Genomic DNA, 52027 nt, shown 5'->3' with positions numbered 1-52027 from the left:
CACCCGGCCCACACATGGGGCCCCCCCCCCCCCCCCCGCAACCCCGATCCCCTGGAGGTCGTCATCATGAACGGCTGGTTCATCTCCCTCCGTTCCTGGGCATTGCCCGCCACCCTGCTGGCGTCGGCGGCCTCGGGCCTGGTGGCCCAGGCTGTGCTCCCCACGGCCACGCCGTTGCGATCCTATGACAAGGGCTTCCGCGAGCCTGTGCGCCTGGCCACCGACTCGGCAGGACGCCTCTACGTGGCGGATCCCCGTCTGGGCACCATCACCATCCGGGATGAAGCCGGCAAGTTCCTCACCATCCGGCGCGGCCTCGATCGGCCCCTGGGCGTGGCCGTGGACGCTTCGGGCCGAATCTTCGTGTGCGAGGCCGGCAAGGGACGCGTCGCCATCTTCACCCCGGGCTGGGTGCCCGCGGGATATCTCGGCCAGGGTGATGGCGAGTTCCTGATGCCCAACCACATCCAGATCACGCCTGACGGCCTGGTCTACGTGGTGGACAGCCTGGCGAACCAGGTGAAGGTCTACGGCCCCGACAACCAGCTGGTGCGCCAGTTCGGCACTCCCGGCATCCAGGCCGGTCAGCTCAATTTCCCCACGGGCCTGGCCGTGGCGCCCACGGGCGAGATCTTCGTCTCCGACCAGGGGAACGAGCGGATCCAAGTCTTCGACGCGAACGGCGCCTACCTCCGCAAGTTCGGCGGCCCCATCGGCATGATCGGCTCCAACACCACCTTCGGCCGCATCCAGGGCATGCTCGCGGATGCCCAGGGACGCCTGTTCCTGGCGGATTCCTACCGCGGCGTGGTGGTGGTGGTGAACGCCGCCACCGGCGCGATCCTCGGCAATCTCGGCTCATTCGGTTCAGATCCCGGCCAACTCAGCGGGCCCGCCAGCCTGGTGGTGGACCGGAACCACAGGCTCTTCGTGGCCGCCCCGGGCAACACCCGGGTGGAGGTCTACGGCCTGGATGCCTACACCGATCCCCACATCCTCTCCGCCAGCCTCTTCGTGAACCCCACCCAGCTGGTGCGCGAGAATCCCGATGACCGGGCCCACGCGCGCAGGGCCGCCGCCCGGAACCTCAGGAACTGGCGGGAGCGGGGTGATGGGCTTCCCGGCGGCGCCATGCGCCCGCCGCTGGTCTCCGTCCTCGTCAAGATCCCGGGCGTGGACCCCTCCACCATCCAGCCGGGATCCCTCACCGCCAACGGTGTGCCCGCCACCCGCGTTCCCGGTGCCTTCCTCGGCGACTTCGACCGCGACGGTCGGGTGGAGTACCGCGCCTGGTTCGACCAGGACCGCCTGCTGGCCACCCTGCCCGACGGCAGCACCTTCCTGGTGCTGTCGGGGCGCCTGGGCGACGGGCGGACCTTTGAAAGCATCGCCGACGTGACCGTGGTCAATCCGACCGGGAGTGTCCAGTGAGCAGGCTCCACGCAATCCTCCCCGCCCTCGCCACCGGCCTCCTCCTCGCGGCGGGTGCCGCCCTGCTGGCCACGGATCCCCCGCACAACATCTCGACGGCGAACTCATACGGGGCGCTGAACTACTGCTCCACCTGCCACAAGCTCCACGGCGCCCCGGGCGGCACCCTGACCACGGTGAGCGGCAACACGAACCTGTGCCTGAGCTGCCACGTGAGCGGCGGACGGGCCACCAACCAGGCCTTCGCCGCCACGGACCAGGCCGTGCCCGCGGGTGCCAGCCTCGTCGGCTCCACCGCTGGCGGCACCTCCCACCGCTGGGACTCCGGCGCCCAGGGCCGCCTCATCAAGGGCTCACCCAACACCTCCACCGGCACCATCACCCCCTCCGGTGACTACACCGGCGCCTACGCCGCCACCATCAAGATCCAGGTCGTCGCCGCCGGCGCCACGGGCAGCGCCACGGTCGCCTGGTCCCAGACCACCAACGGCACCGCCACCTTCGGCGGCGCCACCACGATCACCACCAGCACCACCGCCCAGGCCCTGGGCAGCTCCGGTGTCTCCGTGGCCTTCTCCAGCACCGGGACCTTCGTCGCCGGGGACCTCTTCTACCTCTACGTGCGGCCGGACCTGGTCCAGCCCGCCTCGGCCATGGCCTCCCACCTCGAGTCAGGGAGATCCATGTGCTCCACCTGCCACGACCAGCACCTGCAGGCCCTCACCCCCTTCGATCCAGCCGCCTCCCAGACCTACACCGCCGGCACCACCAACAACCGCCACTTCCAGCGGGTGGCCAATGACGGCGGCGCCCTCTGCGGTGACTGCCATGCCCCCCGCAACGTGGGCAAGGGCGGCACCTCGCACCCCGTGAACCTCCCCGTGGCGGGCGCGGCCAACACCAAAACCCCCACCACCGTGCCCCTCACCGTCAGCGGCAACGTCCACTGCCTGACCTGCCACGACGTCCACAAGGCCTCCACCACGACAACCCCCGCCGGCATGCTGCTCCGCGTGAGCAACACCACCGCCCTGTGCGCCGACTGCCACACCCTGGCGGACACCACCACGGCCAACACCCACACCAACCCCACCAGCGGCATCCTCTGGCCCGGGGACCAGTACGGCGGCAGCACCTACGCCGCCATTACCGACACGACCCTCCGCGGCGCCTGCAAGAACTGCCACACTCCCCACGGCTGGCCCGACGCCAACAACCCCGGCGGCAAGTACGCCAACGCCCTGGGCGCCGAGCAGGACAACCTCTGCCTCACCTGCCATGACGCCGATGGGCCCTCCACCAAGGATGTGCGCACCCAGATCACCAAGACCATCCACCACCCGGTGGAGCGCAACAGCGGCCGCACCGTCGGCTGCGCCGACTGCCACAACCCCCACATGGCCACGGCGGGCGTCCACACCTACACCACCACCGCCACCCTCGACCGCAACCGCCTCCGCGCCAGCGGGGGGGGCGTGCTGAACAACATGTACGCCCTCCGCGGCGTGGATGGCGTGGCCTTCAACTACTCGGGTCTCGCCATGTGGGGCGTCCCCACCTCGGCCAACTTCACCAAGATCGCCGGGGGCTCGCCCACCGTCGCCGCCTCCGGGGCCGAGTTCGAGTACCAGGTCTGCTTCAAGTGCCACACCAGCTACAGCTGGGGCACCAACCCGGCGCCCAACGGCATCACCTCCGGCGGCACCAGCCCCCTCACTCTGGTTTCCGGCACCACCCAGCCTTGGGTGGCGGGTACGGGCACGGCCAGCTTCACCAGCGGCAGCACGAGCGTGACAGGCAGTGGAACCTCCTGGAACGCCCCCTCCATCCGCTACATGTACATCCGCCACGTCGGATACACCGGCACGCTCCGCTACGTCAGCACGGTCACGAGCAACACCGCGGTGACCCTCTCAGGAACCTACGGCACCACCGCTTCCGCCAAGGCCTACGAGCTGCGTGACTCCGCTGCCATCACGGGCACCACCACCGTCACCGGCTACGGCACGACCTGGGACACCTCCCTGGTGAACCAGTTCTTCGCCATGACCGCCGGCAACACCACGTCCTACCGCATCACGGCCGTCCCCAACGCCACCACCCTGACCATCACCACCGCCACCACCTCCACCACCCCCCAGGACTTCTACATCCACCCCGGCGCCAGCTTCACCAACGGCAGCACGGCGGTGGTGGGCTACGGTACCAGCTGGACCTCGGCCCTGGTGGGCAACACCATCCAAGCCAGCGGCGTGACGGGCACCTACACGATCACCGCGGTGGCGGATGCCACGCACCTCACGTTGAGCGGCAATTTCACCGGGACCACGGGCGTTTACCGGTTCCTGCTGGCCGGCCCGATCCTCCTCCAGGAGACGGACCTGGCCCAGGAGTTCAACCCGGCCAACCGCTCGGGACACCCCGTGGTCACGGGCCTGAACAACTACACGGGCAGCACTGCCCCCAAGGCCCTCGCCGCCGCCACCATGAAGGCCCCCTGGGCCACGAACCTGGGCACCCAGACCATGATGTGCTCGGACTGCCACAACACGGACGCCGCCACCCCCGCCGCCCAGGGCCCCCACGGCTCCGCCGCCCAGTTCATGCTGCGCGGCACCAACCCCGCCAACTGGCCCAACATCACCCTCAGCAGCGCCAGCACCAGCTGGTGCACCAACTGCCACACCCTGACCCTGAGCAACAACACGGCGCACAACACCGGCAACCACAGCGGCTACCAGTGCTGGAACTGCCACATCGTGATCCCCCACGGGGGCAAGATGTCCCGGCTCATCGGCTACAGCGGGACCGGCACCACCATGCCAGCCCGATACGCATACAACAACACCGTCAGCAACATGAAGATCACTGGGTTCAAGAAGCCGACTTCCGCCACCGGCTACTCCCAGGACGGAAGCTGCCAGACCTCCTGCTACCACAATGTCGCCGTAACGTCCTCCGAGACCTGGTGACCCCGGAAGCATCCGCTGCGGGCCCTGCCGCCGCCTCCTCCGGCTTGTGATTTCCATCATCCGTCGATTTCATCCCCCTCCGATGCGGTCGCTTCCACCTTTCTGTCGCAAGTCCCGAGATCTGCTCTCCTGTCATAGATCACATATATGTCCTGAAATCCAATTCCTCCCCTATCCTCCTGAAGGAACCCCGGCCTCGCCGGGTCACTCTCTGCTCCCCCAGCCGGAGATTCACCCCATGAGCCGATGCGCCACCTCGAGATTGCGCCTCTGGTTCGCGCTGGCCAGCTGCGGATGGCTGCCATCGGCCCTGTACGCCACGGATCCCCCGCACAACATCGCCACGGCGAATTCGTACGGATCGCTGAACTACTGCTCCACCTGTCACAAGGTCATGGGTGGGGCCAGCGGGGCCACCCTCACGACCGTGAGCGGAAATGTGAACCTCTGCCTGAGCTGCCATGTGAGCGGCGGCAAGGCCACCAACCAGGCCTTCGCCGCCACGGACCAGGCCGTGCCCGCGGACGCCAGCCTGGTAGGCGCCACCGCCGGCGGCACCTCCCACCGCTGGGACTCCGGCGCCCAGGGCCGCCTCATCAAGGGCTCTCCCAACACCTCCACCGCCACGATCACCTCCTCGGGCGACTACACCGGCGCCTACGCGGCCACCATCAAGATCCAGGTCACCACCGGAGGCGCCACCGGCACGGCCAAGGTCGCCTGGTCCCAGACCACCAACGGCACCAGCACCTTCGGCAGCGCCACGACGATCACCACCAGCACCACGCCCCAGGCCCTGGGCAGCTCGGGCGTCTCCCTGGCCTTCTCCAGCACGGGCACCTTCGTCCTCAACGACCTGTTCTACCTGTACCTCCGGCCCGACCTGGTCCAGCCCACCTCGGGCATGTCCACCTACCTGGAAGGCGGGAAGCTTATGTGCTCCACCTGCCACGACCAGCACCTGCAGGCCCTGGCTCCCTTCGACCCGAACGCTTCCCAGACCTACACCGCCGGCACCACCAACAACCGCCATTTCCAGCGGGTGGCCAACGACGGCGGCGCCCTCTGCGGAGACTGCCATGCCGCCCGCAACGTCGGCAAGGGCGGCACCTCGCACCCGGTCCACGTGAACCTGGCCACCGCCCCCAACACCAGGACCCCGACCCTGGGCACGGTCCTCTCCGCCGCCGGGAATGTGGAGTGCCTGACCTGCCACGACGTCCACAAGGCCTCCACGACAACTACCCCCGCCGGCATGCTGCTCCGGGTGAGCAACTCCCTGGCCCTCTGCACGGACTGCCACACCCTGGCCGACACCACCACCGCCAATGTGCACACCAACCCCACCAGCGGCATCCTCTGGCCGGGTGACGGGTACGGTGGCAGCACCTACCCCGCCATCACGGACACCACGCTGCGGGGTGCCTGCAAGAACTGCCACACCCCCCACGGCTGGCCCGACGCCAACAACCCCGGCGGACGCTACGCCTTCGCCCTGGGAGCCCGTCAGGACAACCTCTGCCTCACCTGCCACGACGGCGCCCCCGCCAAGGACGTCCGCACCGAGATCCTCAAGACCAACCACCACCCCGTGGAGCGGACCAGCGGCCACCTCGTGGGCTGCGCCGACTGCCACAACCCCCACATGGCCACGCCAGGGGTGCACGCCTATAGCACCGCCGCCGACGCCAACCGGAACCGCCTCCGCGCCGACGCCGGCGGCGTGCTGAACAACATGTACGCCCTCCGCGGCGTGGATGGCATCCAGTTCAACTACACCGGCCTGGGGCTGTGGCCGACCCCCACCGCAGCCGCCTTCACCAAGATCGCCAGCGGGTCTCCCACGGTGGCCGCCAGCGGCGCCACGTACGAGTACCAGCTCTGCTTCAAGTGCCATACGAGCTACGACAGCTATGGCGCCAACCGCCCCGGCGGCGTCACCACCTTCTACAACACCGGGACTGCCAAGTTCACCAACGGAAGCACCACTGTGGCCGGCACCGGCACCACCTGGATCGTCACCACCACCGCGGGCAATTCCGAGACCACGCCCGGCCGCACCGTGGTGGGCATGTACATCCAGAAGAACCTCACGTCGCCGGCCTACAAGATCGCCGCCGCCACCGCCACCTCCATCACCTTGGCCACCCCCTATGCGGGCCCCACCGACGCCGCGGCGGCGGCCTATGTCATCACCCGGGAGCAGACCGACCTTGCCCAGGAATTCAGCCCCAGCAATGCCTCGGGCCACCCGGTGGTGACCGGCCTCAACAACTACACCGGAAACGTCGCTCCCAAGGCGCTCAGCGCGTCCTTCATGAAGGCCCCGTGGACCGCCGTGGGGACGCAGACCATGATGTGCTCCGACTGCCACAACACCAACGGCACGGCGGCCCAGGGTCCACACGGATCGGCGAACCAGTTCATGCTGCGGGAATTCGCCGGCGGCGCCCCGGCCGCGAACTGGCCGAACGTCACCCTCACCGCGACCCTGGGCAGCACGGTCGCGAATCAGTCCTGGTGCAACAACTGCCACCAGCTCACCACGGCACTCACCAACGACGTCCACACCAAGAACAGCACGCATGAAGGCCACCAGTGCTATGCCTGCCACGTGGTGATCCCCCACGGCAGCAAGATGTCCCGCCTCATGGCCTGCAACACCAACATGCCCGCCCGCTACGCCTACCAGGGGGACCGCACCAACACCCTGATCCTCCAGTTCAAGAAGGCCGCCGTGGGATCCTACGCGACCGGCAACTGCGACACGACGGTCCACCACAGCGCCCTCTCGGGCACAGGCGTGGAATCCTGGTGAGCCCGCGCGACGAGGTTCTCCGCTCCCAACCGGGATGGAACCCCTTCCTCCCGGTGAAGCGGTTCCTGCGCCGGCCGGCCGTCATCGTCGCGGAGATCCTCGTCATCACCGCCGCCTGCGCCCTCGGGGCCAGCCTGCCCCAGGCCGGCCGGTCCCCGGCAGCCCAAGTCCTGAACCTGCGCTCCTATGGCGCCGCCACATCGGCACTGGTAGACGTCCTGTCCCTGGATCACGTCTTCACCAGCGGGTGGTTCCTCGCGGCCCTGGCCTTCGCCACGGCTTCGCTGGTCATCGTGGTCGTCGAGCAGACGCGACGGCTCCGGGCGACCTGGAGCCAGGTCCTCACCGACGCGCACTTCCGGAACGCACCGTTCCGGGTCGAGTTCACCCGCCCCGGGAACGGCCCCGCCACCCGGTCCATCCGCAGCCGCGGAAGGCTGGGGCTTGCCGGCTCCCCCCTGTTCCACACGGGCCTCTTGGCCGTGATCCTCGCCGGGGTCCTGGGGGCCCTGTTCAGCGTGCAGGCCGTGGTGGACCTCTTCGAAGGCGAGACCCTGCCCCCCACCGTGGAGGCCTGGGGCCTGCAGCAGCCGGGTCCCCTCGCCGCCCCCTTCCAGCTCGACGCCCCCCTGAAGCTGGTGTCGGTGGAGCCGACGCGCTACCAGGGCGGGGACCTGATGGGACTCCGCCTGAAGGTGGCCGAGGGTGACGCGGAAGGCGGACCCACCCAGGACCTGGGCATCAACCAGGACCTCCGGGTCAGCCGCGGGCGCCTCTATGCCGACAGCCTCTTCGGCCCAGCCGCCCTGGTGGCCTGGGACTGGCCCTCCAACCCCGAGTCCCGAACGGCCGTCCTCCTGGAGCGGAAGGAGCCGCAGGCCTTTGGAGCTTACACGCCGGGGCCCGGGTCCCTCCGCGCCCGCATCCGGGTGCCGATGCCAGCGGACGGAAGCCGGCCCGATCATGCCGAGGTGCGGATCCTCCAGGGTGAATCCCGCGTGGCGGAGGCCAACCTCCGGCCCGGCGAGGCCCTGGCCCTGCCCGGTGGAGGTGGGTTCCGCCTGCATGGGATCCCCTACTGGGCCCGGCTCCATGGCAGCCGCGATCCCGCCATTGGGCTCGCCTACGCCGGTTTCATGGTCGCCTTGGCGGGAGCCATCCTCACCTACGGGGTGACGCGGGTGGACCAGCTGGTCAGCGTGACGCCGGAGGACGGCCGGGAGCGGGTGGTCGTGGCGCTGAAGCCCCACCGCTTCGCGCCGCTGTTCCAGGAACGCTTCGCGCGGCTCGTTCGCGAGCAAGGAGGAGAGGCATGACCCTGCGCCCCTGGCTCTATTCCCTGATCCTGGCGGCCCTCGCCCTGGGCTGCGGTCGCGTGTCAGACCAGCAGGCCCGGACCCTGGTGACCCGCTACAACGAGGTGGTGAGCGAGGCCTACCGGAAGAACGACATCCTCCTCATCGATGCCGTGGTGGGGCCAAACGCGCCGGACGGCAGGCGCCTCACCGGTCTCATCGGCGTGCATGCCGACATGGGCATCGCCCTGGACGCGCACCTGGACTCCCTGGAGGTAACCGGCGTCGAGCAGACCCGGGAGGATCTGCGTGTGCGCACGCGGGAGCAGTGGCGCTACCGGGACCTGAAGGTCGGCACAGGAGAGCAGGTGGGCGAGGCATCCGTGGACCGTTACGAGATGACCTACCACTTCCGGAAGCTGAAAGGCGCCTGGATGGTCGAGGAGATCGCCTTCGCCGCACCGCCGCAAGTGGGCCGCAAGGAGGTGCCCTGGACCATGGATGCCAAGGACGCCCACAGCATCGTCACACCACCCCCCGGCAAGCCCTGAAACCCGGAGCGTTCCATGAGCCCATTCGTCTTCGAAGCCACCCTGCACTGGACCTCCGTGGCCCTCTACATCCTGGCGACGGTGATCTTCGCCCACGCCCTGCTGTGGAACCACCCCACCCGGGGGCGCTGGGCAGTCCTCCTCGCGATCTTGGGCTTGGCGCCCCACACCGGGGCCATCCTCGCCCGCTGGATCGCCGTGGGTCACGGGCCCTACATGGCCAAGGCCGAGGTGCTGTCCTCCAACGCGTGGATCGCTGTGGTGATGCTGCTCGTGGTGCTGTGGCGACGGCCCAGCTGGGCAGGGCTCGCCCTGGTGGCGCTCCCCGGGGCGATCCTGATGATGGGCCTGGGTCTGTTGGCAAGTCCTGAGGCCAAGGAGCTGCCCCCCACGCTGCGGTCCATCTGGCTCGTCTTCCACATCTTCTTCACCAAGCTGGCCGTGGGGGCGTTTCTCCTGGCCTTCGCGGCCGCGGTGCTCGCGCTCCGCAAGCTCAAGGGCACCACCAGCCCCTTCCTCGCTCGGTTCCCATCGGCGGAGGTCCTGGATGCCTCCATGATCCGCTTCGTGGGCTTCGGCTTCGTGTTCTGGTCCACCACCATCATCGCGGGCGCCATCTGGGCCCATCAGTCCTGGGGCCGCTACTGGGGCTGGGATCCCATCGAGACCTGGTCGCTCGTGACCTGGCTCTGCTTCGGCACCTTGCTGCACCTGCGGCTGTTCTATCGCCTGGGCTCGCGGTCCACGGCCTGGCTCACCATCGGCTGTTTCGGGGTCTCCATCCTCACGGCCTTCATCTTTCCCTTCCTGGTGCCCTCGCTTCACGCCGCCTACTTCCAGTGACCGGGGATTGTGACTATTTCCGCCACCTTTGACCCCAGAATGATGTTGCGAAAGGCAATGAGGGTGACGTCGTGAGCAAGGTCCTTTTCGTGGTGCCGCCCTACTCCAGCTGGGGGGTGGAGGTCATCGGCACCTGGCCGCCGCTCCAGATCGCCTACCTGGCCGGAGCCGTCGAAGGGGCGGGGCACGAGGCCCGCATCTACGACGCCATGAACCGGGATGGCGCCAGCTTCGAAACCATCCGCGCGGAGGTGGAACAGTACCGCCCGGATGTCGTCGTGGCCTACGACTACCTGCCCGTCACCGGCGCCATCAGCACGGCGGTGGTGCCCGCCGCCATGAAGGCCCTGGGCCTGGCCAAGACGGTGGACCCCGCCATCACCACGCTCATCGGCGGCCCCTTCCCCACCTTCAAATATTCCGAGCTTCTGCGGGATCCCTCCCGGGCCGTGGACATCGTCCTGCGCGGCGAGGCGGAAGCCACCTTCCCCGAGCTGCTGGCGGCCCTTCCGGGTGGCGTGCTGGATGGCGTCCGCGGCCTCGCCTTCCTGCGCGACGACGAGGTCATCGTCACCGAGACCCGCCCGCACATCACGGACCTTGACGCAGTCAAGCCCGCCTGGCACCTGCTGGACTGGGACGCCTACCGCTACCGGATCGATCCCCCGGGCCGCATGGCCTCCATCCTCACCTCCCGCGGCTGCATGATGGGCTGCTCGTTCTGCAGCCACCGGGCCTTCTGGCGGGGCGACTGGCGTGCCCGCACGCCGGAGGACGTCATCGAGGAGATCCGCCTGCTCGTGGACCGCTACGCCGTCGAATCCATCACGATGATCGACCCGTACCCCACCCATGACCGCGGACGCTGGGAGCGGCTCCTCGACCTCATCATCGACGCCCGGCTCGGTATCCGGCTGCTGATGGAGACCCGCGCGGAAGATGTGGTGCGCGACGCCGACCTGCTGCCCAAGTACCGGGAGGCGGGCGTGGTGCATCTCTACATCGGGGCCGAGGCCGGCACGGACGAGCTGCTGGCTTCCCTCAACAAGGGCAACGATGTGAACGCCATCGCCCAGGCCATCCGCCTGGCCCGTGAGCACGACATCGTCACCGAAGCCTCCTTCATGATCGGGCACCCCACGGAGACCCAGGCCTCCATCGACCGCACCATCGAGGTCGCCATCCGGATGAACCCCGACATCGCGGTGTTCCCCGTCCTGACGCCCATGCCCTTCACGCCCCTCTACGACCAGATGCAGGACCGGGTGCGCGTCCGCGACTATTCCAAGTACAACCTGTCCACGCCGATCATCGAGCCCTACGACATGACGCTCGAAGAAGTCGCCATCGCCCTTGGGCGTTGCTACATGACCTTCTACGCCCAGAAGATTCCCCAGATCCGGGCCCTTCCCGACGGCTTCAAGCGCCGCTACCTCCTGAGCGCATGCAAGGAGATGATGGCCGCCTATGGCAAGCACTTCAGCCACCTGGGGGCGAAGATGCCGAAGATGCACCCCCATCCGGCCGCCTGATCACCCGGACGCCACGACCCATCGGGATCACTCCGTCCAAGCCCGACTGGTCCTTACACGTCATCCACCAAAGGAACCCCCCATGTCCAGCGCCCTCTCCCTTCTTCTCGCCGCTTCCGTGATGGCAGGTTTCAGCCCAGACGCCGCGGCGGCCACCCCGCCCCAGGCCTCGTCGCCCGCACCCCACCCCACGGGAGCCCAGATCCCCAAGGGCGAGGACCTGACGGGCAAGGTGCTTGAGCGCCTCGACGCCTCGCCCTACTGCTACCTCCGCCTGAAGACGGCCAAGGGCGAGGTGTGGACCGCCGTCCCCGAGGCCAAGGCCGACAAGGGCTCCGACGTCACGGTCGCCAACGCCGTGCTGATGACGAACTTCGAATCCAAGACCCTGAAGCGGACCTTCGCGGAGGTCTACTTCGGCACCCTGGCCACCCCGGGCGCGGCTCCGGCGGCTGGCGCCAATCCCCATGGCCAGGCCGGGCGCCCCGCCAAGCCCGTGAAGGTCGGGAAGGTGGCCAAGGCCGCTGGCGCGGAGGCCCGCACCGTGGCCGAGATCTGGGCCCAGAAACAGAACCTGAAGGGGAAGGGCGTCACGCTGCGCGCCAAGGTCGTGAAATTCACCAAAGGCATCATGGGCAAGAACTGGCTGCACCTCCAGGATGGCAGCGGCGACCCGAAGAAAGGCACGAACGACGTCACCGCCACCAGCCAGGCCGAGGTGGCCGTGGGCGATACGGTGACCATCCGCGGCGTGGTCCAGACCGACAAGGACTTCGGCGCCGGCTACACCTACGCGGTGATCATCGAGGATGCCAAGCTGACCGGAAAATAGCCGCCAGCCCGTTGTTCACCTGGGGTTCACCTGGGCCGGATCGCCCCCTGTCCTGGCGGCAGGCCTGTGGCGAAGGCCTGGCCTCCGGCACCCTGTTTCTCGACCACCAGCGCCTGGAGGGTGCGGGCGGCCTTGCCGCGCAGGCGGATCATCCGCCCCTCCGCGCCCAGGCGGAACTCGGCGGCGCTCATGAAGGCCCAGGACGATTCGCTGGCCTCCTTCTCGATCCGGATCTGGTTCCAGGGGATGCTGGCCGGCCCCTGCCACCAGGCGGGCTGGAAGGGGAAGGGTTGCTTCAGGTGCAAGCAGCGGCGGCCCACTTTCAGGGACATCGGCGAGTGGCCGCGCAGGGCACCGAACTCCACCTGCTGCCAGCCGAGGTTCTTCTCGATGGGGTCCGTGGGATCGGCGGGGAAGGCCGCATAGAGCGCGGGAATTCCCATGAGCCGGTTGGTGAGCCAGGAGCCCGCCAGGAAGACCACTGGGATCAGCAGCAGGACGACGGGAGGGGGCGGGGATCCGCCGCGTGAGGCGAGCAGCGCGAGGACCATCACGGCTTCTGCCTCCGCTTCGCAGCCTGCCAGGCGGCTTCCATCTCGTCGAGGGTGCGCTGGTCCCATCCGCCCGCGGCCCGGGCATCGTCCTCCACGGAGGCGAAGCGACCCTTGAAGCGCGTCATCTGGCGCCGCAGGGCCCGGTCAGGATCCACGCCCTTCTTGCGGGCCCACTGCATGAGGCTGAACAGCACATCGCCGAACTCCTCCTCCACGCGGTCCGGCTCGGACTCGGCCTGGAGCTCCGCCACTTCCTCCTTCACCTTGTCCAGCACGCCCTCCAGGTCGGGCCACTCGAAGCCCACCTTCGCGCAGCGGCGGCCGATCTCCAAGGCCTCCTCCATGGGCGACAGCGAGGCGGGAATGCCTTCCAGCAGCCGCGGCTCCCCGCCGTGGAGCCCCTTTTCCTCGCGCTTGATGGCCGCCCAGTTGGTGAGCACGTCCTCCGCGCCATCCACCTCGACCGCCGCGAACACGTGCGGATGACGGCGCACCAGCTTCTCCACGATGGTGCGCTCCACGTCGTGGAGGTCCCAGGCGCCCCGGTCCGCGGCCAGCTGGGCATGGAAGGCGATCTGCAACCAGAGGTCGCCCAGCTCCTCGCAGAGGTGCGCCTCCGTGACGGGATCCCCGGGTCGGTGCGCCGCCAGGGCGTCCAGCACCTCCGCCGCCTCCTCGCGCAGGTAGCGGGCCAGCGACACGTGGGTCTGCTTCAGGTCCCAGGGGCAGCCCGTCTCCGGCTTGCGGAGTGCGGCCATGACAGCGCGGAGGGTGGTCGGTTCCATGCCCCAGGGTACCCGGAGCGCCCGGTTCAGAGGGCGGCGAGGATGGCCTTGGCCAGGTCCGTGAGCGAGGGATCCCGCGCCCCCATCACGAGGATGAGGTCGCCCGCCTTTGCTTCGGCGGCCAAGCGATCCACGAGCCATTCCCGCGAGGGCGCGGCTTCGGCGGCGACGCCCTTCGCGGCGATCTCAGCCACCACCTCGGCGCTGGTGATGTCCCGCGCGGCTGTGCCGCCGGCGTAGAACACGTCCAGGAACCAGAGGCGGTCCCGGGACGCCAGTTCGGCCACGAAGGCCTCCACGAACTCCGAGCGCAGGAACTTCAGCGGGCCGAAGCCGTGGGGCTGGAACACCGCCAGCACCCGGCCGCCAGCGGCTGTCCGCAGATGGGCCGCGCGGATCGAGGCCGCCACCTTGGCGGGGTTGTGGCCGAAGTCGTCCACCACCGTCACGCCGCGCCTGGTGCCAAGCACCTGGAAGCGCCGCGCCACGCCCTGGAACGCCGCCAGCGGCGCGATCATCTCCTCCAGCGGCACGCCCAGCGCCGAACACGCCGCGATGGCCGCCAGCGCATTCTCGACGTTGTGCAGCCCCGGCATGGGCAGCACGAAGTCCTTTCCCCCTACGCGGAAAGCGGAACTATCCGCGCGAACCACCAGCCCTTCGGCCCGCAAGCGGGCCCCTCCCCCAAACCCGAACACGGTCGCGCCCCCCGCGAATTCCCGCAGGTTCTCCGCCTCGCCCACCACGGCGGCCTCGCGCACCTGGGCCCGGAAGGCGCGGAACATCTCCGCCACCACGGCCATGTCCTTGTGGTCTTTCTGGAGGTTGAGGATCACGCCCACGGCCGCGTGGTAGCGCACCACGGAGCCGTCGCTCTCGTCGGCCTCGATCACCAGCAGGTCGGACGCGCCGGCCCAGGCGTTGCCCCAGCGGCCTTCCCGCTGGAGGGCCACCAGCTCGCCGCCGGTGATGACGGAGGGGTCGCGCCCCGCGCCCCGCAGGATCTCGAAGACCATGGCCGTGGTGGTGGACTTGCCGCTGGTGCCCGTCACCGCCACCGTCCGGTACTTCGCTACCACGTGCGCCAGCAGCTCCGAGCGGTGCAGCACGGGCACGCCCAGGCGCCGGGCCGTGGCCACGTCCGGCACCTCGTCCTCCACGGCCGTGGACACCACCAGCGCCGTGCAGTCGCCGGTCAGACCCGAACCATCCTGGGGATGGATCACCACGCCCAGGTCCTCCAGATGCCGACGCGCATCGGATCGCTGGCCCCGGTCGAAGCTGCGGTCGCTGCCGCTGGCCCGGCCGCCCTTCAGGCAGGCGAACTGGGCCAGGGCGCTCATGCCGCTGCCGGCCACGCCCGCGAAGTGGAGGCGTCCCAGACCGAAGTCGTCATCGGGCAGATCCTCGGCGATGAGCAGCAGGTCCCCCTCGGCCATGCGATCGAAGAGCGCCACCACGTCCGCGTTGGAGAGGCGCACGCAACCGTGGGACACGGGCGTGCCCAGCTCCTGCTCCTGGTTGGTGCCGTGGAGGTAGATCCAGCGCAGCCGCGAATCTCGCCCCGGTCCCCGGTTCCAGCCCTCCTCCAGGCCGTCGAGGGTGAGCACGCGGGTGAGGATGAGGTCCTCGTCGCGCGGCTCACCTCGCCACACCTCGCCGGTGGGCTGCTGGGCCCGGAACACCGCACCGGGTTCGGCCCCCGCGCCGATGCGCGCCAGGATGCGGTGCCAGCCCGTGGGCGTGCGGTAGGAGTTCTCCTCGCAGCCCAGGCCGTTCTTCGCCGTGGAGACCACCCCCTCGAAGACCAGGCGTCCGTCCTCCAGCAGACCCAGGCGCTGGCGGGCCGCGTCCACCACCGCCACGCGGGCGCGGGGATCCCAGACGGGCGATCCCGGCCGGGCGAGGTTCGCCAGCACGAGGGCGCGGTAACGGGCGGCCAGGATCGGATCGATCACGCCTCCGCTCCCGCGATGCGCCCCGCCAAGGCGCTGGCGGCGACGGTGGCGGGGCTGGCCAGCCACACCTGACCGGGCCCGCTGCGACCGGGGAAGTTGCGGTTGATGGCGCTGATGGTCACTTCGTCGGGGCGCGTGGAGACGCCCGGCCCCGCGTTGATGCAGGCGCCGCAGGAGCTGCCCAGCACCACGGCCCCCACGGCCTCGAAGGCGGCGATCCAGCCCTGCTCGGTGGCGTGGCGGCGCACGTCCTCGCTGCCGCACTGCACGAAGAACCGCACGCCCTCGGGCACGCGCCGGCCTTCCGCCGCCGCGGCCCTCACCACCTCGTAGGCCCGGCGCAGGTCCTCGCGCTTGCCGCCGGTGCAGCTGCCCAGGTAGGCGATGTGGATGGGCACGGTTCCGTCCAGGTCCGCCAGGGCCACGCCGTTCCCGGGGTCGCCTGGGCGGGCCAGCATGGGGCCCAGGGCCGCGCAGTCCACGTCCAGGGTGTGGGCGTACTCGGCGCCCTCGTCGCCGCGCATCCAGGGCTCCAGCGTGATCTCCGCGCCCCTCCGTTCCTTCACGAAGCGCATGGTCTCGGCGTCCGGCGCGATGAGGCCCGTGAAGCCGCCGATCTCCGCCGCCATGTTGGTGAGGGTGGCCCGCTCGTCCGTGTCCAGGTCGCGCAGGGCCTCGCCCTGGTACTCGACGACGTGACCGATGGCGCCGCCTTCGCGGATGAGGGGCTGGGCCAGGAGGTGCAGCACCAGGTCCTTGGCGGAGACGCCAGGGCGCAGGCGCCCATTCAGGCGCACGCGCAGCGTGGGCGGCACGGTGACGCGCACGTCGCCCGTCACCCAGGCGTTGGCGATGTCCGTGGTGCCGACGCCGAAGGCCAGGCAGCCCAGCGCCCCCGCGTGGGGCGTGTGCGAGTCCGTGCCCACGACCACCTGGCCGGGAAGAACATAGCACTCGGCCATGAGGGCGTGGCAGATGCCCTCGCTGCCCGATCCGTCGGGAAGCTCGCCGTGGAGCCGGATGCCGTGCTTCGCGCAGAAGGCCTCCTGGGCGGGTTTCAGGCCCTCGGCCACCGCCAGCAGGCCCATGGCCCGGTGCTCGGCCTTCATGCTGTGGTGCAGGAAGGTGAGGTGGTCGCGGAAGGCCAGGATGGAGGCCGGGTCGCGCAGCGCCACCTCCGGCCCCAGCGCCTTCTCCAGGAAGCTGGCGGCCATGGGCGTCACATATTCATGGCTGAAGCGCCAGTCGGCCTGCACGAAGAGGCCGTCGCCCGGTTCCACGGTGGGCAGGCCCACCCGCCCCGCCGCCGCGTCCACCACGGCGTGGCGGGCCAGCAGCTTCTCGGCGTAGGTCATGGGACGCGGGGCGCGCGACGGCAGGGGCGGTGCCACCTCGCCCGCCAGGCGCGCGGCGTTGTAGGCGAAGAGACCGCCGCGGCGCACGATCTCCGCCGTGACGGGATCCAGGCCCGCCGTGAACTCCGCGAGATGAATCGATTCGCCCTGACGGATCCGCGGGATCAGGCCGAAGTCCGTGCTGGTGAGCAGGCCCAGGTTCTGGCAGTTCTGGCGGTAGATGCGCTCGAAGCTCTCGGCGATCACCAGACGGATGCCCGCGCACCACTCGGCGTAGGGGCTGGCCTCGCGGCTGCTGCCCTTGCCGCGCCGCTTCCCGGCCACGCTCACCGCAAAGCCACCGGCCTTCACGGCGCCTTCCTTCACCGGGAAGCGATCCCCGCACTTCAGGCCCAGGTAGGGGAAGTCGCCGAGCTTCTCGTCGTAGTGGTAGCAGATGAAGGCCGGTGTGATCTCGTCGGTGCTGATCTGGTCCCGCAGGGGACCGACATCCGTGGGCTCCAGGTCCTCGCCGGCGAGCTGGCGGCGGATCCGTTCCGGATCCGCCGTGAGGAAAAGCACTCGGCCATCGAAGAAGACGCGATCAGACAGCATCCCTCCAGGGTACGACAGGGTCTGCTGTCACGGGATACCCTGCGTACGAGCCGAGAGCGTCACGTTCCCAACGGTGGCAGGCGCCGCCGGACGGGGTGAGATTTCACGATCGCCGTGTTCGTTTCGGCCTTGTCGGCGATGCGATCGAGAATCCGATCGAGCTGTTCGATCGATCGCACACAGAGCCGGGCGATGAAGCAATTGTCCCCCGTCACCTTGTCGCACTCGCAGATTTCGGGAACCCCCTCTAGGTGCTTCTGGACGATCTGCAGCTTGCCAGGCAGGGGCCGGATGCGGACGATGGCCTGCAGCTGGTAGCCGAGAAGCTGGGGGTCGATCTCGATGGTGAAGGCGCGGATGACGCCCCGTTCCTCGAGGCGGCGCAGCCGCTCGGAAACACTGGGGGAGGAAAGACCAACCTGGCTGGCCAGGTCCTTCAGAGACATCCGTGCGTCCTTTGCCAGGGCCGTGAGCAGGCGCTGATCCACTTCATCCGTCATTTTAGATTCCTCGGAATATTGACTTGATGACCTAATATTATTAATACAATTCAATCATATACCTTCCTAAAGCCATAGATCGCCACCTCTCAACAAAAGATACTTTGTGGCGGGTTGCTCCCGGGAGGTGCGGATGGACAGCAAGGTGCGCGGGACGATCGAAATGAGTGCCGCCATGACGATCGCCGGAACGATCGGATGGTTCGTGGTGATTTCCGGCCAGCCCATCCTGGATGTGGTCTTCTGGCGCTGCGTATTCGGCGCCGTGACGCTGGGGATCGTCTGCCTCCGCATGAGCCTGTTTCGCAGCGTATCGACCCGCCGCATCGTGGGCCTCGCAGCCCTCGGAGGCGTGGCCATCGTCCTCAACTGGCTGCTGCTCTTCGCCTCCTTCTCCTTCACGTCCATTTCGATTTCCACAGCGGTCTACAACACGCAACCCTTCATGCTGGTCGGCCTCGGCGCACTCTTTTTCTCGGAGCGGCTGACCGTGACCAAGCTCGCCTGGCTCACCCTTGCCTTCGCCGGAGTGCTCCTGATCGTGCAGGCGAAGCCTGACGCCGGCCACAACGGCTTCCATTACCTTGTCGGGGTCCTTATGGCCCTGGGTGCGGGCTTCTTCTATGCCGTGGCTGCCATCCTCACCAAGAAACTCGCGGGTACGCCACCCCATCTGATCGCGTTCATCCAGGTCTGCGTCGGAATCGCGATGCTCGCCCCTTTCGCGAACCTCTCCCACCCTCCCGTTCGCATGGGCACATGGGGTGTGCTCGCGGCGGTAGGGATCGTCCACACGGGCCTGACCTACATCCTGCTCTATGGCGCGATCCAGAAGCTGCCGACGCATTTGACGGGGTCCCTGTCCTTCATCTATCCCCTTGTCGCGATCCTGGTGGATTTCCTGGCCTTCGGCCACCGCCTGCACCCGGCTCAATTCGTTGGAGCGGCAGCCATCCTCACGGCAGCCGCCGGGATGAACCTCGGGTGGTCGCTTCGGGTACGGAGACCGTGTGCGGGATAGCCGGTAAGGAATCCAGCATCTGACCAGGTACGCAAGAAGGCCCCCAACCGGGGGCCTTCGCACGAATGCCGGGTGTCGCGCTCAGTCCTTCTCTTCCTCGGCCTTGAGCTTGGCTTCCTGCTCGTCGAGGTGCTTCATGAGACGCTCGGCCAGCTCCTCGTCCTCGAGGGGGGTGAACATGTCGTCCTTCACCTCGAAGATCTCCAGGCTCAGGCCCTCTTCGGGATCAGCGGTGCCGTCCTCCTGGGCCTGCAACTCGGCCAGGGGGGCCAGAATCGCGAAGTCGCGGCCCTCGAACTCGAGCTCTTCCAGAATCGCGAACTCTTCCTTCTCGCCATTCTCGTCTTCAAGTTCAACGACTTCGATCTCAAAGGAATCGTCGTGATCGTGGTTGCAGTCCGGTCCGTGCTCGTGACCTTCGTGAGCCATGGGCTCCTCCTTGCGCAAGGGACCAGAATACGGTCGGAGGCCTTTCGGGCCAAGGAAATAAGCTGAACAGGACCGGCCGCGGCGCGCCCCCGGAAAAAGAATCGGCCCCCCGAAGGAGGCCGATCCCGTGTGAACGGTACGGTTAGATCTTGGTGACGTTGGTGGCCTGGGGGCCCTTCTGGCCCTGACCCACGTTGAAGCTCACGCGCTGATTCTCGTCCAGGGTGCGGAAACCCGTGGTCTCGATGGCGGAGTGGTGAACGAACAGATCCGCACCACCGTCATCGGGGGTGATGAATCCGAAACCCTTTTCGGCGTTGAACCACTTCACGGTTCCCTGAGCCATGTAACTACCTGCTTTCTTCGTCCTGGATGTAGATGCATGGCTCCTTCCAGGCGAGGCAGCAACGCTTTTTGATACCCGCACGACCGGCGGGCGATTTCCAGTCTAAGGCCATTCCGCATCCAATTTTCAAAAAATCGACGAATTAATTTGCGGGAGAGTCTTAGAGGTAGCTCCGGGCCCCCACGAAGGCGCGCTGGTAGTAGCGGTCCGAGAGCCGGTCCTGACGGATGCCCTGCCCCGGCCGCGGGGCGTGGATGAAGGTCCCATCCCCCAGGTACAGCGCCACATGGCTCACCTGGGCGTTCCCGTTCGTCGCAAAGAAGAGCAGGTCCCCCGCCCGGGCTGCGTCCAGATCCACGGGGCGGCCCGCCTCGAACTGGGCCTGGGAGGAACGCGGCAGCTTCAATCCGTTCAGCCGGTACACGGCCCCGGTGAGGCCGCTGCAGTCGAAGCCCTTCTCCGTGGTGCCTCCGAACAGGTAGGGCACGCCCAGGTAGCCCCGGGCGGCATCCACCAGGCTGGCCCGCAGGCCCCGCTCGTCCTCGGGATGGACCCGGGGGCGGCCGGAGGCCCCCGGGGCCGATCCGTCCGGCGCCACCACCCAGAACGCCTCGATCACCCCGGCGGCCTTCAGCGCCTCGCCGCGGGCCCGGGCCTTCTCCTTGGTGGCGAAGTCCCCGAAGCGCACCCGGTAGAGGCCGTCCTCCGAGCCGTAATAGGCCGCCTCCAGCCCCTGAACCTGCAGCGCCTGGGCGAAGCGCGCCGCGTTCTCCGCCTTCGCGAAGGCCCCGGCCTGCAAGGTGTAGCCCAGACGGGGGATGGCCCGGGTCGCCGCGGGTGCCACCGCAGGACTGGCGGGGGGCCGCTCCACGTACCGGCGCGGCGCGCGTGTGCAGGCCGCCAGCGCCAGCAGGGTCGCCGCCACGGATGCGCCCGTCCTGTGCCTGTTGAGCATGGGACCCCGCCTGAAGGATGCAGGGATCCTAGCAGGTGCCCGTCAGGCGATGAACTTCAGACCGACCCGGATGCCGTGCCGCGTGCCCTGGACCCAGGTCACTTCGGAGCGGACCGACCGCGCGGCGGTCTCCTCCCCGGCGGGCACATGGACGGTCAGCACCACGCCCCGTCGCAGGAGGCGGTTGGTGAGCAGGCTCACGCCCGCATCGCTGATGTCGCGGCCGATGCCCGTGGCCCGGATCTCCGCCGGCGGGCCGAGCATCGTGTCCACGCATTCGAATTCCACGATCTGGTTCAGGATCGCCCGGGGGCAGGACCGCTTTTCCATAGGGTGGCTCATGGGGATTCACGATAAGGGGAATTTTTCGTCTCAACAATCCGAATTATGCTGTTTTTTTCCTTTTTGCTTGCGGCAGCAAATGCCGATCCAAGCCATCAACCCCACGTCCGAAAGATCTGGCGCCGGGCGCAGTCTGACCGAAATTGAGTCTCGGAATTCACCTTCCCGAAGGAGGTGCCTGATGCGAGCGCTCCAGTTCCTGGCCGTAGCCGCCCTGATGGTGAGCCAACTGGCCGCCCGGACCTACGACAAGCCGAAGGCCGAAACCAAGGCCGAGGTCATCGTGGGCTGCAAGGAGACGAAGCTGTACCACAAGGCCAACTGCAAGTGGGTGAAGGAGATCGACAAGGCCCACACCCGCGTGGACTTCAGGTCCGTGGCCGAGGCCAAGAAGGCCGGCATGAAGCCCTGCGAGGACTGCAAGCCCGACTGAGCCCCGTCCGAGCGGCCTATTTCAGGAAGTCCAGCAGCGCCGTCTGGAAGCGCACCGGCGCCTCCAAGTGGGGGATGTGCCCCACACCGTCGATGGGCACCAGCTTCGCGCCGGGAATCGCGGCCTGGGCGCGGCGGCCCAGCTCGGGGTAGCGGCCCAGGGTGGCCAGCACCTCGGGCTTGAGCGCCCCGCAGCCCAGGGTCGTGCGGTCCGCCTGGCCGATGACCAGCGGCGTGGGCACGGTGAGGCGCGGAAGATCCTGCACCACCGGCTGGGTGTAGATCATGTCGCAGGTGAGCGCCGAGGCCTTGGCGCCGCGCGGCCACTCACCGCCGAGGGGCGGAGAAAGGCAAAGCCAAAAGCATTCAGCCGGTGATGAACGGTGATGGACGGTGATAAAGCAGGAACACGGAAGGCACAGAAGCGCCCGCCGGGTGCATGTTCATTCCCTCTGCTTTCCTCAGCTCCTCCGCAAACCGCCGCAGATGGACGCCTTTTCTGCGCCCATCTGCGGTTTCAGATTTCCAGGCTGAGGCTCCCCGTCAGGCTGAAGATCCTTTCCAGGAATCCTTCGCCGGTGACGCGAACGGCTGCCGGAGCTACTTGAGCTTGTCGAGCTCCCTCTGGATGCGGGTGCGCTGGTCCTCCTGCTTCACCTTGTCGAGGGCCTTGCGGTAGTTCGCGGCGGCCTGAGCCTTGTCGCCCTTGAGGGCGTAGGCCTCGGCGAGGCTGTCGTAGGCGTTCCAGGAGTCGGGGTGGTCCTTCACGTTCCGCTGGAAGAGGGTGAGGGCCTCGTCCACCTTCTTCTGGCCCAGCAGCGTGTAGCCCAGCTGGTTGACCTCCACCTCGGTGGCCTTCGCCAGGGCCTTCGCCCGCAGGGCCTCGGCGCCCGTGGCGTCGCCCTTCTTGTCAAGCAGCGCGGCCTTGGTGCGCAGAGCCGAGAAGGATTCCCGCATGGCGAGGGAGCGGTCCACCCAGGTCATGGCCTCCTCCAGGTTCACGTCGTTGCGGACGCACCAGCCCGCGGCGCCGCTCCAGGCCTCCGGGTAGAACTGGTGGAGGCCACGCAGCTGCTCCCGCAGGCTCTGCACCACCACCGCCTTGGAATCCACCGTCACCGGAATGGGCACCCGAAGCTTCTCCCAGCGCAGCGACAAGGTGACCCCCTGGTCGCTGGGATCGTCGAAGGTGTAGGCGAGGCGCTCGGTCGGCTCCGCCGGCGCGGGCGTCACCGGCACCCGGGCCACATCCTCCTTGGCGTCGTAGCTGTAGCTGCCCCAGCCGTGGGACTGGCTGCTGAAGATCACGGTCCAGGCCGTGGCCGTGGGCAGCATGTGGAGGCCGTAGCGCCCCGCCGGCAGCGGCGTCCCGCCCACGCGGACGGGGCTGGAGAAGGTCACCACGGTGTTCTCGTTGGCCCCGGCCCGCCAGACCTGGCCGTAGGGCACCAGCCCGCCCCAGATCTTGCGGCCATTCACCGCCGGCCGGTGGTAGCTCACATCAATATCCGTCAGCCCCACCGTCTGGCTGACCGTGGCCCGGGGACTGGCCTCGGGCAGCGTGAGGGGCGGCGCCTGGGCGACGAGCACGGGCGCAACCGAGAGCAAGGCAACAGCGAACCGACGCATGGGACACCTCCGCGAAGCATCCTGGACCGAAGCCCCCGGAACCGGAAGCGGCCAGGGGCGAGCGGTGGGATTCCGGGGGTGACCGGGATGGGAAGGATGGCTTGAGCCAGGGAAGGACACGGCTTGAAAAGCAACAGCCTTTGGCCGGTGATGAACGGGGATGGACGGCGATGAAAAGCCAAAGGCAATTCGGCCACTGATTCCGGTGATTACAGTGATTTCAGTGATTTCAGTGATTTCACGAATGAGGTCTGACCGCACGTATCATGGGCACCCCCGGACGACTTCCAGCCCGCTCGACGCCGCCGAAGGCGGGCCCGTGCGGTGCGCTTTCCCTCCTTTATCACCGTCTTCACTGAAATTCGTTGGCGAAATAGCTTTCCCAGGCAGCCGCTACCGTTCAGCGGCCATTTCACACCGTTCGGCTAGTTGTGATGAGGATCAAACCAATCGAGTGGGAACATGATCGCGAAATAGCTCAGCCTCGACTTTCAACCCATAAAGGCGTTCCTTGGCTTTTGCCATTCAATTCGCCGAATACAAAGTTAGGTCTCTGTGTCCAATCAAAAGAAAACAGCCTCACCTTCGAACAACGTATTCGACTGCTGGTACAGACAATGCCGTTCTAGTAACCCTTGGGTTCGGGTCTGGTTAAAAGGCCTCTTAGTTGGTTGGGGAATCCCCCTTGCTCTTTTAGCTATAGTAGGTATACCTATAGGCCTTTTAATTCTAACTATTGGTCAAGCAGGTTTTTATATTGTTTTTTCTAATAATATAACCCTAGTAAATAAATTTATTGCAGTTGCTTTTATTTTATTCAGACCTCTTATTTTATTTTTTTATAATGGATATGTTAGCATTCTCGTTTCAAATGCGCTTATAACTCTAATTTTCGGCACAGTTGGAGGTTTTTTAATTTTCCTCCTCATCCTACGACGAGAAGAATGGATTGTTCGGCTTAGACTAATTTTATATCTAATTGGATGCTTTACTGTTTTTTCAATGCTTCCTTTTTTTCCGATCATTTTCGCGGCAGGGTTCCCCATTATTTTAATATTTGCATTGCGGCGTTGGCGCCCTCAATTGACATTTTCTCTGAATTTTTTACTCTTTATTCCTTCCATAGTATCATTACTTGGACTTCAGATGATGGTCGAAAATTTTTATCCCATGATTTGGATTAATCCATTTGCACCAATGGCAGGGACAACTCCAAGAGAATACTTCGAGAAACAGAATTTCAAAAAACGAGCCTTACTGGGAGCAGACGCTGGTGATATTTATACGATCCAGATGGTGTTAAGAGAATTCGAATTATCTCCAGAACAGCGCTTGAAATACATCAGCATATTACGTCATTACCCAAATCAAAGGACACCGCAAATCGAACACGAATATCAGGAACTTGCAAGTAAACTTGGTCGCCTACCGAAAAATACAGAGGATATGCCTCCTGCATTCCGGGTCCTCTTAGCAGAAGATCCTATCCTTAATTCACCAGGGATATCACAAGAGCAGTCACGGCTAAGGAGAAAAGAACTGATGGATCGTTGGATGGAGCTTCACCCCGAGCAAGCCATTCCTGGATTTAACTAGTCCGAATCTTGCACGCAGCCTGACCCTGCGCTCAACCCGAACCCCGCCTGCATTGCCCTCCGCTCCTTCTCTTCACCTCGCTATCTCGGCTCCGCTCATCGCCTAGGTGCAGGCGGGGCCGCTTAGCTTCATTCGTTAGGCACAGCCATGAAAAAATCCTATCCGATACTACAGAGCCTGTTTACTTGGGTGGGTGTGATTTTGATGTTTTCGCTTGTCCCAATTGTTATTTTTTGGCACTCTCGCTATGGATTTAACCTTCCACCTGCAATGCGCACACATCCCTACCACTCGGTAAAATCGGATGTTGATTTGTCAGGCGAAGCGCCCAGAGAATATTCGAGTACTGATACTTTCACTTCGTCAAATGAAATGAGTCGTGCCGATATCTCATTCTGGACGAACGCAGACGGAATCACAAGTACACCACTTCTTGACGGCCAGTTCATGATTATTAATTCGGATGGTGGTTCATATATTTTTGACGAAAATAATGGAAAATTATGTCAATTCACCAAAACCACAGAACAGCACTATTGTTCCAAATTGAATCTCCTACAAAATGGATATGTCATTCTTTGGGGCGGTTTCATTCCTTATAATGAAAGAGATGATTCTGGCAAAATTTTGTCCTCGGAGAGGGCATCTGATCTAATAGAACTTTACGACCCGGCTAAGCGATCGTGGCAATCCTTATCTGGAGAGCCTCAATCTCATTTGGGTGGGAATATTGCTGTCACGGCCGATCAAAAAATTTATTTGATCGGCGGATCTCCCGTTGTTGATTACTCCAATCCTCCATCTGGAAATCAAGGGATGGATGTCCGGCTCCCGGAATTTGGTAGCTGGGTCCACCTGAAAATGGCCAGTTGCCCTTCAAACATTGATTACATTACAAATTATTCCAAGAACGTCGATAAAACCGTGAACACCCAGAAAAAAATTGAAAAATTTTTCGAGAGCTATCCGATTGACGACGACTTAATTCTTTGGGGACGAAGCGGCCCTGTCTCTAATTATGACCAAGATACAAAGTTACTACCTCCGGTGATACTACATACCAAATCAGGAACAACCGAAAAGGCTCAGTCCCCAAGCTGGGAGGGCCATGTAGGGTACATTCTACCAATCATGAATCATAAATTTATTAGAATTGATAAAACAGAATATCGGGAACAACCAGCTGAATACACCTCAGTCGAAAAAGCCGATGGATCTCGGGTAAAGGCCAAACTCGGTAGAGCCATGAACGGAAGCATCGCCTCTATTCATGATGATCTTTCCGATGAGAAAGGCCATCCGATTCATGGGCTTCCCGTTTATAATGAGGTAAAGCCACTTGTTTGTTATGATGATGATTCAGGCTGTTATTTCACGTTCGGTCCAGGTCCAATGACTGGAGGTAATCCCTCGTCGAGCGCCCTATGGCGTTTGGACTTTGCATCCCTAACAGCCGAGCCCATCGGGGAATATGGGGCCTATCAGCGCATTGGTTCATTGTGGATCGGGGCAGACGGAAATCTGCGTGCACTGGTGTTCCAAAAGGGGGCCAAATATGACACTGTTTTATGGAAGTGGGTCAAAAAAACAAAAATGCTTGAAGAAATCCCATTGAAATAATCGATATAACAAAATATTCAGTTTAAATACATTGTAATCCGGATTAGGCTCGGCCTAACCAATCATTCAACCCGGACACGGCCTCTTCGAGACACCGCCCCCACTCACCGTGCCTCTATCGGTAACCGCGGTTAATCCACTCGTCAGGCTCAGCCCACGGAGACCACTTTGAACGCCGCATCTAAATCCAACTTCAGTCTCTGCGGTGGGCTATTTCTAATTGGCGTCGGCTCAATTGGAATCGTGGTCGCCATCGTCGACAGGACATCTGGCTGGCGTGGTGTTTGGCAGTGGACCACTGCAATGGCGTACCTTCTCATGGGCATTGACATGTTCCGCAGGCCAAGAAAAGAACAAGAACCCACGACTCGGCCGGACCTCTAGGTCAATTCGAGTCCCGCCTGCACGGCCTTCTGTCCTCTCAACACCTCGCAGGCTGGGCTCCGTCCAGGGCCTCATGACCGGCGAAGCCGGCTGCCTTCCAGCAGGCGCCTGCCTTCGATGGCGAAGGCCCACCACGGGAGGGATTCGCCGCACTGGAGGAAGTGCTGGGCCGCGAGCAGCGTGTATAGCACGCAGGGGTCGTGGCGGGGGCCCATGGCTCCCGCCAGCTCCTGGAACACGGCCAGCGGCTCGCGCTCGGCAAGCTGGCCGGGCTCGAGGATGCCGATCCCGCGGAGGTCGGCGGCGATGGACTTGCCGATGTTCGGCAAGTCTTCCAGTCGGGTGGGTTGGTCGCGTCTAGGCCGTGGCATGGTACCGGCGCCCCATGTGGTTCAGCTCCCAGCAGAGAAGGTCGATGTCCCCAGGATCCGCCCCCACCCGGCGGATGCCAGCGACGATCTGGGCACGGGTGTGGGTGCCGTGGTTCGCCACGTGGAGCAGCAGTTTCCAGAGCGGGGCGGCATCGGAAAAGCCATCCAGACCCGTCCAGGTGCAGGATGCCGCCAGGTCCGCGTCGGTCAGCGCGTCGACGAAGGCGTGGGTCTGCCGGTCGATGGCGGCCCACTGGGCCCGGGCCTGGGCCACCGTGGGGATGGCCTCCCCGGGAAGGGTCAGGCCGTACGCCTCCTCCAGGCTCCTGGAACCGTCGAGCCATGAGAGCCACCCCCACTGGCAGGAGAGCAGATGAGCCAGGGTGTCCCGGATCGACCCGTTCCCGCTGCACTCGGGGGCGTTGTATTCCTCGTCGCTGAGCCCTTCGAGGGCGTCGAGCACCCGGGCGGTGGCCCAGGAATCGTAGGCGTAGCTGGTCTTGATCACGTCGAGCATGGATGACTCCCCATCAAGCAGCGGCGGCGAGAATCCCGGTCATCCCACGAAGGTGTTTCGCGGGTCGGGAGCAACAGGGGTAGCGGCAAGGTGGCTCCGGTCACGCCTTGACGTACCCCATGGCCTCGACGATGCGGCCCTCCCGGACCCGCATCAGGTTGAGGCCGCGGATGGATTGGGCAACCTCGCCGCCCCACCGGTACCGCCACCGGATGACGACGCGCTCGCCCGCGACCAGCACCTCCTCCCGCTCGAACCAGGTGCCGGCGGCGCTCGCCAGGCCCTGCCAGACCGCCAGGCACGCGGCCTTCCCGACCTGCCGGGAACCCTCCGGAGCGGGCTGGGTGTTCTCGATGACGCAGTCGTCCGCCACGAGCGCCTCCATGGCCTGGGGGTCGTGGTCGTCGAAGGCCTGGTGGAACCTGCGGATGGTCTCTTTCGTGGCCAGCGAGGCGCGGTCGGCGGGTCCCAGGATCACGATGTCGGCCGGGGCGAGGGATGCGGGGTTCATGGGCGACTCCTTGTCGAGGTGGGGCAGGAGCGGCGCGAGGGGCCGTCCTGCCAGGTGGGGAACCGGGGGACGTGGAGCCTGTCAGACAGCGGGTGCGGGCATGCCCATGGCCGCCCAGCCTTCCCGTGTGGGGCCGTAGAACTCGGGGACGAGGATGCCGGCCTGGCGCATGAGCACCGTCATCTGGCCCCGGTGGTGGACCTGGTGGACCAGCAGGGCGAGGAGGGTCTGGCTCCGCTTCCAGTGCAAGTGTCCGAAGATCAGATCCACCTTCTCAAGTTCCGCGTCGTCCCAGTCGGCGAGGGCCTCCAGCAGCGATTCGGCCGAGCGGGCATAGGCATCCGCGATCGCGGGCGCGCGGGCGGGCGGCGGCGCCACGGGGAAGCCCCGTTCATCCTGGGCCGGGCCGTCCACGCGGAGCCCCATCTGGCTGGTGAGGGAGCCGATGCTGCCCACGAGGTGCCAGCCGAGGCGGCGCAGGTCCCGGTGGCCCGGGGCCACGGCCTGGTCCAGCGCCTGATCGGGGATGGCCCTCAGGACCTTCAGGGTGTCCTCGACCTCCTCCTGCCATGTGGTTCTGAAGTCTTCCAGGCGGTTGAACATGACAGCCTCCTCAGGGTGAACGAGGAGTGTGCGCCCCCCCTCCTGACAACCTGGTGGCAGGAGGCTCGCGGAGTGGGTCCAATCCGCCCGGGAAGCCTTCGCCGCCGCTTGGGGGGTCCCTGTGGGATGTCTTCGATGGGGGAGGATGTCGGATCGGGGGATCAGCGTCCCCGGGCCGTCCCACCGGCGGGGATGAGGCCTTGCGCCTGGACGGCTTCATCCAGGGCGGCGATCAAGGCTGGCACCAGGGGTTCCGGACCGTTGGCGGAGGCCCGGTACAGGGCGCTCAGCCGGCGGAACCCCACCTGGGGGATCGCCGTGACATGGACCCGATCGGCGAACTCGCCACCGAGGGCGAGCGCGGGGACGATCGCCGCGCCCAAGCCGGCCGCCACGAGGGAGAGGACCGTCGGGTACTCCACGCAGACGTGCGCCCGCTCGGGGGTGAACGCATGCTTCACCGCGAGCCGCTCCAGGGCCTGGGCGATGGGGGTTTCCGGCGGCCCCGTGATCCAGGGACGAGCCGCCAGGTCCTTCATCGAATGAGAGGCGGGCGGCCACGCCGAGGGCACGACGACCCGGTAGCCGTCCTCCGCCAAGGGCCTTGCGGCCAGGCCTTGGTACGAGGGTTCCTCCACCCCTCCGTCGTGTTCCACGATCACCAGGTCCACGCCACCGCTGCGCAGCTCCTTGAGGGCGGGCGGGCCCTCCAGTTCGATCACGCGGGGCTGGAGGTCGGGGTGGGTCCTGGCGAGCGTCTGGATCGCCGGCACGACGAGGTGTCGGAGGACGGTCGAAAACGAGGCGATCACGACCGGACCGCTCAGCCGCCCGCTCAGCGCCGTCAACTCGCGTCGGCCCTCGGTCAATTCCGCCTGGATCCGTTCCGCCCGCGCCGCCAGGAGTCGGCCGGCGGCTGTCAACCCCGCGGGGCGCTGCGAACGGTCCAGCAGGTCGACCCCGACCTCGCGCTCAAGCAGGGCGATCTGCTGGGACACGGCCGAGGGCGTCAGGTGGAGCAGCTGAGCCGCGTCGGAGACGCCGCCCCGGAGCCCGACGGCCCGCAAGATCAAGAGACGGCGAGGGTCGAGATCCATGAGATATTCTTAACTTTATCTTTAAAAAATATCGAAATATTTTTAGAAAAACTTCGCCTAAATTGAACCCTGGAGGACATGGCCATGACGGATGAATGGCGGGTTCAGTTCGATGCGGAGGTGACCTTCCTCAACGGAGGCGGCCTCCAGGCCCAGGGCTTCCGCCTGGACATCCCCGGCGCGGACATCACCGACCAGGAACTGGCGGGGATGTTCATCCGGAGCCTCGGCCTCCTGATGGTCGAGTCGGTCCGCTTCACGAACCGGCAGTTGCTTCGGGAACCCCACAAGGGGTCGCGCGGAACTGAGCACGGAACGGAGGCGGGCCCAGTCCGGCCGGGCCCGCGGCACTTGATCGAGTTGAGCCACACCATCCGGCACGGGATGGTGACCTATCCCGGCCTCCCAGGCCCGGAGATCACCGGGCACCTCAGCCGGGAATCCTCCCGCGCCCTCTACGCGCCAGGCTGCGAATTCCACATCGGCCGCATCAGCATGGTCGCCAACACCGGCACCTACCTGGACACGCCCTTCCACCGGTACGAAGGCGGTGCCGACCTCGCCGGCATCCCCCTGGCCTCGCTGGCGGATCTCGAGGGCCTCGTCCTCCGCCTTGCCGGAAGCGCCCAGCGGGCCATCGACCGCGCCGCGTTCCTCCCCTACGACGTCGCGGGCAAGGCCGTGCTGGTCCACACCGGATGGGACCGCCATTGGGGCACCGAGCAGTACGGGGAGGGGCATCCCTACCTCACCTCGGATGCGGCCGAATGGCTCGTGGCGCAGAAGGCCGCACTCGTCGGCATCGATTCGCTGAACATCGACGACACCCGCGACGGCGCCCGGCCGGTCCACTCCGCCCTGCTGGCGGCGGGGATCCCCATTGTGGAGCACCTGACGGGGCTGGATCAGGTGCCCGTCCAAGGGTTCCGCTTCCACGCCGCGCCCCCTCGCGTGGAAGGGATGGGAACCTTCCCTGTGCGGGCCTTCGCCATCGTCGAGGCATCGTGAAATCTGCGATCGAGCTGAAACCTGGCGAGCGGCCTGGATTGGCTTGAACCCCCGCCGGACCAGCCTCCACTGCGCGCGAGATCTCACCCCACTTCGAACACCGCCAGTCCGTCCTGCAGCGTCGTCCTCCCGCTGATGGAGACGACCTCGCCCACGCGGAAGGGGCGCTGGCGGCGGCGGAGGACGGGGGGGAAGGCGACGGCTTCGCAGAGGCCGGTCTCGTCCTCGAAGGTGACGAACTGCATGCGCTCGCCCTTCTCGGTGGCCACTTCCTTGTCCGCCACCACCAGGGCCCAGAAGCGAAGATATCGTCCGGGGGTTCCACGCTCCGCTGCGCTGCGCGAACACCCCCGGGCCCCCGCGCCCGGGTCCGGCCAAGCCGTACCCGGGCTTCCCCCCCTCCCCACATCCGCCACGCGGTCGGGCCCGCCGCCCTTCCGCACGCGGGCGAGGGCGGCGGGGTGGATCTCCAGGGTGAGGTCCATCGTGGCCATCTCCAGGTCCGCGCGGTCGAAGGCGTCCGTGGGGCGCGGGCGCACGCCGGGGGGCACGCCGCCCAGGCGTGCCCACATGAGGCGTGTGCGGTCGCCGTCCGGCGCCCAGCGGTCGAAGGCGCCGGCGGCGCAGAGGGCCTCGGCGGTGGTGACGGAGGGCTTCACCCGGCCCAGCAGGTCGTCCAGGTCCGCGAAGGGGCCCTGCTGCTCCCGGTTCTCCAGCAATTTCTCCACCTCCTTCGCCAGGGCGCCCTGCACCTGCATGAGGCCCACGCGCAGGGCTTGGCCGCCCTCGGCGGTGAAGGCCCAGGCGGAGGCGTTGGCGTCGGGCCCGCGCACCACCAGGCGGTGGCGGCGGGCGTCGCCCAGGTAGGCGATGGCCGGGTAGTAGCCGCCCTGGTTGGTGACGACGGAGGCGAAGAACTCGGCGGGATGGTGGGCCTTGATCCAGGCGCTCTCGAAGCTCACCTGGGCGTAGCTGGCGGAGTGCGGCTTGCAGAAGGAGTAGCCCTGGAAGGTGCGGATCATGTCCCAGGCCTCGTCCACGGTGGCGGGCCGCGCGCCCCGTTCTGCGCATCCGCGCCGGAACCGGGCCTCGAAGAAGGGCAGCTTCTCCTCGCAGTCGGGCTTGCCCAGCAGCTTGCGGAGCTGGTCGGCCTCGTAGTGGCTCCAGCCCGCCAGCGCCACGCAGACCTTGATGACGTCCTCCTGGTAGACCAGCACGCCGAAGCTCTCGGACAGCAGGTCGTTGAACACGGGATCGCTGGGCTCCCAGGCCTCCTCGCCGCGGCTGCGCTTCACGTAGCGGTCCACCCAGCGGTAGGCCGCGGGGCGGATGAGGCTGGAGTGGATCACCAGCGTCTCGAAGTCGCCCTTCCGCACCCGCTGCTGGAGCTGGCGTGTGGCGGGGCTCTCGACGTAGAAGACGCCGATGCTGTCGCCCCGGGCCAGGAGGGACTGGGTGGCGGGATCCTCGCGTGCATGCGTGCCGGGGTCGGCGGCCACGGCATCGCCCAGCACCGCGTAGGCATCGCGGATGACGGCCAGGCTGCGGTTTCCCAGCAGGTCGATCTTCACCAGGCCATAGCCCTCCACGCCGTCCTTGTCCCAGGTGGTGGTGGAAACCCCCTCCTTGGCCGGCGCGGGCTGGAAGGCGGCGTGCTCCCAGAAGGGGCCGGGGGTGACGACGGTGCCGCCGGGGTGCACGGAGAACTGGTGGAAGTGGCCCTTCAGCGCCGCGGCCTGGCGCAGGATCGTGTCCCAGGCGGGGTTCTCGGCGGCGCGGGGAAGGCCCCCTTCCCAGCCGCGGACGTAGCGGGCCAGCTGCTTCAGCTCGCTGTCGGGCCGTCCGTGGGCCTGGGCCACGGCCCGCAGGGCGCCCTTGGCCTTGAAGAAGGCGTGGTTGGCCACCATGGCCACGCGGTCGCGGCCGTAGCGCTCGAAGACCTTCTGGATGACGTCCCCCCGCTCGTCCCAAGCGAAGTCGATGTCCATGTCCGGCGGGTCCTTCCGCTCCGGCGTGAGAAAGCGCTCGAACATCAGGTTCGTGGCCACGGGATCCACGTTGCTGAGACCCAGGGCGTAGCTCACCAGCGACGCGGCCCCGCTGCCCCGGCCGCAGATGCGGGGCTTCGCGCCCTGGGCGGCCCGCACGATGTCCTCCACCAGCAGGAAGTAGCGGGCGAAGCCCTTGAAGGCGATGAGGTCCAGCTCCCGCTCCATGCGGGCCAGCACCTCGCCGCCCGGGTGCTCGAACCGCGCGGCAACCCCCGCCCGCACCTTCTCGCGCAGGAGGGCGTCCAAGTCCGAGCCCTTGCAGCCCAGGGGATCGGCCAGCACCCACGTGCCCCAGTGGACGTTCCAGCCCGAGATGCGCTCCAGGACGGCCGCGGTGGCCCGTTCCACGGCAGGCTCGCCGAAGGGGAAGCGGGCCTCCCAGTCGGCCCGGGGGACGGCCGCCTCCGCGGGATCCCACAGGGCCTCTGTGCGGATGAGCGTGGCCTGCGTCTCGATGGCCCGCTTCAGGCGGTGCATCTCCAGTCCCTCGGCGGTGCGGAAGCGCAGCACCTGGGGCGCCACCACCTCCAGGCCCGCCGCCAGGGCCTTCCGCGCCTCCTGGGCGCGCCGGGGATGGGCCAGGAGGGCGCCGTAGAGACCTTCCCGCAGCAAGGCATCCAGGCCCGCCAGGTCGTCGGCCAGCAGCACGCAGTCCCGGGGCGGATCGGGGGTGCCCAGGCCCGGGATATCGGGCCCCGGCGCCGCGTCGTGGGCCTGGATCGAGAGCAGGCGGTTCAGGGCCGCGTAGCCCGCGTCCGTGAAGGGCAGCGCGCCATAGCCATGGCCTCGCCAGGTGAAGCGGCTGCCCAGGTGCAGGCGGAAGCCCGTCCAGCGCGGATCCGGCGGCAGGCCCTCCAGGCGCCGCGCCTCGTGGATCCAGTCCAGCTCCGCCCGCAGCTTCGGGTAGCCCGCCACCCCCCGGTCCCAGCAGACCAGGTCGCGGTAGCCCAGGCGCCGCGCCAGCGAGAGCAGCTGCTTCGCCGGGTAGACGCCTTCACCAATGGAGAAATCGGAGATGCCGAGGGCGAACATGGGGGGCATATCCAGAGGGGAAAGGATCTCCACGAAGGACACGAAGCCAAGAACAAGAGCCCGAATCGCTCTTGGTGCCCTTGGTGCCTTTCTTCGTGTCCCTCTCGGTATCGGCGGAGCCGATACGCGAGACGAACGGACATCTCGTGGAGATCTTTTTGATGGAGAGGGAATCAGGGCTGCCAGTCGCGGGGCAGACCGCAGGCGTCGAGGACGGCGTGGAGGTAGGGGGTTCCGATGCGCAGGGCGCCCCGTTCGGCGAGGCTCACGAGGGCCTGGGAGCGGCCCATGCGCTCCGCGAGCTGGGCCTGGGTGAGGCCGGCCTGGCGGCGGGCGGCCCGCAGGCGCGGGGCCAGGGCCTTGGCCCGGGCGTCCGCTTCTGGCGCACGCCGGCCCTCCAGGAGCCCTTCGACGGACAGATCCTCGTCCAGGCGGGGCCAGTGGATGCCCGTGCCACGGCCGATGAGACGCCAGTCCGCCAGATCCTCGGCGGTAGCTGCCGCCAACCGGGGGAAGAAGGTCAACGGGCAGGCCAGTTCCCGGCCGTCCTGAAGCTGCACGACCAGCCGCCCCCGCTCGAACCAGAGGTGCGTGGCGCGGGGCGTGTCAGGATTCGCCATGGACATGGGGCGGCTCACGAGGTTCATGGCTGTAGAAGAAGAACCGGAAGGGTCCTTCCCGATGGACGGTGGGGGTCATGGGGTCTCCACAAATATTAGGCTGTTATTAGCCTATTTCAAGACAAACCTGCCCCATCCACCCCGGCAGCACGGCGCGGTCGGGGAAGCGGCGGCGGAGGCGGGCGAGGGCGGGCTCGAGGCGCTCGAGCCTGGCGTTCCGGGGGTCCTCGAAGAGGGCCCGCTCGCGGCCCAGGCCCCAGGCCAGGCGCAGCTCCACCTCGCGCACCAGGAGGCGGCGGGTGGCGCCCGCCAGGAAGGCCTGCTGGAGGCGGCGGGCCAGGATCAGGGGCGGCGCCGTGAGGTCTTCGGCAGAGGCCCGCCAGGTGTGGGGCTCGCCGTCCACGTCCCACCAGCGCAGGGTCAGCGTGCGGGGATGGCGGGGGTCGGACCAGAGCCAGTCCAGGCAGCGGACGGCCAGGCCCACCTCCTCCGGCAGGCGGGGGGGCTGGAGGCGCCAGCCGTGGCGGGCGTGGCCGGGGCGCTCGGTGAGCAGGGGCAGCTTCAGCCGGTCCTCGCCGCGGACCCGGGCCCACAGGTCCGGCGCGGCCTTGGGGTTCGTGAGTTCGGCCAGCACGGGCAGGGGCACGGGCTGGAGGTCCCCGAAGACCCGCAGGCCCAGGCGGTGGAAGCGGTCGTGGAGGCGCGGGGGCAGGTCCGGCAGGCGGCGCAGGGGCTGGGGGGCCAGGAAGGCGGCCTCGGCCCCCTCCCCCACCCGCTCCAGCTCATGCTCGGCCCGGGCGGCCAGCTGGGCGGCGGTGGCGCTGAGGGACAGGCCCCCATGGCTGGCCCAGCCGCGGCGCTCGGCCAGCTCCCGGCGCATGCGCTCGGCGGTGTCCGCCGGGGGCCCGAAGAGTCGCTGGGTGCCCTGGAGCTCCACCAGGGCCTCCCCCAGGCGGCCCAGCTGGCCCTGGGGCGTCCAGTGCTGGAGGAAGGTCCCCAGATCCGCCTGGGCCTCCCACCAGACCTGGGGCGAGGGATCCAGCACCCGCAGGCCCGGCGCCCGCCGCAGGGCCTGGTCCAGGGGCAGGCCCGGCCCCAGCCCCTCGGCCCGGCCCAGGCGGTTCACGAACCAGAGAATGGGCGAGCGGGGGCTCTCCGGGCTCAGGAAGGCCAAGGGCCGGTCCCGCAGGCCCCCGTCCCGCCCGCAGGCCAGCTGGAACGGCAGCTCGGGAACCCACATCGCCAGCACCGGGACCTCCTGGGGGATCCAAGTATGGCGAATTTTTAGCGAAAATCAACCGACCAGGAAAACCTGAACCGCGAAAAGCACGAATCGCCCTCCGGGCGCGTGAAAGCCGTCGCTTCAGAGGGGTGGCTCAGCCCCTTTTCGCGCATTTTCGTGTCTTTCGCGGTTCCAATCCTTACATCTGGAACCGGTGCGTGCACTCCACCCAGCTCTCGGATCCGTCCTTGTAGCGCTCGCGCTTCCAGATGGGCACGCGCTGCTTGATCTCGTCCATGATCCAGGCGGCGGCCTGGAAGCTCTCGGCGCGATGGGCGCTGCTGGTGGCCACGATGACGGCGGCCTCGGTGAGGGGCACGACGCCGATGCGGTGGTGGATGGCGCAGCGGGTGAGGCCGTAGCGCTCGATGACCCGCTCGCGCAGGAGGCCCAGTTCCTTCTCGGCCATGGGCCCGTATGCCTCGTAGGCCAGCTCCAGCACGGGCCTGCCCTCGTGGTGATCCCGGGCCCGGCCCTCGAACAGGACCAGGGCCCCGGCATGGGGGTCCTCCATGACAGTTCGTAAAGCCATTGCGTCCAATGGGGCTTCCTGAACCGATATCCAGGGAATCATGGGTGCCTCGCTCCGCTCCAGACCCAACCATACAGTGAAGTCGCTTTGATGAGGGACGCCATGACCAGCTTGCACGTTGATCCGAACGCTGTCTTCGACACCCTGGGCCGCCACATGCTGGTGGACGGCTTCCACCTGGTGATGGACCTGGAGAAATCCCACGACTCCTGGATCGTGGATGCCCGGGACGGCCGCAAGTACCTGGATTTCTACACTTTCTTCGCCACGACGCCCCTGGGCCACAACCACCCCCGACTGCGGGAGCCGGAATTCGTCCAGTACCTGGGCGAGATCGCCGTCAACAAGCCCGCCAACTCGGACATCTACACCACGGCCTTCGCGGAATGGGTGGAGGCCTTCGGCACCCATGCCGCCCCGGACTACCTGCCCCACCTCTTCTGGATCGACGGCGGGGCTCTGGCGGTGGAGAACGCCCTGAAGGCGGCCTTCGACTGGAAGGTGCGCAAGAATCTGGCGGCGGGCAAGGGCGAGAAGGGCTCCCAGGTCATCCACTTCCGCGAGGCCTTCCACGGCCGCAGCGGCTACACCCTGAGCCTCACGAACACCGCCGATCCCCGCAAGCATCAGTATTTCCCCAAGTTCCCCTGGCCCCGGGTGCCGAACCCCAAGCTGGAGTTCCCCGTGGACCTCGCCAAGGTCGAGGCCGCGGAGGCGGAGTCCATCGCCGCCATCGAGGCCGCCGTGGCCCAGAATCCGGATGACATCGCCTGCCTCATCGTCGAGCCCATCCAGGGCGAGGGCGGCGACAACCACTTCCGGGGCGAATTCCTGAAGAAGCTCCGAGCCCTGGCGGATCGTCACGATTTCCTGCTGATCTTCGACGAAGTGCAAACCGGCTTCGGCGCCACCGGCAAGTGGTGGGCCCACCAGTGGTTCGACGTTCAGCCCGACATCATCGCCTTCGGCAAGAAGGCTCAGACATGCGGCATCGCCGCGGGCCCGCGCCTCGACGAGGTGGACAGCGTCTTCAAGGTGCCCAGCCGCATCAACAGCACCTGGGGCGGCAACCTCGTGGACATGGTGCGCGGCACGCGCATCATCGACGTCATCCGCGAGGAGAACCTGCTGGAGCACGGCGTGACGCAGGGCGAGCGCCTGCTGAAGGGCCTGCAGGAGATCCACCGCGACTTCCCCGAGCTCACCTCGAACCCCCGCGGCCGGGGCCTCTTCTGCGCCCTGGACATCGCCACGCCGGAGCTGCGCAACGCCGTGGTGGCCAAGGGCCACGAGCTGGGCATGATGATCCTCTCCACGGGCTTCAAGGGCCTGCGCTTCCGCCCTGCCATGAACCTCCGGCCGGAGGATCTGGACCTGGGCGTGGAGCTGCTCCGCAAGGCCGTGGCACAGGTGGCCGCCACTTCCCCTACCCTGGTGGGATGAAGATCGAGCTCTACTGCGACGGCGCGTGTCTCGGGAACCCCGGTCCGGGTGGCTGGGGGTTCCTGCTGCGGGTGCACCTGGCGTCCGGCGTCCAGGAGAAGGAGGCCTCGGGTCCCGAGGCGGAGACCACCAACAACCGCATGGAGCTGACGGCGGCCATCCGCGGCCTGGAGGCGCTCACGAAGCCCTGCCAGGTGCTGCTCCAGAGCGACAGCCAGTACGTGGTGAAGGGCATCACCACCTGGCTGAAGGACTGGAAGCGGCGCGGCTGGAAGAAGGCCGATGGCAAGCCCGTGCTCAATGCGGACCTCTGGCAGGCCCTGGACGCGCAGCTGGCGCGGCACCACGTGGAGGCCCGCTGGGTGAAGGGCCATGCCGGCCACCCAGAGAACGAGCGGGTGGACCGCCTGGCCAACGCGGCGGCGCAGTCGGTGGCATGAAAAACGGGCCCCGGAGGGCCCGTTTCACGGGATGGAACGTCGACTATCTCCGCTTGGGGAACTTGTAGACGATCTCGGGCGTCCAGCCGCGCACGGGCTTGCCGTCGCGGATGGCGGGGGCGAAGGAGGACTTGTTGGCCGCATCGATGGCCGCCTCGTCGAAGCCGAAGGCCCCTGAGACCCCTTCGATCACGGACACCTTCAGCGGCTGGCCCTGCTCGCCCACGAACACCTTCAGGCGCACGATGTGATCCAGGTTGGTCTCCCACCGCATCTGGACGGCTCGCAGGGGGAAGATCGGCACCACCTGGTTCACCACGCGGGCGGGCTGGTCATTGACGGCCGCCACCTGCCTGGACGCGGTGGTCTGGGGCGTGGGCACACCGGTGGGTGTGGGCACGGCCACCGGGCGCGGGGCTTCCTGCATGGGCTGCGGCTTGGGCGCCTCGGGCACTGGCGGGGCCGCGGCGACCTTGGTCTCGGCGGCCTTCTTCTGCTCGGCCAGCCGCTGCTCGGCGGCCCTCTGCTCGGCCATCCGCTGCTCGGCGGCCTTCTGCTGCCGCTCGACCTCCTGCTTGCGCTGCTGGGATTCTTCCAACTGCTTCTGCAGCTTGGCCTTCTCCTCGGAGGACTTGGTCTCGCCGAGCTGCTTCTGGAGCTGGGCGGTCTTCTCGGCCTCGGCTCGGGCCTTGGCGTCGAGATCGGCCTTCTGCTGCTCGATCTCCGCCTTGATCCGCTGGAACTCCGCCAGCTGCGCCTGGACGGCCGGATCCACCTTGGGGCGCCCGAAGAACATGTAGCCCAGGCCCAGGATCACCACCGCGGCGAGGCCGCCGCCGATGAGGACCGTGCGGTTCTTCTGGCTGACCTGCTCGTCCGCGTGGCCGTCGATGTGCTCGGCGCGGGTGGCGCCGCTGCGCAGGCTCTCGCCGGCGGCGGTATAGCCGAGGAAGTTGTCGCCCTGCTCGGCCTTCATGGCGGCCGCATCCCGGTCGTTCTCCTCCCGGAAGAGCGTGTGCATGAAGAAAGCCATGTTGAACGTGGTGGGGCTGTACTCACCGTCGTAGAGCACGCGCTCGAGCTCGGTGCTGAAGTCCTCCACGGTGGCGAACGGCTGGCGGCCCAGCAGCAGGCGGCCGAGGAAGGCGCGGATCTCCGCGGGCAGCGGCGCTTCTTCCTGGGCGGCCTTGAGGGTGGCCTGGTCCAGGGTGGCCTGGAGGTCACCGCCCACGGGCAGCTTCTCGAAGGTGAGCAGCTCGTAGAGCACGGCGCCCAGCGCGAAAAGGTCCGTCTGGAGGGCGTTGTTCTCGGGCCCCTGGAGGTAGGGGGCCAGCTTGCGCTTGGCCATGGGCGCCTTGGCCAGCATGCCCTTGGCGATGGCGGCGAAGGGCGCGTCCACGAGCTGCGTGGCGCCCTCGAAGCTCACCCACACGCTGTAGGGGCTCAGCACGCCATGGCTGACGCCCTTGGCCTGCATCTGGACGATGCCCTGGGCCACGCCCTGGATGACGGTCAGGGCGTGATCCACACCGAAGGGGATCTGCTCCTGCCGAGCCTTCTCGATGAGCTGGGCGAGGCTCCGGCCGGGCACGTAGTCCCAGGCCACATGGGGGGTCTTGGCCGTCTCCAGCCGATAGCCCATGCCGTAGATGCGGGCGCCGCCCAGGAGGGACACCACGCGTCCGGCCTCGGCCAGATGCGCGTTCATGCCGGCCTGGAACATCTCTTCCGAGAAGGTCCGCACCAGCATGTGGCGATCGAAATTGCTCCCGGCAATGACCACCGCCCGATGGATCGAACCGAAGGGATCGTTGGCCAGTTCAGAGGCCAGGAGATAGGACCCGAGGCGGGTGTAAGTGCCCATGACTGCTCCAGAGGGGATGGTTGGAACGATAGCCCGAAAGTCGCGATTCGCCTAGCCCTCGCGGGGCGGGATCTACCCCATCCATCGTCCCGATGCACGTCGGACTTCAGGTCTGGCCTTCAGGGTTGAGCGGGGATCTCCCACTGGTCGCCGGCCGCCCGCCAGGCCAGGATCCAAAGGTTCGCCGTGGCGTGCACTCCATTGGAAAAAGCCAGCTGAAGCTGGGCGAAGGGCACCGACAGATCGTCCCAGGGACCGATGCGGCGGCCCGTATTCTCGTCGAAGTGGTCCCGGAGGCGGCGGTTCCGTTCGAGCTTGGTGGCCAGGAGGCGGCGCAGGGACGGTCCCGGGTCCAGGCTGCCCGTGGCGGCCCAATAGGGCTCCTGGGTCACCAGCAGGTGCGCCAGGTTCTGGTCGGCGTAGGTCTCGAAGCTCTCCCGGAGCGGGCTCAGCCCTTCGGTCACGGAGGGATCCGTCAGCAGCTGGACCATGTGGGCCAGCACGCCCAGGTCGCGGACGATGTCCTCGGGGCGGCGGTTCTCGTCGCTGAGGCGGAGGACCGTGCGGAACTGGGCCTCCACCTGCTCCACGGTGGGCGGCTGGTCGTTGGCCACGCCCCGGGCGCCTTCCAGAAGTTCCTGGGGATGGGCCCGCAGCAGGGCGGCCATGCCCCTGGGCAGCAGGCGGACGGCCTTGGCGGTCTGGGCCTCGTGGACCTTGGGCGACCAGGCCCCCAGCGGCAGACACGCCCAGAGCAGGGCCAGCAGGGCGCCTTTCAGTTCAGGCATCAGAGGCCTCCACGGGGACAGTCGGCTCCGCCATCCCGTCCTGGCGATCCAGGGGGATGCCCAGGGCCCGGAGGCGGTGCAGCAGGGTGGTGCGGCGCATGCCGAGGCGCCGGGCCGATTCGCTCTTGTTCCAGCCGGTGGCCTGGAGGGCCTCCTCGATCAGGTGCCGCTCCAGGTCTTCCAGGAAGCGGCCCAGACCCTGGTTCTGGGGCAGGTGCGGAAAGGCCGGGGAAGGCAGGATCCCCGCCACGGACGCGGGAAGATCCTGGTGGAGCAGCCGCTCTGGATCGGAGCCCAGGGCCATGGCCCGCTCCACGGCGTTCTCCAGCTCGCGCACGTTGCCCGGCCAGGGGTAGGCCTCCATGGCCTGCAGGGCCGCGGGTTCCACCTGCTTGAGTGGGAGGTTCAGCTCCCGCGCGAACTTGCGGAGAAAGTGGGCCACGAGCACGGGGATGTCCTGGGGGTGCTCGCGCAGGGGATGGATCTGCACGGGGATCACGTTCAGCCGGTAGAACAGGTCCTCCCGGAACCGCTTCTGCTCCACGAGGCTGGCCAGATCCTCGTTGGTGGCGGCCACCAGGCGGAAATCGGCCTTCAGCGTGCGCGCGGATCCCAGCGGCGTGAACTCGCGTTCCTGGATCACGCGCAGCAGCTTCACCTGCAGGCTCGGAGGCATGGTGCCGATCTCGTCCAGGAAGAGGGTGCCGCCCTCCGCCTGCTGGAAGCGCCCCGCCCGATCGCTGCGGGCGTCCGTGTACGCCCCCCGCACGTGGCCGAAGAGCTCGTCTTCCAGCAGCGTCTCCGGAATCGCGCCGCAGTGGATGGGCACGAACGGTCCCTGGGAGCGCGGGCTCCACTGGTGGATCGCCCGGGCCGCCAGCTCCTTGCCGGTGCCCGAGGGCCCGGTGATCAGCACCGTGGACGGCGACGGCGCCACACGCCGCAGCAGGCTCTGGAGTTTCTGCCAGGCGTCGGAGCAGCCCACCATGGACGGGCCCTCGGCCTGGCCTTCGATCTGCTCCCGCAGCCGCTTGTTCTCCTGGTTCAGCTGCGCCTTCTCGATGGCCCGCAGCAGCGTGTGCTCCAGCTCCTCCGCGCGGAAGGGCTTGGGCACGTAGTCGTAGATCCCCATGCGCATGGCCTGGAGGGCGGTCTCCACCGAGGTCGAACCGGACAGCACCACCACCACCGTATCGGGCTTGGCCACGGCCTCCCGGGCCAGGTCGAGGCCGTTCAGGTCCGGCAGCATGAGGTCCACCACGGCCAGGTCGAACCGCTCGTTCCTCAGGAACTGGGCCCCCCGCCGGCCGGATCCGGTGCCGACGACCTCATGCCCGTGCCGGGACAGCAGCGTGCCCACCACATCGAGGATGGTAGGATCGTCGTCCACCAGCAGGGCCCGGGCTGGATTCATGCCTGTCAGAGTCCCTGGCCCGGGGCCCCCTGTCAAGGTTTGGACAGCCCAGGTAGACTGCCCCCATGCTCTCCAGATCCAGCCTGTGGCAGCGCCTGTCCGGGGCTTCGCTCTGGCCCCTGGCCTGGGCTCTCGCGGCCGCCTGTGCCGTGCCCTGGCTGCTTCCGGAGCGGTGGGATGGCCAGTTCGCCGCCCGGTGGCTGGTCCTTGGCGCCCTGGCTTGGCTCCTGACCCTGCCGCTGCTCCGATTTCAGCGGTGGGCCGTGGTCCCGCTTGCCCTGGGGCTGGCAGGCATCACCTGCCTGGGGCTTGCCCGCAAGGCCCGGTGGGAGGCGGCTTTGTCCACCGGCTTCCAGGCCCTGGAGGGCCGCATCGACGCTCCCTGGACCCTCCAGGGCGAGCGGCTGCGGAGCCGCCTGGAGGTATCCGCGCCCGAGCCGTTGAGGGGCCTCTCCCTGCCCCTCACCATCCCCGCCGGGGGCGAGCAGGCGCCGCCCCTCCCGGGCACGCCGGTCCGCCTGCGCGCCGAGTTGCGGCCCGTGCAGGCCGCTCCTGTCTTCCTGGCGGAGCGCCCCCTCTGGCGGGCCCGCAGCGACGAGGCCCCCAGGCGCATCCACTTGGCTTCGGCGCAGCTGATGGAGGCCACCGGACCGCCGGCGCCCTCCCTCCTGCTGCGCCTCCAGACCTTCGCCCGGCGACGCTTCGAGGCCCTGCCCCTGGGCGCCACCGCGAAGGACCTGTGGGGCGCCCTGGCCCTGGGCATCCCGCCGGCGGACGAGGCCCACTTCAGCGTCTTCGCCGAGAGCGGCACCATCCACATCCTGGTGGTGTCCGGCCTCCAGGTGACCCTCGTGATGGCGGCGGTGGAAGCCCTCCTGCGCCGCCTGCGCCTGCGGGGAGCCGCCGCCGGAGCCATCGCGGCGGGCCTGCTCTACTCGGGCCTGGTGGGCTTCTCGGCACCGGTGTGGCGGGGGCTCTTCATGGGCGTGGCCTGGGCCATTGGGCGCTCCAGCGGGTGGAAGCTGCCGCCGGTGGCGGGCCTGCACCTGGCCCTGCTGCTCTGGCTGCTGGGCCACCCGGCGGCGGGCGTGGAGCCGGGCTTCCTGCTGGCCTGGTGGGCCCTGCTGGGCCTGCTGTGGGGCGCGGAGCCCCTGGCTGGCCTGCTGTCGCCGCTGCTGGGCCGCCTCGCCCTGCCCTTCGCCCGGCTGGCTGCGCCCTGGCTGTCCACGATGCCGCTGCTGGCCCTGCTGCATGGCGGCGCGCCCTGGTGGGGCATCCTGGCCAACCTATTGGTGCTGCCCCTGGTGGCCTTCCTCACGCCCCTCTGCCTCCTGCTGATCCTGGTTCCCCTGCCCGGCCTCACCCAGGGCGCCGCGGTGATCCTCACCTGGATGGGCGACCGCCTGGTGCCTGCCCTCACGGGCATCGCACCCCTGGCCACGGGCCGGCTGTGGCCCTGGCTCCTGCTCACCCTGGGCTGGCTGGCCCTGGCGCACCTGCAGGGGACGCTGCGGCGCACCCGGGCGCTGACCGTGGGTCTCGTCGCGGCCTCTCTGGGGCTGCTGGCCTTCCGCGGTACCGGGCGGGCCCCGGAAACCCTGACGCTGGAGGCCGTGGACGTGGGCCAGGGCGACGCCCTGCTGCTGCGGGTGCCCGACGGCGACGCCACCCTCATCGACACGGGACCCGGGCCGTGGACGGGCCGCAGGCTCGCGCGGGTGCTGAGCCGGCGCGGCGTGCGGGAACCCGTGCACCTGGTGCTCACCCACGCGCACGGCGACCACGCGGGCGGTTGGGCCACCCTGGCGCGGATCTGGCCGCTGGCCTCGACCTCCGTGCCGGTCACGTCGGAGGAGGAGGACCCATGGGAAGCCTTCCGCCCCACCGGCGCCGATCCCGCAGGCCTGCTGCGGGGCGACGCCTGGGCCCGCGGCGAGGCCGCCTTCAGCGTACGCTGGCCCCAGCGGGCCTACGCCCTGCCGGACGCGAACATGACCTCCACCGTCCTTCGCGTGGCCTGGCGCGACCGCGAACTCTGGCTCATGGGTGACGCCCTGGCCATCCAGGAGCGTGACCTGCTGGACCTGGGCGATCCCGGCGCCTTCCCCCACCGCCTGCTGAAGGTGGGCCACCATGGCAGCCGCAATGCCTCGGATCCGGCCTGGATCTCGGCCCTGCAGCCCGAGGTGGCCGTGATCCCGGCGGGCCGGCGGAACCGGTTCGAGCACCCGCACCCTGAGACCCTCGCGACGCTGCATCTGGCAGGCGTGGCCGCCTGGATCACGGGGCCCCGTTCCGGCGTGCGCCTGTCCGCCGTTCCATCAGGATGGCGTATCGAGACCGGGGATGGCGCCGTCGCGCTCACGCCTCTTCGAAGAAGCCAGAAGCCCTGAGCCTATCCACCAGCCGCTGGCTGCCTTCGAGGTGATTGGCCTTCCACTGCGTCGGCGCCCCGGGTCCCACGTCGTTCACCACCACCAGCGCCCCGCCGCAGGGCACGCCGGCGGCGTGGCAGGCCGCGAAAACGCCCGTGAGCTCCAGATGCTCGGCCGGAGCCACGGAGGCCAGCAGGGCCGCGCCTTCCAGGGTCTTCGTGATGGCGGGCGGCACGGCCACGGCGTGCGGCGGCAGGGGCCCGGCAAGCGTGGACGCCCAGCGGATGCGTTCGAGACCGGGCCGGTAGGCGCCGCCGCGCACTTCCTCCAGCGAGGTGGCGATGGCCACGGAGGCCCACAGACACTCGAACAGGGCCAGCCGTTCGTCGTAGCGCCCGCAGGTGCCGAGGAAAAGCACCGCCTCTGGCCGCCGCTCCGCCAGCAGCCGTGCCGTGGCTGCCGCCGCCGTCACCGCGCCGATGCCCACCGTGGCGGTTTCCCAGCCGGGCGGCGGATCCTCCGCGAGGGGGCCCAGCTCGGGTGCGAAGGCAGACAGCAGGAGGCGCATGGGCCGATTCTACAGATGATCCAGGGCCCAGGCGGCGACGGGGATAGAGAGGCCGTTGCCCAGCAGCTTGTAGCGGGCCTCCAGGGGTACGCCCTCCGGGAAGCGGAATCCCTCGGGCAGGCCCAGCAGCCGCGCCACCTCGGCGGGTGAGAAGCGTCGCACGCCACGCTCTGTTCTCAGGAAGGAACCGCTGCCCACGAAGCGCTGGCCGTAGCCACCGATGAAGCAGGTGCTGCGGCGCTCCGCCGGCGTCACGAAGTCCATCCCGTGGCGGTGGCGGGCCAGGATCTCGGGCCGCAGATACAGCCCCTCATCCTCCTCCGCATCCAGGAAGTCTCCCAGGGGATGCGGAGGCAGGTCCGGCAACGGCCGCGTCGCCAGAGGCTTTCGCGCGGCCACGACGAACACGCGGGGTCGCTGGTTGGGCCGGCCGAAGCGGCTGGGGCAGGCCTCCAGGTCCAGATGGTGCATCCCGTGGGCCCGCAGCCGCGCCATCAGCAGGGCGTGGGCGTCCGAGCCCAGGAAGCCACCCACGTTCTCCAGCACCAGGCGCTCCGGCGGCGCCTGGTCGAACAGGTCCATAAGATGACGGAAGGCCCGGCAGCGGCGGTCCTCCAGGCCATGCTGGTTCCCCATGCGACAGAAGGGCTGGCAGGGCGGGCTCATGAGCCAGGTATCGGCGCCAGCAGCGGCCAGCTCCGCCAGCGGGATCGTGGCCAGCTCGCGGGCCTTCGGCGTCTCGCCATGGTTCAGGGCGTAGGTGGCATTGGCCGCCTCGCTCACATCATAGGCCGCCACCACGCTGCCCTTGGTCCCGAGAGCCAGACGCCAGCCTCCCAGGCCCGAGAACAGCTCGAGGACGCGCATCGGCCTAGCCGCAGCCGCAGCTTCCGCAGCCGCCGCAGGAGGCCGCGGCGGTCAGGGCCGTGCCTCGGGCCAGGCCCTGCCCTTCGATGAACAGGCGCAGCCCCATGACCACTGCAGCAGCCGCATCCGCCCAGGGGAACCAGCGATCCAGCAGCACTCCCGCCAGGAGCAGGCCGGCCAGTTCCAACAAGGCGCGGGTGCGGGCGGCATCCGAGGCCAGGCTGGGGTGGAGGCCCGCCTGGGCGCGCTTGACCCACCAGAGGGGCGCCAGGACGGCCAGGGCCGCGCCCGCCAGGATGAGCGGGGCGGAACCCGCCTGGGGCCTGCGGTCGCCCATGAGGGCCGCCGCGGCGGTCAGGATGGCGCCCAGGGCCAAGAGGCGCACCAGGTGGCTGGCGGCGCGGAGGGTCAGGCGCTCGCGCTCCAGACCCCGGTTGCCGAAGCCCTCCCGGACGCGCTGCCCCACCACCAGGGAGGGCAGGCCCAGCAGGAGCGCGGCGGCGCCGAAGGTCCAGAGGGCGATGGCACTTTGATCGAGGCCGAGCCAGAGGGGGGGTGCGCCCAGGAGCAGGCCCGTCGCGGCAGTGGCGAAGGCAGGGGCCGCAGAGGCATCCGCCTTCATCGCGTGAGCTTCCGGTACTTGATGCGGTGCGGGTCGAAGGGCTTCAGGCCCAGCACATCCTTGCGGTACTGCTCGTACTCCGTGTAGTTCCCGTCGAAGAACTGCACCTGGGAATCGCCTTCGAAGGCCAGGATGTGCGTGGCCAGGCGGTCCAGGAACCAGCGGTCGTGGCTCACCACCACGGCGCTGCCGGCGAAGGACTCGATGGCCTCCTCCAGCGCCCGCATGGTGTTCACATCCAGGTCGTTGGTGGGCTCGTCGAAGAAGAGCAGGTTCGATTCGCTCTTGAGGGTCAGCGCCAGGTTCAGTCGGTTCTGCTGGCCGCCGCTCAGCTCGGAGACCTTCTTCTGCTGGGCGTCGCCGGAGAACCCGAAGCGGCTCAGCCAGGCCCGGGCGTTGATGAGCTTGCCGCCCAGCTCGATCTGCTCGTAGCCGCCCGATACCGCCTCGTAGACGCTCTTGTCGGGGTTGAGACCCGCGCGGAGCTGGTCCACGTAGGCCATCTTCACCGTCTCGCCGAGCCGGATGGTGCCCGTGTCCGGCTGCTCCTGGCCCGTGAGCAGTCGCAGCAGCGTGGACTTGCCGGCGCCGTTGGGGCCGATGACGCCCAGGATGCCACCGCGGGGGATGGCGAAGCTCAGGTTCTCGAACAGCATGCGGTCGCCGTAGGCCTTGGAGACGCCCTCCAGCTCGGCCACCAGGTCGCCCAGGCGCGGGCCGCTGGGGATGTAGATCTCCAGCTCCTGCTCCTTCTGGCGGCCCTCCTCGCCGGCCAGCCGCTCGTAGTTGGCGATGCGGGCCTTGCTCTTGGTGTGCTGCCCCTTGGGCGACATGCGGATCCACTCCAGCTCGCGCTCCAGCGTCTTCTGGCGCTTCTGGTCGGACTTTTCCTCGCGCGCCAGACGGCCCTGCTTCTGCTCCAGCCAGCTGGAGTAGTTGCCCTTCCAGGGGATGCCCTCGCCGCGGTCCAGCTCGAGGATCCACTCGGCGACATGGTCCAGGAAGTAGCGGTCATGGGTGACGGCGATGACCGTGCCCTTGTAGTCCTGGAGGTGCTTCTCCAGCCAGGCCACGGTCTCGGCGTCCAGATGGTTGGTGGGCTCGTCCAGGAGCAGGATGTCCGGCTCCTGGAGCAGCAGCCGGCAGAGGGCCACGCGGCGCCGCTCGCCACCGGACAACACACCTATCTTGGTGTCCGGGTCCGGGCAGCGCAGGGCGTCCATGGCCTGCTCGAGGCGGGAATCCAGGTCCCAGCAGTCGTGGGCGTCGATCTTCTCCTGGAGCTCGGCCTGCATGGCCAGCAGCACGTCCATGTCCGCGTCGGGATCGGCGAACTGGTCACTGATGGCGTTGTAGTCCTTCAGCCACTTCACCTTCTCGGCGGCGCCCTCCTCGACGATCTCCCGGACGGTCTTATCGGGGTCCAGCTGGGGCTCCTGGTCCAGGATGCCCGTGGTGTAGCCCTTGCTGAGCACCGCCTCGCCGTTGAAGTCGTGGTCCACGCCGGCCATGATCCGCAGGACCGTGCTCTTGCCGGAGCCATTGAGCCCGAGGACGCCGATCTTGGCGCCATAGAAGTAGCTGAGAGATATGTCCTTGATGACAGGCTTGTTGTTGTAGATCTTGCTGACCCGCATCATCGAATAGATGATCTCGGGCTGATCTGATGTCGCCTTGGTCGAGGTCTTGGCCATGGTCCGCTCAAAAGGGCGATTCTATCGCGCCCGGCCTCGGGCCTCCGGCACGGTTTCCCACCCCCCGGGGGACCTGCCCGGACGTTTCGCGCTTTCCCGCGGCAAGGGCTTGCGTCGAAAGCCGTGGGTTTGTAATTTAAAGTCAACAAACCGCATATGCAGGCGAATCTACCGCCTGCCGGCCCGGGTGGCCTGGAGATTCCCATGAACCAAGTGGTGGCGCGATTCCTGAACGGGACGACCCTCAAGGGCCAGACCAACGACTTCCTTCCGGCGAAGGATCTCTTCCACATCTCCGCGAACGGTAGCATCGGCGCCAAGCCACTGGAGGTGAAAGTGCCGGACCTCAAGGCCCTGTACTTCGTCCGGAGCCTCCAGGGCGATCCGGAACACCAGAAGACCAACGAGTTCCCGCCCAACGCCCCGGCCCCGGGCCGTAAGGTCAAGGTCACCTTCAAGGACGGCGAGGTGCTGGTGGGTACCACGCAGGGGTACCAGCCGAGCCGGCCGGGCTTCTTCCTGCTCCCGGCCGACCCGCGCTCGAACAATGAACGGTGCTACATCGTGACGTCCGCCACTCAGTCGGTGGCTTTCGTCTAGATCGATCAGTCCAGCGCCGCCTGGGCCGCCGCCAGGGTGGCGATGGGCACGCGATAGGGGCTGCAACTCACGTAGTCGAGACCCACGCGGTGGAAGAAATTCACGCTGCGGGGATCACCCCCGTGCTCGCCGCAGACGCCCAGCTTGATGCCGGGGCGCGCCGAGCGGCCCTTCTCGCACGAGATGCGCACCAGTTCGCCGATGCCCTCCTGGTCCAGGCTCTGGAAGGGATCGTCCTCCAACAGCTTCTTGCCCACGTACTCGGGCAGGAAGGTGCCCGCGTCGTCGCGGCTGAAGCCGAAACCCATCTGGGTGAGGTCGTTGGTGCCGAAGCTGAAGAACTCGGCCTCCTGGGCGATCTTGTCGGAGGTGATGGCGGCCCGGGGAATCTCGATCATGGTGCCGATGGGGCAGGCGAACTGGGTGCCGCGCTCCTGATTCACCTGGGCGATCTCATCCAGCATCTCGGTCTTGGTATAGCTCAGCTCCCGCACGGTCCCGATGAGCGGCACCATGATCTCGGGGATGGCTTTCACGCCCTCGGCGGCCACGTTCAGCGCGGCCTCGGCGATGGCCCGGACCTGCATGCGGATGATCTCGGGGAAGGTGATGCCCAGGCGGCAGCCGCGGTGGCCCATCATGGGGTTGAACTCGTGGAGCTGCGTCACGCGGCGCTCCACGGTGCCGAGGTCCACGCCCAGCACTTCCGCCATTTCCCGCTGGCCCGCCTCGTCCTGGGGAAGGAACTCGTGCAAGGGAGGATCCAGCAGGCGGATGTTCACGGGCAGGCCGTCCATGGCCTTGAAGATGCCCTCGAAATCCTCGCGCTGGATGGGCAGGAGCTTGGCCAGGGCCTTCTTGCGGCCCTCGGTGTCCGTGGCGAGGATCATCTCGCGCACGGCGATGATGCGGTCGCCTTCGAAGAACATGTGCTCGGTGCGGCAGAGGCCGATGCCCTGGGCGCCGAAGGCCCGTGCCACGGCAGCGTCGTGGGGCGTGTCGGCGTTGGTGCGGACCTTCATGCGCTTGGCCTCGTGGCTCCAGGCCATGATCTTGGCGAAGCGCTGGTAGAGTTCGCTGTCCCCGGCCTTCAGGCGGCCGTCCACCAGCACCTGGTTCACCTCGGAGGGATGGGCGCTCAGCTTGCCGGCGAACACCTCGCCCGTGGAGCCGTCCATGGAAATCCAATCGTGGCCGGCCTTCAGCTGATGGTCGCCCACCTTCACCAGGCCCTTGGCCACGTCGATCTGCACGGCCGAGGCGCCGCAAACGCAGGGCTTGCCCATGCCTCGGGCCACCACGGCCGCGTGGCTGGTCATGCCGCCACGGGCCGTGAGGATGCCCTGGGAGGCCACCATGCCGGCGATATCCTCGGGGCTGGTCTCCACGCGCACGAGCACCACGGGGCCCTCCTGGGCCATCTTCTCGGCCTGCTCGGCCGTGAGGGCGATGCGCCCCGTGGCCGCGCCGGGACCGGCGTTCAGGCCCTTGGTGAGCAGGTGGCCCTCCTTGCGCAGGCGATCCTTCTCCTTGGGATCGAAGACGGGCGCCAGCAGCTGGGACAGGCTGTCGGCATCGATGCGCTTCAGGGCGGTGTGCGTATCGATGAGCCCCTCGTCCACCAGGTCGATGGCGATGCGGATGCCGGCCATGGCGGTGCGCTTGCCGTTGCGCGTCTGCAGCAGGTAGAGCTTCCCGCGCTCGATGGTGAACTCGATGTCCTGCATGTCCTTGAAGTGGGTCTCGAGGCGCTTGCAGGTGGCGTCCAGCTCCGCGAAAGCCGCGGGCATGGCCTCCTCCAGGCTCTTCAGGCCGGTACCATCGGCCTGCGCCCGGGTGATGGGCTGGGGCGTGCGGATGCCGGCCACCACGTCCTCGCCCTGGGCGTTGATGAGGTACTCGCCGTAGAACAGCTTCTCGCCCGTGGCGGGGTCGCGCGTGAAGGCCACGCCCGTGCCGCAGTCGTCGCCCATGTTGCCGAAGACCATGCTCTGCACGTTGACGCCCGTGCCCCAGTCATCGGGAATGCGATGGAGGCGGCGGTAGGTGATGGCGCGGGCCGTGTTCCAACTCTCGAAGACGGCGCGGATGGCGCCCCAGAGCTGCTCCATGGGCTCCTGCGGGAAGGCCTGGCCGGTCTCTTCCCGCACGATCTCCTTGAAGGCGGCGACGAGGGCCTTCCAGTCCTCCGCGCCGAGTTCGGTGTCCTGGTGCTTGTGGAGCCGCTCTTTCGCGCGCTCCAGCTCCGCCTCGAACAGCGCATGCTCCACACCCAGCACCACGTTGCTGTACATCGTGATGAAGCGGCGGTAGGAATCCCAGGCGAAGCGGGAATTGCCGCTGGCCTTCTCCAGGGCCAGCACGGTCTGATCGTTGAGCCCCAGGTTGAGCACCGTGTCCATCATGCCGGGCATGGAGACGCGGGCGCCGGAGCGGACGGAGAGCAGGAGCGGGTTCTCGTTGGATCCGAAGCCGCAGCCCCGCACACCTTCGAGCCACTTCAGGGCTTCGACCACCTCGGCCTTGAGATCCTCGGCGAGCTTGCGGCCATGGGTGTAGTAGGCGTTGCACTGCTCCGTGGTGAGCGTGAATCCCGGGGGCACGGGAATGCCCAGACCCGCCATCTCTGCCAGGTTGCAGCCCTTGCCTCCGAGAAGGTTGCGCATGGCCGCGCCGCCTTCGTTACGGTTTCCCCCGAAGGTGTAAACACCTTTGCTCATCAGATCCTCCACGCGGAACCTTCAGTGTATCCGCCGCGACAGATAAATGGCCTGCGGATGCGGAGATCCGTACACGAAAACGGACCACCTCGAAGGGTGGCCCGTTTGGGGATTTAACGTCGCAGCGACCTACTTTTCCACTCCTGTGGGGAGCAGTATCATCGGCCCTCCAGGTCTTAACGGCCGTGTTCGGGATGGGAACGGGTGTGACCCCTGGGGAAAAGCCGCGACGAA

Annotated in this window: 45 protein-coding genes and 1 rRNA gene; 17 read left to right on the top strand and 29 right to left on the bottom strand. The window is 67.6% G+C overall.

Annotated elements, in window-relative coordinates:
* From MLG87_RS00230 to MLG87_RS00195, 8 genes are all read left to right on the top strand, one after another.
* The coding region (locus MLG87_RS00230; protein WP_243293231.1) for an NHL repeat-containing protein at nucleotides 1–1431 on the top strand (1431 nt) is incomplete at its 5' end.
* Nucleotides 1428–4403: a cytochrome c3 family protein gene (locus MLG87_RS00225; RefSeq protein ID WP_243293230.1), complete on the top strand. Its 2976-nt coding sequence runs from the start codon at nucleotides 1428–1430 to the stop codon at nucleotides 4401–4403. The genes MLG87_RS00230 and MLG87_RS00225, both read left to right, overlap by 4 nt.
* Nucleotides 4404–4641: 238 nt before the next feature.
* On the top strand, nucleotides 4642–7221 hold the full coding sequence (locus MLG87_RS00220) for a cytochrome c3 family protein (RefSeq protein ID WP_243293229.1): 2580 nt from the start codon (nucleotides 4642–4644) through the stop codon (nucleotides 7219–7221).
* Entirely contained in the window at nucleotides 7218–8537 is a 1320-nt protein-coding gene (locus tag MLG87_RS00215; RefSeq protein WP_243293228.1) for a cytochrome c biogenesis ResB family protein, read from the top strand. The genes MLG87_RS00220 and MLG87_RS00215 overlap by 4 nt, the downstream gene beginning before the upstream one ends.
* Nucleotides 8534–9067, top strand: a complete 534-nt coding sequence (locus MLG87_RS00210) for a hypothetical protein (RefSeq protein WP_243293227.1) — start codon at nucleotides 8534–8536, stop codon at nucleotides 9065–9067. Before MLG87_RS00215 ends, MLG87_RS00210 begins: the two co-directional genes overlap by 4 nt.
* Before the next feature lie 15 nt (nucleotides 9068–9082).
* Nucleotides 9083–9910 carry a cytochrome c biogenesis protein gene (locus MLG87_RS00205; protein ID WP_243293226.1) on the top strand — a complete coding sequence of 276 codons (828 nt, stop codon included), beginning with the start codon at nucleotides 9083–9085 and terminating at the stop codon, nucleotides 9908–9910.
* A 71-nt stretch (nucleotides 9911–9981) separates the two neighbouring features.
* The gene (locus tag MLG87_RS16245) at nucleotides 9982–11442 is read left to right on the top strand and encodes a B12-binding domain-containing radical SAM protein (protein WP_243293225.1); all 1461 of its coding nucleotides are present in this window, start codon (nucleotides 9982–9984) and stop codon (nucleotides 11440–11442) included.
* 82 nt (nucleotides 11443–11524) lie between these two features.
* Nucleotides 11525–12274: a hypothetical protein gene (locus MLG87_RS00195; protein ID WP_243293224.1), complete on the top strand. Its 750-nt coding sequence runs from the start codon at nucleotides 11525–11527 to the stop codon at nucleotides 12272–12274.
* Between the two features lie 26 nt (nucleotides 12275–12300).
* On the opposite strand, the gene MLG87_RS00190 is transcribed toward MLG87_RS00195, so the two are convergent.
* Genes MLG87_RS00190 through MLG87_RS00170 form a run of 5 tightly spaced genes read right to left on the bottom strand, consistent with a single transcriptional unit; the run spans nucleotide 12301 to nucleotide 18020 of the window.
* Complete coding sequence (locus MLG87_RS00190; RefSeq protein WP_243293223.1) at nucleotides 12301–12825, bottom strand: hypothetical protein; 525 nt, start codon at nucleotides 12823–12825, stop codon at nucleotides 12301–12303.
* Nucleotides 12825–13613: a nucleoside triphosphate pyrophosphohydrolase gene (gene mazG, locus MLG87_RS00185; protein ID WP_243293222.1), complete on the bottom strand. Its 789-nt coding sequence runs from the start codon at nucleotides 13611–13613 to the stop codon at nucleotides 12825–12827. Before mazG ends, MLG87_RS00190 begins: the two co-directional genes overlap by 1 nt.
* Before the next feature lie 26 nt (nucleotides 13614–13639).
* Nucleotides 13640–15571 (bottom strand): L,D-transpeptidase family protein, encoded by a 1932-nt coding sequence (locus MLG87_RS00180; RefSeq protein ID WP_243293221.1) that lies wholly within the window; start codon nucleotides 15569–15571, stop codon nucleotides 13640–13642.
* Complete coding sequence (locus MLG87_RS00175; RefSeq protein WP_243293220.1) at nucleotides 15568–17520, bottom strand: aconitase family protein; 1953 nt, start codon at nucleotides 17518–17520, stop codon at nucleotides 15568–15570. Before MLG87_RS00175 ends, MLG87_RS00180 begins: the two co-directional genes overlap by 4 nt.
* A gap of 59 nt (nucleotides 17521–17579) precedes the next feature.
* Complete coding sequence (locus tag MLG87_RS00170) at nucleotides 17580–18020, bottom strand: Lrp/AsnC family transcriptional regulator (RefSeq protein WP_243293219.1); 441 nt, start codon at nucleotides 18018–18020, stop codon at nucleotides 17580–17582.
* A 133-nt stretch (nucleotides 18021–18153) separates the two neighbouring features.
* On the opposite strand from MLG87_RS00170, the gene MLG87_RS00165 reads away from it, so the two are divergent.
* Complete coding sequence (locus tag MLG87_RS00165; protein ID WP_243293218.1) at nucleotides 18154–19041, top strand: DMT family transporter; 888 nt, start codon at nucleotides 18154–18156, stop codon at nucleotides 19039–19041.
* A gap of 81 nt (nucleotides 19042–19122) precedes the next feature.
* On the opposite strand, the gene MLG87_RS00160 is transcribed toward MLG87_RS00165, so the two are convergent.
* The 4 genes from MLG87_RS00160 to MLG87_RS00145 all read right to left on the bottom strand — a co-directional run bounded on the left by MLG87_RS00160 (nucleotide 19123) and on the right by MLG87_RS00145 (nucleotide 21113).
* Nucleotides 19123–19470, bottom strand: a complete 348-nt coding sequence (locus MLG87_RS00160; protein ID WP_243285858.1) for a DUF1292 domain-containing protein — start codon at nucleotides 19468–19470, stop codon at nucleotides 19123–19125.
* 142 nt (nucleotides 19471–19612) lie between these two features.
* A complete protein-coding gene (locus tag MLG87_RS00155; RefSeq protein ID WP_243285857.1) occupies nucleotides 19613–19816 on the bottom strand; it encodes a cold-shock protein in 204 nt (67 codons plus the stop codon).
* 160 nt (nucleotides 19817–19976) lie between these two features.
* A complete protein-coding gene (locus MLG87_RS00150; protein WP_243293217.1) occupies nucleotides 19977–20771 on the bottom strand; it encodes a C40 family peptidase in 795 nt (264 codons plus the stop codon).
* 42 nt (nucleotides 20772–20813) lie between these two features.
* The gene (locus MLG87_RS00145; protein ID WP_243293216.1) at nucleotides 20814–21113 is read right to left on the bottom strand and encodes a PilZ domain-containing protein; all 300 of its coding nucleotides are present in this window, start codon (nucleotides 21111–21113) and stop codon (nucleotides 20814–20816) included.
* A gap of 181 nt (nucleotides 21114–21294) precedes the next feature.
* On the opposite strand from MLG87_RS00145, the gene MLG87_RS00140 reads away from it, so the two are divergent.
* Nucleotides 21295–21546, top strand: a complete 252-nt coding sequence (locus MLG87_RS00140) for an Ada metal-binding domain-containing protein (protein ID WP_243293215.1) — start codon at nucleotides 21295–21297, stop codon at nucleotides 21544–21546.
* Between the two features lie 16 nt (nucleotides 21547–21562).
* Here the strand turns inward: MLG87_RS00140 and MLG87_RS00135 are convergent, their stop codons facing one another.
* Complete coding sequence (locus tag MLG87_RS00135) at nucleotides 21563–21832, bottom strand: alpha/beta fold hydrolase (RefSeq protein ID WP_243293214.1); 270 nt, start codon at nucleotides 21830–21832, stop codon at nucleotides 21563–21565.
* 313 nt (nucleotides 21833–22145) lie between these two features.
* Nucleotides 22146–23174 carry a DUF2911 domain-containing protein gene (locus MLG87_RS00130; protein ID WP_243293213.1) on the bottom strand — a complete coding sequence of 343 codons (1029 nt, stop codon included), beginning with the start codon at nucleotides 23172–23174 and terminating at the stop codon, nucleotides 22146–22148.
* A 555-nt stretch (nucleotides 23175–23729) separates the two neighbouring features.
* Here MLG87_RS00130 and MLG87_RS00125 point away from each other — a divergent pair.
* A complete protein-coding gene (locus MLG87_RS00125; protein WP_243293212.1) occupies nucleotides 23730–24770 on the top strand; it encodes a hypothetical protein in 1041 nt (346 codons plus the stop codon).
* 147 nt (nucleotides 24771–24917) lie between these two features.
* Nucleotides 24918–26390 (top strand): hypothetical protein, encoded by a 1473-nt coding sequence (locus MLG87_RS00120; protein WP_243293211.1) that lies wholly within the window; start codon nucleotides 24918–24920, stop codon nucleotides 26388–26390.
* Nucleotides 26391–26845: 455 nt separating this feature from the next.
* On the opposite strand, the gene MLG87_RS00115 is transcribed toward MLG87_RS00120, so the two are convergent.
* The 5 genes from MLG87_RS00115 to MLG87_RS00095 form a co-directional block, all read right to left on the bottom strand.
* On the bottom strand, nucleotides 26846–27145 hold the full coding sequence (locus MLG87_RS00115; RefSeq protein ID WP_279341023.1) for a helix-hairpin-helix domain-containing protein: 300 nt from the start codon (nucleotides 27143–27145) through the stop codon (nucleotides 26846–26848).
* A complete protein-coding gene (locus MLG87_RS00110) occupies nucleotides 27132–27662 on the bottom strand; it encodes a DinB family protein (protein WP_243293209.1) in 531 nt (176 codons plus the stop codon). Before MLG87_RS00110 ends, MLG87_RS00115 begins: the two co-directional genes overlap by 14 nt.
* A gap of 100 nt (nucleotides 27663–27762) precedes the next feature.
* A complete protein-coding gene (locus MLG87_RS00105) occupies nucleotides 27763–28173 on the bottom strand; it encodes a nuclear transport factor 2 family protein (protein ID WP_243293208.1) in 411 nt (136 codons plus the stop codon).
* A gap of 81 nt (nucleotides 28174–28254) precedes the next feature.
* On the bottom strand, nucleotides 28255–28776 hold the full coding sequence (locus tag MLG87_RS00100; RefSeq protein ID WP_243293207.1) for a DinB family protein: 522 nt from the start codon (nucleotides 28774–28776) through the stop codon (nucleotides 28255–28257).
* A gap of 161 nt (nucleotides 28777–28937) precedes the next feature.
* Nucleotides 28938–29873 (bottom strand): LysR family transcriptional regulator, encoded by a 936-nt coding sequence (locus MLG87_RS00095; protein WP_243293206.1) that lies wholly within the window; start codon nucleotides 29871–29873, stop codon nucleotides 28938–28940.
* Nucleotides 29874–29957: 84 nt separating this feature from the next.
* Between MLG87_RS00095 and MLG87_RS00090 the strand changes: the two genes are divergently transcribed.
* Complete coding sequence (locus MLG87_RS00090) at nucleotides 29958–30881, top strand: cyclase family protein (RefSeq protein ID WP_243293205.1); 924 nt, start codon at nucleotides 29958–29960, stop codon at nucleotides 30879–30881.
* 83 nt (nucleotides 30882–30964) lie between these two features.
* Here MLG87_RS00090 and MLG87_RS00085 read toward each other — a convergent pair whose 3' ends face one another.
* The 4 genes from MLG87_RS00085 to MLG87_RS00070 all read right to left on the bottom strand — a co-directional run bounded on the left by MLG87_RS00085 (nucleotide 30965) and on the right by MLG87_RS00070 (nucleotide 36440).
* Nucleotides 30965–33964: a helix-hairpin-helix domain-containing protein gene (locus MLG87_RS00085; protein WP_243293204.1), complete on the bottom strand. Its 3000-nt coding sequence runs from the start codon at nucleotides 33962–33964 to the stop codon at nucleotides 30965–30967.
* Between the two features lie 173 nt (nucleotides 33965–34137).
* A complete protein-coding gene (locus MLG87_RS00080; RefSeq protein WP_243293203.1) occupies nucleotides 34138–34590 on the bottom strand; it encodes a DUF2442 domain-containing protein in 453 nt (150 codons plus the stop codon).
* A gap of 100 nt (nucleotides 34591–34690) precedes the next feature.
* Nucleotides 34691–35824: a Y-family DNA polymerase gene (locus tag MLG87_RS00075; RefSeq protein WP_243294546.1), complete on the bottom strand. Its 1134-nt coding sequence runs from the start codon at nucleotides 35822–35824 to the stop codon at nucleotides 34691–34693.
* A gap of 181 nt (nucleotides 35825–36005) precedes the next feature.
* Complete coding sequence (locus tag MLG87_RS00070; RefSeq protein ID WP_279341022.1) at nucleotides 36006–36440, bottom strand: molybdenum cofactor biosynthesis protein MoaE; 435 nt, start codon at nucleotides 36438–36440, stop codon at nucleotides 36006–36008.
* A 60-nt stretch (nucleotides 36441–36500) separates the two neighbouring features.
* Here MLG87_RS00070 and lat point away from each other — a divergent pair, with 60 nt between their 5' ends.
* Nucleotides 36501–37841 (top strand): L-lysine 6-transaminase, encoded by a 1341-nt coding sequence (gene lat / locus MLG87_RS00065; protein ID WP_243293201.1) that lies wholly within the window; start codon nucleotides 36501–36503, stop codon nucleotides 37839–37841.
* Complete coding sequence (gene rnhA, locus MLG87_RS00060) at nucleotides 37838–38281, top strand: ribonuclease HI (RefSeq protein WP_243293200.1); 444 nt, start codon at nucleotides 37838–37840, stop codon at nucleotides 38279–38281. Before lat ends, rnhA begins: the two co-directional genes overlap by 4 nt.
* A 43-nt stretch (nucleotides 38282–38324) precedes the next feature.
* On the opposite strand, the gene MLG87_RS00055 is transcribed toward rnhA, so the two are convergent.
* The 3 genes from MLG87_RS00055 to MLG87_RS00045 all read right to left on the bottom strand — a co-directional run bounded on the left by MLG87_RS00055 (nucleotide 38325) and on the right by MLG87_RS00045 (nucleotide 42347).
* Nucleotides 38325–40145 (bottom strand): energy transducer TonB, encoded by a 1821-nt coding sequence (locus MLG87_RS00055; protein ID WP_243293199.1) that lies wholly within the window; start codon nucleotides 40143–40145, stop codon nucleotides 38325–38327.
* 119 nt (nucleotides 40146–40264) lie between these two features.
* A complete protein-coding gene (locus MLG87_RS00050; protein WP_243293198.1) occupies nucleotides 40265–40933 on the bottom strand; it encodes a hypothetical protein in 669 nt (222 codons plus the stop codon).
* Entirely contained in the window at nucleotides 40926–42347 is a 1422-nt protein-coding gene (locus MLG87_RS00045) for a sigma-54-dependent transcriptional regulator (protein ID WP_243293197.1), read from the bottom strand. The genes MLG87_RS00050 and MLG87_RS00045 overlap by 8 nt, the downstream gene beginning before the upstream one ends.
* Before the next feature lie 65 nt (nucleotides 42348–42412).
* Between MLG87_RS00045 and MLG87_RS00040 the strand changes: the two genes are divergently transcribed.
* On the top strand, nucleotides 42413–44740 hold the full coding sequence (locus MLG87_RS00040; RefSeq protein WP_243293196.1) for a ComEC/Rec2 family competence protein: 2328 nt from the start codon (nucleotides 42413–42415) through the stop codon (nucleotides 44738–44740).
* On the opposite strand, the gene MLG87_RS00035 is transcribed toward MLG87_RS00040, so the two are convergent.
* Genes MLG87_RS00035 through ettA form a run of 4 tightly spaced genes read right to left on the bottom strand, consistent with a single transcriptional unit; the run spans nucleotide 44709 to nucleotide 48473 of the window.
* Nucleotides 44709–45290 carry a phosphorylase family protein gene (locus tag MLG87_RS00035; RefSeq protein ID WP_243293195.1) on the bottom strand — a complete coding sequence of 194 codons (582 nt, stop codon included), beginning with the start codon at nucleotides 45288–45290 and terminating at the stop codon, nucleotides 44709–44711. The genes MLG87_RS00040 and MLG87_RS00035 overlap by 32 nt on opposite strands.
* Before the next feature lie 9 nt (nucleotides 45291–45299).
* On the bottom strand, nucleotides 45300–46157 hold the full coding sequence (locus MLG87_RS00030; protein WP_243293194.1) for a DNA cytosine methyltransferase: 858 nt from the start codon (nucleotides 46155–46157) through the stop codon (nucleotides 45300–45302).
* 4 nt (nucleotides 46158–46161) lie between these two features.
* Nucleotides 46162–46779 carry a hypothetical protein gene (locus tag MLG87_RS00025; RefSeq protein ID WP_243293193.1) on the bottom strand — a complete coding sequence of 206 codons (618 nt, stop codon included), beginning with the start codon at nucleotides 46777–46779 and terminating at the stop codon, nucleotides 46162–46164.
* Nucleotides 46776–48473, bottom strand: coding sequence for an energy-dependent translational throttle protein EttA (gene ettA / locus MLG87_RS00020; RefSeq protein ID WP_243293192.1), 1698 nt, complete (start codon nucleotides 48471–48473; stop codon nucleotides 46776–46778). Before ettA ends, MLG87_RS00025 begins: the two co-directional genes overlap by 4 nt.
* 204 nt (nucleotides 48474–48677) lie before the next feature.
* On the opposite strand from ettA, the gene MLG87_RS00015 reads away from it, so the two are divergent.
* Nucleotides 48678–49073, top strand: a complete 396-nt coding sequence (locus MLG87_RS00015; RefSeq protein ID WP_243293191.1) for a DUF6982 domain-containing protein — start codon at nucleotides 48678–48680, stop codon at nucleotides 49071–49073.
* A gap of 5 nt (nucleotides 49074–49078) precedes the next feature.
* Here MLG87_RS00015 and ppdK read toward each other — a convergent pair whose 3' ends face one another.
* Complete coding sequence (ppdK, locus tag MLG87_RS00010; RefSeq protein ID WP_243293190.1) at nucleotides 49079–51793, bottom strand: pyruvate, phosphate dikinase; 2715 nt, start codon at nucleotides 51791–51793, stop codon at nucleotides 49079–49081.
* Nucleotides 51794–51909: 116 nt separating this feature from the next.
* A 5S ribosomal RNA gene (gene rrf, locus MLG87_RS00005) occupies nucleotides 51910–52025 on the bottom strand.
* Between the last annotated feature and the right edge of the window lie 2 nt (nucleotides 52026–52027).

This window comes from Geothrix mesophila, from assembly GCF_022808835.1.
Lineage (GTDB): Bacteria > Acidobacteriota > Holophagae > Holophagales > Holophagaceae > Geothrix > Geothrix paludis.
Note: the sequence above shows the minus strand (reverse complement) of the source record. Positions and strands in the feature narration are given on the sequence as shown.

Bases quoted from the DNA above. Each gene is read 5' to 3' on its own strand.
- MLG87_RS00220 (WP_243293229.1), top strand. From the start codon at position 4,642: ATGAGCCGATGCGCCACCTCGAGATTGCGCCTCTGGTTCGCGCTGGCC.
- MLG87_RS00210 (WP_243293227.1), top strand. From the start codon at position 8,534: ATGACCCTGCGCCCCTGGCTCTATTCCCTGATCCTGGCGGCCCTCGCC.
- MLG87_RS00205 (WP_243293226.1), top strand. From the start codon at position 9,083: ATGAGCCCATTCGTCTTCGAAGCCACCCTGCACTGGACCTCCGTGGCC.
- MLG87_RS00195 (WP_243293224.1), top strand. From the start codon at position 11,525: ATGTCCAGCGCCCTCTCCCTTCTTCTCGCCGCTTCCGTGATGGCAGGT.
- MLG87_RS00190 (WP_243293223.1), bottom strand. From the start codon at position 12,825: ATGGTCCTCGCGCTGCTCGCCTCACGCGGCGGATCCCCGCCCCCTCCC.
- mazG (WP_243293222.1), bottom strand. From the start codon at position 13,613: ATGGAACCGACCACCCTCCGCGCTGTCATGGCCGCACTCCGCAAGCCG.
- MLG87_RS00175 (WP_243293220.1), bottom strand. From the start codon at position 17,520: ATGCTGTCTGATCGCGTCTTCTTCGATGGCCGAGTGCTTTTCCTCACG.
- MLG87_RS00170 (WP_243293219.1), bottom strand. From the start codon at position 18,020: ATGACGGATGAAGTGGATCAGCGCCTGCTCACGGCCCTGGCAAAGGAC.
- MLG87_RS00165 (WP_243293218.1), top strand. From the start codon at position 18,154: ATGGACAGCAAGGTGCGCGGGACGATCGAAATGAGTGCCGCCATGACG.
- MLG87_RS00160 (WP_243285858.1), bottom strand. From the start codon at position 19,470: ATGGCTCACGAAGGTCACGAGCACGGACCGGACTGCAACCACGATCAC.
- MLG87_RS00155 (WP_243285857.1), bottom strand. From the start codon at position 19,816: ATGGCTCAGGGAACCGTGAAGTGGTTCAACGCCGAAAAGGGTTTCGGA.
- MLG87_RS00150 (WP_243293217.1), bottom strand. From the start codon at position 20,771: ATGCTCAACAGGCACAGGACGGGCGCATCCGTGGCGGCGACCCTGCTG.
- MLG87_RS00145 (WP_243293216.1), bottom strand. From the start codon at position 21,113: ATGAGCCACCCTATGGAAAAGCGGTCCTGCCCCCGGGCGATCCTGAAC.
- MLG87_RS00140 (WP_243293215.1), top strand. From the start codon at position 21,295: ATGCGAGCGCTCCAGTTCCTGGCCGTAGCCGCCCTGATGGTGAGCCAA.
- MLG87_RS00135 (WP_243293214.1), bottom strand. From the start codon at position 21,832: ATGATCTACACCCAGCCGGTGGTGCAGGATCTTCCGCGCCTCACCGTG.
- MLG87_RS00130 (WP_243293213.1), bottom strand. From the start codon at position 23,174: ATGCGTCGGTTCGCTGTTGCCTTGCTCTCGGTTGCGCCCGTGCTCGTC.
- MLG87_RS00120 (WP_243293211.1), top strand. From the start codon at position 24,918: ATGAAAAAATCCTATCCGATACTACAGAGCCTGTTTACTTGGGTGGGT.
- MLG87_RS00115 (WP_279341023.1), bottom strand. From the start codon at position 27,145: ATGCCACGGCCTAGACGCGACCAACCCACCCGACTGGAAGACTTGCCG.
- MLG87_RS00110 (WP_243293209.1), bottom strand. From the start codon at position 27,662: ATGCTCGACGTGATCAAGACCAGCTACGCCTACGATTCCTGGGCCACC.
- MLG87_RS00105 (WP_243293208.1), bottom strand. From the start codon at position 28,173: ATGAACCCCGCATCCCTCGCCCCGGCCGACATCGTGATCCTGGGACCC.
- MLG87_RS00100 (WP_243293207.1), bottom strand. From the start codon at position 28,776: ATGTTCAACCGCCTGGAAGACTTCAGAACCACATGGCAGGAGGAGGTC.
- MLG87_RS00095 (WP_243293206.1), bottom strand. From the start codon at position 29,873: ATGGATCTCGACCCTCGCCGTCTCTTGATCTTGCGGGCCGTCGGGCTC.
- MLG87_RS00090 (WP_243293205.1), top strand. From the start codon at position 29,958: ATGACGGATGAATGGCGGGTTCAGTTCGATGCGGAGGTGACCTTCCTC.
- MLG87_RS00085 (WP_243293204.1), bottom strand. From the start codon at position 33,964: ATGTTCGCCCTCGGCATCTCCGATTTCTCCATTGGTGAAGGCGTCTAC.
- MLG87_RS00080 (WP_243293203.1), bottom strand. From the start codon at position 34,590: ATGTCCATGGCGAATCCTGACACGCCCCGCGCCACGCACCTCTGGTTC.
- MLG87_RS00075 (WP_243294546.1), bottom strand. From the start codon at position 35,824: ATGTGGGTTCCCGAGCTGCCGTTCCAGCTGGCCTGCGGGCGGGACGGG.
- MLG87_RS00070 (WP_279341022.1), bottom strand. From the start codon at position 36,440: ATGATTCCCTGGATATCGGTTCAGGAAGCCCCATTGGACGCAATGGCT.
- lat (WP_243293201.1), top strand. From the start codon at position 36,501: ATGACCAGCTTGCACGTTGATCCGAACGCTGTCTTCGACACCCTGGGC.
- rnhA (WP_243293200.1), top strand. From the start codon at position 37,838: ATGAAGATCGAGCTCTACTGCGACGGCGCGTGTCTCGGGAACCCCGGT.
- MLG87_RS00055 (WP_243293199.1), bottom strand. From the start codon at position 40,145: ATGGGCACTTACACCCGCCTCGGGTCCTATCTCCTGGCCTCTGAACTG.
- MLG87_RS00050 (WP_243293198.1), bottom strand. From the start codon at position 40,933: ATGCCTGAACTGAAAGGCGCCCTGCTGGCCCTGCTCTGGGCGTGTCTG.
- MLG87_RS00045 (WP_243293197.1), bottom strand. From the start codon at position 42,347: ATGAATCCAGCCCGGGCCCTGCTGGTGGACGACGATCCTACCATCCTC.
- MLG87_RS00040 (WP_243293196.1), top strand. From the start codon at position 42,413: ATGCTCTCCAGATCCAGCCTGTGGCAGCGCCTGTCCGGGGCTTCGCTC.
- MLG87_RS00035 (WP_243293195.1), bottom strand. From the start codon at position 45,290: ATGCGCCTCCTGCTGTCTGCCTTCGCACCCGAGCTGGGCCCCCTCGCG.
- MLG87_RS00030 (WP_243293194.1), bottom strand. From the start codon at position 46,157: ATGCGCGTCCTCGAGCTGTTCTCGGGCCTGGGAGGCTGGCGTCTGGCT.
- MLG87_RS00025 (WP_243293193.1), bottom strand. From the start codon at position 46,779: ATGAAGGCGGATGCCTCTGCGGCCCCTGCCTTCGCCACTGCCGCGACG.
- ettA (WP_243293192.1), bottom strand. From the start codon at position 48,473: ATGGCCAAGACCTCGACCAAGGCGACATCAGATCAGCCCGAGATCATC.
- MLG87_RS00015 (WP_243293191.1), top strand. From the start codon at position 48,678: ATGAACCAAGTGGTGGCGCGATTCCTGAACGGGACGACCCTCAAGGGC.
- ppdK (WP_243293190.1), bottom strand. From the start codon at position 51,793: ATGAGCAAAGGTGTTTACACCTTCGGGGGAAACCGTAACGAAGGCGGC.